At 60.6% G+C, this 57,671-nt stretch carries 49 protein-coding genes and 1 pseudogene (1 of these 50 running past the window's edge); 24 read left to right on the top strand and 26 right to left on the bottom strand.

The features are described from left to right. From GPA_RS16365 to GPA_RS16320, 10 genes are all read left to right on the top strand, one after another. Nucleotides 1-2,140, top strand: partial view of a VaFE repeat-containing surface-anchored protein gene (locus GPA_RS16365; protein ID WP_041239840.1) — the 3' portion only. Its footprint begins 1,631 nt before the window's first position; 2,140 of the gene's 3,771 nt are visible here — the last part of the coding sequence; its start codon lies off the left edge, out of view; its stop codon occupies nucleotides 2,138-2,140. Nucleotides 2,141-2,207: 67 nt separating this feature from the next. Further along, entirely contained in the window at nucleotides 2,208-2,900 is a 693-nt protein-coding gene (locus tag GPA_RS16360) for a class B sortase (RefSeq protein ID WP_015540565.1), read from the top strand. 123 nt (nucleotides 2,901-3,023) lie between these two features. Continuing rightward, on the top strand, nucleotides 3,024-3,236 hold the full coding sequence (locus tag GPA_RS16355) for a YlcI/YnfO family protein (RefSeq protein ID WP_015540564.1): 213 nt from the start codon (nucleotides 3,024-3,026) through the stop codon (nucleotides 3,234-3,236). Nucleotides 3,237-3,240: 4 nt separating this feature from the next. Next, the gene (locus GPA_RS16350) at nucleotides 3,241-6,474 is read left to right on the top strand and encodes a helicase-related protein (protein WP_041239839.1); all 3,234 of its coding nucleotides are present in this window, start codon (nucleotides 3,241-3,243) and stop codon (nucleotides 6,472-6,474) included. Beyond that, nucleotides 6,468-7,088: a DUF4391 domain-containing protein gene (locus GPA_RS16345; RefSeq protein ID WP_015540563.1), complete on the top strand. Its 621-nt coding sequence runs from the start codon at nucleotides 6,468-6,470 to the stop codon at nucleotides 7,086-7,088. Before GPA_RS16350 ends, GPA_RS16345 begins: the two co-directional genes overlap by 7 nt. After that, entirely contained in the window at nucleotides 7,089-9,032 is a 1,944-nt protein-coding gene (locus tag GPA_RS16340) for a site-specific DNA-methyltransferase (RefSeq protein ID WP_015540562.1), read from the top strand. 9 nt (nucleotides 9,033-9,041) lie between these two features. After that, nucleotides 9,042-12,224, top strand: a complete 3,183-nt coding sequence (locus tag GPA_RS16335) for a type III restriction-modification system endonuclease (RefSeq protein ID WP_015540561.1) — start codon at nucleotides 9,042-9,044, stop codon at nucleotides 12,222-12,224. A gap of 9 nt (nucleotides 12,225-12,233) precedes the next feature. Continuing rightward, nucleotides 12,234-12,788 (top strand): hypothetical protein, encoded by a 555-nt coding sequence (locus GPA_RS16330; RefSeq protein ID WP_015540560.1) that lies wholly within the window; start codon nucleotides 12,234-12,236, stop codon nucleotides 12,786-12,788. Further along, the gene (locus GPA_RS16325; RefSeq protein ID WP_156791096.1) at nucleotides 12,766-13,368 is read left to right on the top strand and encodes a hypothetical protein; all 603 of its coding nucleotides are present in this window, start codon (nucleotides 12,766-12,768) and stop codon (nucleotides 13,366-13,368) included. The genes GPA_RS16330 and GPA_RS16325 overlap by 23 nt, the downstream gene beginning before the upstream one ends. Before the next feature lie 91 nt (nucleotides 13,369-13,459). After that, complete coding sequence (locus GPA_RS16320) at nucleotides 13,460-15,163, top strand: DUF262 domain-containing protein (RefSeq protein ID WP_015540558.1); 1,704 nt, start codon at nucleotides 13,460-13,462, stop codon at nucleotides 15,161-15,163. Between the two features lie 3 nt (nucleotides 15,164-15,166). On the opposite strand, the gene GPA_RS16315 is transcribed toward GPA_RS16320, so the two are convergent. Genes GPA_RS16315 through GPA_RS16305 form a run of 3 tightly spaced genes read right to left on the bottom strand, consistent with a single transcriptional unit; the run spans nucleotide 15,167 to nucleotide 16,873 of the window. Further along, nucleotides 15,167-15,592: a plasmid mobilization protein gene (locus GPA_RS16315; RefSeq protein ID WP_041239838.1), complete on the bottom strand. Its 426-nt coding sequence runs from the start codon at nucleotides 15,590-15,592 to the stop codon at nucleotides 15,167-15,169. A gap of 5 nt (nucleotides 15,593-15,597) precedes the next feature. Next, nucleotides 15,598-16,668 carry a site-specific integrase gene (locus tag GPA_RS16310; RefSeq protein ID WP_015540556.1) on the bottom strand — a complete coding sequence of 357 codons (1,071 nt, stop codon included), beginning with the start codon at nucleotides 16,666-16,668 and terminating at the stop codon, nucleotides 15,598-15,600. A 1-nt stretch (nucleotide 16,669) separates the two neighbouring features. Further along, a complete protein-coding gene (locus tag GPA_RS16305; RefSeq protein WP_002564174.1) occupies nucleotides 16,670-16,873 on the bottom strand; it encodes a hypothetical protein in 204 nt (67 codons plus the stop codon). Nucleotides 16,874-17,013: 140 nt separating this feature from the next. Here GPA_RS16305 and GPA_RS16300 point away from each other — a divergent pair, with 140 nt between their 5' ends. Then, complete coding sequence (locus GPA_RS16300; protein ID WP_015540555.1) at nucleotides 17,014-17,427, top strand: helix-turn-helix domain-containing protein; 414 nt, start codon at nucleotides 17,014-17,016, stop codon at nucleotides 17,425-17,427. A gap of 1,049 nt (nucleotides 17,428-18,476) precedes the next feature. Here GPA_RS16300 and GPA_RS16295 read toward each other — a convergent pair. From GPA_RS16295 to GPA_RS16280, 4 genes are all read right to left on the bottom strand, one after another. Continuing rightward, the gene (locus tag GPA_RS16295; protein ID WP_041239837.1) at nucleotides 18,477-19,319 is read right to left on the bottom strand and encodes a nucleotidyl transferase AbiEii/AbiGii toxin family protein; all 843 of its coding nucleotides are present in this window, start codon (nucleotides 19,317-19,319) and stop codon (nucleotides 18,477-18,479) included. Continuing rightward, nucleotides 19,316-19,882 (bottom strand): type IV toxin-antitoxin system AbiEi family antitoxin domain-containing protein, encoded by a 567-nt coding sequence (locus tag GPA_RS16290; RefSeq protein ID WP_015540554.1) that lies wholly within the window; start codon nucleotides 19,880-19,882, stop codon nucleotides 19,316-19,318. The genes GPA_RS16295 and GPA_RS16290 overlap by 4 nt, the downstream gene beginning before the upstream one ends. A 493-nt stretch (nucleotides 19,883-20,375) precedes the next feature. Then, nucleotides 20,376-20,570: a type II toxin-antitoxin system RelB/DinJ family antitoxin gene (locus GPA_RS16285; RefSeq protein ID WP_041239835.1), complete on the bottom strand. Its 195-nt coding sequence runs from the start codon at nucleotides 20,568-20,570 to the stop codon at nucleotides 20,376-20,378. Nucleotides 20,571-20,711: 141 nt separating this feature from the next. Then, the gene (locus GPA_RS16280) at nucleotides 20,712-21,347 is read right to left on the bottom strand and encodes an NAD(P)-dependent oxidoreductase (protein ID WP_041239834.1); all 636 of its coding nucleotides are present in this window, start codon (nucleotides 21,345-21,347) and stop codon (nucleotides 20,712-20,714) included. 128 nt (nucleotides 21,348-21,475) lie between these two features. Between GPA_RS16280 and GPA_RS16275 the strand changes: the two genes are divergently transcribed. Then, nucleotides 21,476-21,862 (top strand): winged helix-turn-helix transcriptional regulator, encoded by a 387-nt coding sequence (locus GPA_RS16275; protein ID WP_015540552.1) that lies wholly within the window; start codon nucleotides 21,476-21,478, stop codon nucleotides 21,860-21,862. Between the two features lie 287 nt (nucleotides 21,863-22,149). Here the strand turns inward: GPA_RS16275 and GPA_RS16270 are convergent, their stop codons facing one another. From GPA_RS16270 to GPA_RS16240, 7 genes are all read right to left on the bottom strand, one after another. Continuing rightward, on the bottom strand, nucleotides 22,150-24,216 hold the full coding sequence (locus GPA_RS16270) for a DUF262 domain-containing protein (protein ID WP_041239833.1): 2,067 nt from the start codon (nucleotides 24,214-24,216) through the stop codon (nucleotides 22,150-22,152). Between the two features lie 138 nt (nucleotides 24,217-24,354). Next, nucleotides 24,355-25,284: a hypothetical protein gene (locus GPA_RS18550; RefSeq protein WP_227155702.1), complete on the bottom strand. Its 930-nt coding sequence runs from the start codon at nucleotides 25,282-25,284 to the stop codon at nucleotides 24,355-24,357. Nucleotides 25,285-25,290: 6 nt separating this feature from the next. After that, nucleotides 25,291-28,383, bottom strand: a complete 3,093-nt coding sequence (locus GPA_RS16260) for a type I restriction endonuclease subunit R (protein WP_083809219.1) — start codon at nucleotides 28,381-28,383, stop codon at nucleotides 25,291-25,293. Beyond that, complete coding sequence (locus GPA_RS17650; protein ID WP_083809217.1) at nucleotides 28,380-28,889, bottom strand: restriction endonuclease subunit S; 510 nt, start codon at nucleotides 28,887-28,889, stop codon at nucleotides 28,380-28,382. Before GPA_RS17650 ends, GPA_RS16260 begins: the two co-directional genes overlap by 4 nt. 10 nt (nucleotides 28,890-28,899) lie before the next feature. Then, nucleotides 28,900-29,544 carry a restriction endonuclease subunit S gene (locus GPA_RS17645; protein WP_083809215.1) on the bottom strand — a complete coding sequence of 215 codons (645 nt, stop codon included), beginning with the start codon at nucleotides 29,542-29,544 and terminating at the stop codon, nucleotides 28,900-28,902. A gap of 2 nt (nucleotides 29,545-29,546) precedes the next feature. Continuing rightward, on the bottom strand, nucleotides 29,547-31,127 hold the full coding sequence (locus tag GPA_RS16245; RefSeq protein ID WP_015540548.1) for a type I restriction-modification system subunit M: 1,581 nt from the start codon (nucleotides 31,125-31,127) through the stop codon (nucleotides 29,547-29,549). 1 nt (nucleotide 31,128) lies between these two features. Then, nucleotides 31,129-31,338, bottom strand: a complete 210-nt coding sequence (locus tag GPA_RS16240; protein ID WP_227155708.1) for a YlcI/YnfO family protein — start codon at nucleotides 31,336-31,338, stop codon at nucleotides 31,129-31,131. A 789-nt stretch (nucleotides 31,339-32,127) separates the two neighbouring features. On the opposite strand from GPA_RS16240, the gene GPA_RS16235 reads away from it, so the two are divergent. Next, nucleotides 32,128-32,493 carry a YraN family protein gene (locus GPA_RS16235; RefSeq protein ID WP_015540546.1) on the top strand — a complete coding sequence of 122 codons (366 nt, stop codon included), beginning with the start codon at nucleotides 32,128-32,130 and terminating at the stop codon, nucleotides 32,491-32,493. A 123-nt stretch (nucleotides 32,494-32,616) separates the two neighbouring features. Here the strand turns inward: GPA_RS16235 and GPA_RS16230 are convergent, their stop codons facing one another. The 3 genes from GPA_RS16230 to GPA_RS16220 form a co-directional block, all read right to left on the bottom strand. Continuing rightward, the gene (locus GPA_RS16230) at nucleotides 32,617-33,915 is read right to left on the bottom strand and encodes a type II toxin-antitoxin system HipA family toxin (protein ID WP_015540545.1); all 1,299 of its coding nucleotides are present in this window, start codon (nucleotides 33,913-33,915) and stop codon (nucleotides 32,617-32,619) included. Further along, nucleotides 33,912-34,223, bottom strand: coding sequence for a helix-turn-helix domain-containing protein (locus GPA_RS16225; protein WP_049784223.1), 312 nt, complete (start codon nucleotides 34,221-34,223; stop codon nucleotides 33,912-33,914). The genes GPA_RS16230 and GPA_RS16225 overlap by 4 nt, the downstream gene beginning before the upstream one ends. A 135-nt stretch (nucleotides 34,224-34,358) precedes the next feature. Next, complete coding sequence (locus GPA_RS16220; RefSeq protein WP_227155712.1) at nucleotides 34,359-34,538, bottom strand: hypothetical protein; 180 nt, start codon at nucleotides 34,536-34,538, stop codon at nucleotides 34,359-34,361. Between the two features lie 1,148 nt (nucleotides 34,539-35,686). Here GPA_RS16220 and GPA_RS16210 point away from each other — a divergent pair. The 7 genes from GPA_RS16210 to GPA_RS16180 all read left to right on the top strand — a co-directional run bounded on the left by GPA_RS16210 (nucleotide 35,687) and on the right by GPA_RS16180 (nucleotide 43,679). Then, complete coding sequence (locus GPA_RS16210) at nucleotides 35,687-37,327, top strand: exonuclease domain-containing protein (RefSeq protein ID WP_231847681.1); 1,641 nt, start codon at nucleotides 35,687-35,689, stop codon at nucleotides 37,325-37,327. Between the two features lie 489 nt (nucleotides 37,328-37,816). Further along, a complete protein-coding gene (locus GPA_RS16205) occupies nucleotides 37,817-38,584 on the top strand; it encodes a ParA family protein (RefSeq protein WP_041239830.1) in 768 nt (255 codons plus the stop codon). Next, nucleotides 38,581-39,540, top strand: coding sequence for a ParB/RepB/Spo0J family partition protein (locus tag GPA_RS16200; RefSeq protein WP_015540541.1), 960 nt, complete (start codon nucleotides 38,581-38,583; stop codon nucleotides 39,538-39,540). The genes GPA_RS16205 and GPA_RS16200 overlap by 4 nt, the downstream gene beginning before the upstream one ends. Nucleotides 39,541-39,727: 187 nt before the next feature. Then, nucleotides 39,728-40,153 carry a hypothetical protein gene (locus GPA_RS16195; protein ID WP_015540540.1) on the top strand — a complete coding sequence of 142 codons (426 nt, stop codon included), beginning with the start codon at nucleotides 39,728-39,730 and terminating at the stop codon, nucleotides 40,151-40,153. 2 nt (nucleotides 40,154-40,155) lie between these two features. Next, a complete protein-coding gene (locus GPA_RS16190; protein WP_015540539.1) occupies nucleotides 40,156-41,457 on the top strand; it encodes a relaxase/mobilization nuclease domain-containing protein in 1,302 nt (433 codons plus the stop codon). Then, a complete protein-coding gene (locus tag GPA_RS16185) occupies nucleotides 41,454-42,029 on the top strand; it encodes a hypothetical protein (RefSeq protein WP_015540538.1) in 576 nt (191 codons plus the stop codon). The genes GPA_RS16190 and GPA_RS16185 overlap by 4 nt, the downstream gene beginning before the upstream one ends. 438 nt (nucleotides 42,030-42,467) lie before the next feature. Beyond that, nucleotides 42,468-43,679, top strand: a complete 1,212-nt coding sequence (locus GPA_RS16180; protein ID WP_041239829.1) for an ATP-binding protein — start codon at nucleotides 42,468-42,470, stop codon at nucleotides 43,677-43,679. Nucleotides 43,680-44,007: 328 nt separating this feature from the next. Here the strand turns inward: GPA_RS16180 and GPA_RS16175 are convergent, their stop codons facing one another. Then, on the bottom strand, nucleotides 44,008-44,340 hold the full coding sequence (locus GPA_RS16175) for a sortase family protein (protein WP_156791093.1): 333 nt from the start codon (nucleotides 44,338-44,340) through the stop codon (nucleotides 44,008-44,010). A gap of 476 nt (nucleotides 44,341-44,816) precedes the next feature. Here GPA_RS16175 and GPA_RS16170 point away from each other — a divergent pair, with 476 nt between their 5' ends. After that, nucleotides 44,817-46,775, top strand: coding sequence for a putative bifunctional diguanylate cyclase/phosphodiesterase (locus GPA_RS16170; RefSeq protein ID WP_015540536.1), 1,959 nt, complete (start codon nucleotides 44,817-44,819; stop codon nucleotides 46,773-46,775). A gap of 6 nt (nucleotides 46,776-46,781) precedes the next feature. Here GPA_RS16170 and GPA_RS16165 read toward each other — a convergent pair whose 3' ends face one another. The 8 genes and pseudogenes from GPA_RS16165 to GPA_RS20695 all read right to left on the bottom strand — a co-directional run bounded on the left by GPA_RS16165 (nucleotide 46,782) and on the right by GPA_RS20695 (nucleotide 55,374). Next, on the bottom strand, nucleotides 46,782-47,453 hold the full coding sequence (locus GPA_RS16165; RefSeq protein ID WP_041239828.1) for a DUF1847 domain-containing protein: 672 nt from the start codon (nucleotides 47,451-47,453) through the stop codon (nucleotides 46,782-46,784). Between the two features lie 97 nt (nucleotides 47,454-47,550). Next, complete coding sequence (locus GPA_RS16160) at nucleotides 47,551-48,696, bottom strand: ABC transporter substrate-binding protein (RefSeq protein ID WP_167536696.1); 1,146 nt, start codon at nucleotides 48,694-48,696, stop codon at nucleotides 47,551-47,553. 64 nt (nucleotides 48,697-48,760) lie between these two features. After that, nucleotides 48,761-49,540 (bottom strand): ABC transporter ATP-binding protein, encoded by a 780-nt coding sequence (locus tag GPA_RS16155; protein ID WP_015540534.1) that lies wholly within the window; start codon nucleotides 49,538-49,540, stop codon nucleotides 48,761-48,763. Beyond that, nucleotides 49,540-50,439: an ABC transporter permease gene (locus GPA_RS16150; RefSeq protein ID WP_015540533.1), complete on the bottom strand. Its 900-nt coding sequence runs from the start codon at nucleotides 50,437-50,439 to the stop codon at nucleotides 49,540-49,542. The genes GPA_RS16155 and GPA_RS16150 overlap by 1 nt, the downstream gene beginning before the upstream one ends. A gap of 15 nt (nucleotides 50,440-50,454) precedes the next feature. Next, on the bottom strand, nucleotides 50,455-52,512 hold the full coding sequence (gene arsS, locus GPA_RS16145) for an arsenosugar biosynthesis radical SAM (seleno)protein ArsS (RefSeq protein ID WP_015540532.1): 2,058 nt from the start codon (nucleotides 52,510-52,512) through the stop codon (nucleotides 50,455-50,457). An 8-nt stretch (nucleotides 52,513-52,520) separates the two neighbouring features. Next, complete coding sequence (locus tag GPA_RS16140; protein WP_015540531.1) at nucleotides 52,521-53,609, bottom strand: GTP-binding protein; 1,089 nt, start codon at nucleotides 53,607-53,609, stop codon at nucleotides 52,521-52,523. Between the two features lie 13 nt (nucleotides 53,610-53,622). Beyond that, nucleotides 53,623-54,720, bottom strand: a complete 1,098-nt coding sequence (locus GPA_RS16135) for a methyltransferase domain-containing protein (RefSeq protein WP_015540530.1) — start codon at nucleotides 54,718-54,720, stop codon at nucleotides 53,623-53,625. 184 nt (nucleotides 54,721-54,904) lie between these two features. Then, nucleotides 54,905-55,374 (bottom strand): annotated as a pseudogene (locus GPA_RS20695) (DUF5714 domain-containing protein). Nucleotides 55,375-55,800: 426 nt separating this feature from the next. Between GPA_RS20695 and GPA_RS16125 the strand changes: the two are divergent. The 3 genes from GPA_RS16125 to GPA_RS19675 all read left to right on the top strand — a co-directional run. Further along, nucleotides 55,801-56,427 carry a type IV toxin-antitoxin system AbiEi family antitoxin domain-containing protein gene (locus GPA_RS16125; RefSeq protein WP_041239827.1) on the top strand — a complete coding sequence of 209 codons (627 nt, stop codon included), beginning with the start codon at nucleotides 55,801-55,803 and terminating at the stop codon, nucleotides 56,425-56,427. After that, nucleotides 56,427-57,314 carry a nucleotidyl transferase AbiEii/AbiGii toxin family protein gene (locus GPA_RS16120; RefSeq protein WP_049784297.1) on the top strand — a complete coding sequence of 296 codons (888 nt, stop codon included), beginning with the start codon at nucleotides 56,427-56,429 and terminating at the stop codon, nucleotides 57,312-57,314. The genes GPA_RS16125 and GPA_RS16120 overlap by 1 nt, the downstream gene beginning before the upstream one ends. A 105-nt stretch (nucleotides 57,315-57,419) precedes the next feature. Beyond that, nucleotides 57,420-57,671, top strand: a 252-nt coding sequence (locus tag GPA_RS19675) for a hypothetical protein (protein WP_041239826.1), incomplete at its 3' end; no start/stop codon positions are given.

Below are 57,671 nucleotides of genomic sequence, written 5' to 3'. Positions count from 1 at the left end.
AGCCACCACCAAAGACAGCAACGCCGATGCGAACGGCTGGGCGAAGCCCGAGGGCTGGAGCGCGGCGCTGGCGTACGGCACCTATTTCGTGCACGAGGTCATCCCCGCCGACGTCGCCGCGAAGTTCAAGGCGGAATACGGCAAGACCCTCCTTCCCATCGATGACTTCAAGGTCACGATCTCCGACGAAGGGCAGTACGATCCGCCGGTTCTGGTGAGCAACAAGATCCCGCAAACGCCGCTCAAGGTGGTCAAGGCCGACGCCGAAACCGGCAAGCGGATTCCGCTTGCGGCGAGCTTCGAGCTGTATGACGCCGACGGCGATCTCGTCACCTATACCCTCCATTACCCGGACGAGGAGGTCGTGAGCACGTGGACCACCAACGAGCGCGGCGAGCTCACCTTGCCGATGGTTTTGGGGGAGGGGTGCTACTTTTTGAAGGAGGTCGCAGCGCCCGAGGGCTACGTCCTCGATTCCGAGCCGGCAGCCTTCACGGTTTCCGCCGACTACCGTGGATGGGACGATCCGATCGTCCTGACTTTCGAGGACGCGCCCCAGAAAGGCATCGTAACCGTCTCGAAGACCGACTCCGAGACGGGGTCGCCCGTCGACGGCTCCACCTACATCGTGAAGGCCGAAGGCGACGTCTCCACCCCCGACGGGACCCTGCGCTACGCAGACGGGCAGATCGTGGCGGCGCTCATCACCGGCGCAGACGGACACGCGACTAGCGAGCCGCTCTACCTGGGGACATACACCGTATACGAGGCGAAGGTCAAAGACGGCTACGCCCTCGACGTTGCCGAGAAAAGCGTTGCCCTGACCTACCAGGGCCAGGAGGTCTCGGTGTTCGACGAGCAGATTGACGTGACCGATGCCCCGACCGAATTGCGCCTGGCCAAGGTGGATTCGCTCGACGGTGAATCGCCTATCGAGGGCGCCGTTTTCCGCGTCTGGAGCGATGCGGGCGACTTCGACCAGACCCTGAAAACCGACGAAAGTGGCGTCATCGACCTCAAGTACCTGAAGCACGGCAGCTACCACCTGCAGGAGGTAGCCGCGGCGGAGGGCTACGTGATCAGCGACGTCGACGAAGACGGCAACGCCAAAACCCACGATTTCGAGGTGAACGACCAGGGCATGGCCACGCTCGACGGCGATTCCATGCAAGCCAAGCTCGCCATCGTGGTCGAGAACATGCCCAAGACCATGGGCACCACCGCGGCCGACGGCGACAGTGGCACCCATGAGGGCCAGGCGCGCAGCGACATGTCGATCATCGACAGCGTCGCCTACACGGGATGCATCCCCGGCGAAACCTACAAAGTAACTGGCAAGCTCATGGACAAATCCACCGGCCAGCCCGCGCTCGACGCCGAGGGCAACGAGATCACGGCCGAGAAGGATTTCGTGGCGGAGGGTTTCGAGGGGTCGATTGACATCGAGTTCAGATTCGACGGATCCGGCCTCGCAGGCGCCTCGCTCGTTGCGTTCGAGGCGATGTACGACGCCGAAGGCCGCATCTATATGAATCATGAGGATATCGACGATGAGGGCCAGACCGTCAACGTCGTCGACATCGCAACAAAGGCCCACGATGCGGAAACCGGCACAAACCAGGGCACCGTGAGCGAATCCGCGACGCTCGTGGACGAGGTGAGCTTCGAGGGGCTGACCCCCGGCAACCGCTACAAGCTGTTCACCATGCTGGTGGACAAGGCGACCGGCGAGCCCGTTGAGGATGCCGCCGGCAACCCGATGGTGATCGAAACGGATTTCGTGCCCGAGGCGCCCGACGGCACCGTTGAGGTCGTGTTCGAGCTCAACACCGCTGACCTAGCTGGCAAGTCCCTCGTGTTCTTCGAGAAGCTCGCCGACGACGGCGACAACGTCATCGCGAAGCACGAGGACATCGGAGACGAGGGTCAGACCATCGAGCTTCCGGAGCCTGATGTTCCCCAAAACCCCGTAGGCAAGGGATACCCCAAGACGGGCGCCGATGCGGCCAAGGTGGCTGCTGCGGCAAGCGCGGCGGTGATCGTGGGCTGCGGTGCGGCCGGCGCGGCCTACGCCGCGGCGAAGCGTCGCAAGAAGGCCGGCGAAGAGGTTGAGGAACCGACCGCCGAACCTGTCGAGTAGCAACAAATCGCCGCAAGTTCAGGCGGGCTTCGATCGAGGCCCGCCTTCTTTATTGGAAAGAGCGTAAATGAAGAAGATGAAGAAGATCGCCGAGGCGCTCGGCCTAGTGCTTGCCGCGCTCGCCGTCGCCGCGCTATGCACCTGGATCGCCGCGGACGACAGCGACGAGGCCAAGATCGCACGGTCGCTCGAAGGCGCCGTATCAGAGGAAAGCGAGCATGAGGAGCCCCGGGGAATCGACTGGGACAGCTTGTCCCAGGAAATCGTCGCGTGGGTGGAGGTGCCCAACACGAGCATAAGCCAGCCTGTAGTCAAGGCCGACAAGCAGAACCCGAACGCTTATCTCTTTCTCGATGCGCTCGGCCAAGGCGGCTACGGCACCCCATACATCGACGCCGACTGCACGGAAGGGTCGCTTCTCGTCCCGATCTACGGGCACAACATGTCGGACGGCGGCGTGTTCTCGGATTTTGCGAAGTACAGCGACGAATCGTTTGCCAGGGGTCATTCGAGAATCGACCTGTACACACGTGATGGCCGCTCGTACAATCTTTCGGTCATCGCCGTCGACGTGGTGGATGCGAGATACGAAACCATGTGCCCGAGTTTCGGCGATGCGGAAGCGGTTGCGAAACAGGTCGCGAAGAGCGACGTTGTCCTGCGCAAATACGACGGCGAAAGCAAGGTATTCGCGTTCACGACCTGCTCCTATCAGGCGGCCAATTCCCGAGCCATCGTGTATGCGGTGCCGAATCGATGAGATAGCGGAACGCTCATCTGCGAATACTCGCCCTTGAATGCTTCTTCCGGCAATTTTTATGATATCGGGCGGTATAATACTCAGAAACGCATTTGTATTGCATTTTGAGCGATAGGGGCACAGATGCCGACGACGTACAAGCAACTCATAGACGCTAATCCAAGCCAAACCGAAATTCGCAGTTACCTTGTGGATGGTGACCAGGTGTCCGTTACTCTGCGCATCCCCGATACCCTGCGCGACGCGGCGAAAGAGGAGGCGGCCCTGCGGGGCATGAGCTTCTCCGCCTTCGTGCGCACCTGTATGATCGAAGAGCTTGCGAAGAAGGGGGCATAGAGGCGTGCAACCCGACTTCTTCGACAACAGGGCGCGCATCGTCAAGGACGACCTTGTCGCCAATATAGCCGACGGCGATCGCGTGGCGATAGCCGCGTCGGTGTTCTCCATGTACGCCTATCAGGAACTCGCAACCCAGCTTGAAGGCATCGACGAGCTGCGCTTCGTCTTCACGTCGCAGGCGTTCACCAAGCAGCGCCCAGCGCGCGAGAAGCGCGAGTTCTACATCCCGCGGCTTTCCCGAGAGCAGGGCCTTTGCGGCACCGACTTCGAGATCAAGCTGCGCAACGAGCTCACGCAGAAGGCCGTCGCGACCGAGTGCACCGACTGGATCCGCCGCAAGGCGCGTTTCCGCTCCTTCGAGGGCGAGGGGCGTATGAGCGGCTTTCTGAACGTGGAAAAGACCGACGACAACGTGGCCTACATGCCCTTCGACGGCTTCACCACGCGCAAGCTCGGCTGCGACAACTCCACGGAAGCGCCCGACGTAACTATGCGCTTGGACGCCTCGCAGTCCCGTGCCCTACTGCAGCAGTTCGAAGCCGCATGGGACTCGGGCGAGCTCCACGACGTCACCGACGCCGTCATCGACAGCATCACGGCAATGTATCAAGAAAACGCGCCAGAACTCATCTACTACATGGCGCTCTACCGCATATTCAGCGAGTTCCTGGACGACGTCTCCGAGGACGTGCTGCCCAACGAGGGGCTGGGCTTCCGAGACAGCCTCATCTGGAACAAGCTCTACGACTTCCAGAAGGACGCTGCGCTCGCCATCATCAACAAGCTCGAAACCTACAACGGCTGCATCCTGGCAGACTCCGTGGGCCTGGGCAAGACGTTCACCGCGCTCGCCGTAATCAAGTACTACGAGAGCCGGAACAAGGACGTGCTCGTGCTGTGCCCCAAGAAGCTGCGCGACAACTGGATAACCTACAACTCGAACGTCGTGAACAACCCCATCGCGGGCGACCGCTTGCAGTACGACGTGCTCTACCACACCGACCTCTCTCGCACGCGCGGCACGTCGGAGACCGGCCTGCCCCTCGACCGCCTGAACTGGGGCGCGTACGGGCTTGTCGTCATCGACGAGAGCCACAACTTCCGCAACGGCGGCGACTCGGCGTCGGAAGACAGGATGAACCGCTACCAGCTGCTCATGGAGAAGGTCATCAAGCAGGGCGTGAAGACCAAGGTGCTCATGCTCTCAGCCACTCCCGTGAACAACCGCTTCCGCGACCTGCGCAACCAGCTCGCCCTGGCGTACTGGGGCAACCCCACCGGCTGGTCTGAGAAGCTGCGCCTGGAGAACGACATCGAGACGGTGTTCCGCAACGCGCAGACCGTCTACTCCCGCTGGTCGAAGCTGCCCGCCGAGCAGAGGACGACGCACGCCCTCACCGACATGCTCGACTACGACTTCTTCGAGGTGCTCGACCAGGTGACCGTGGCGCGCAGCCGCAAGCACATCCAGCGCTACTACGACATGAGCGCCATCGGGCCCTTCCCAAAGCGCCTGCCGCCGATATCGAAGCGCCCCAAGCTCTCGACGCTGACGAACGCGATCAACTACCGCGAGATATACGAGGAGCTTGACTCCCTCGCGCTCGCCGTGTACATGCCGAGCTCGTACGTGCACCCCAGCAAGATGGAGAAGTACGCGAAGATGGGCGGCGGCGGAAACCTCACGCTGGGCGGCCGCGAGACGGGCGTGCGCCGCCTCATGACGACGAACCTGCTCAAGCGCCTGGAGAGCTCGGTGTGCTCGTTCCGCCTGACGCTCGAGCGCGTGCTCGCCGCCATGAACGCCGCCCTCGAGACCATAGACGATTACCGCAGGGGCCTCGCCTCGGGCGCCAGCGTGGCCGACGGCGACCTGCCGGGCGGGTTCGACTTCGACCCCGACGACGAGAGCGGCTTCGAGGTGGGCGGCGCCACGAAGATCTTCGTCGAGGACATGGACTGGATGAGCTGGGAGCGCGACATCGAGGCGGACGTCGCCGTCATCGAGGTCCTGATCTCGATGGTGCGCGACATCGACCCCGCCCACGATGCCAAGCTCATCGAGCTGTGCGAGCAGATCCGAGGGAAGTCGCAAAGCCCCATCAACCCGGGCAACCGCAAAGTGCTCGTGTTCACCGCGTTCTCAGACACGGCGGACTACCTCTACGAGAACGTCTCGGCCTTCGCGAAGCGCGAGCTCGGCCTCGAGTGCGCCAAGGTCACGGGCGACGGCTGCGCCTGCACGATAAAGGCAGTGCCCCCGCACATGCAGGAGGTGCTCGCCTGCTTCTCGCCCGCGTCGAAGGAGCGCGACGTGGTGGCGCCTCAGCTTTCCGGCTGCGACGTGAACATCGTTATCGCCACCGATTGCATCTCGGAGGGCCAGAACCTCCAGGACTGCGACTACCTGGTGAACTACGACATCCACTGGAACCCCGTGCGCATCGTGCAGCGCTTCGGCCGCGTTGACCGCATCGGCTCTAAGAATGACCGCATCCAGCTGGTGAACTACTGGCCGGACGTCGAGCTTGACGAGTACATCAAGCTCAAGGCGCGCGTCGAGGAGCGCATGCGCATCACCGTGATGACGTCCACCGGCGACGATGACTACATCAACGCCGACGAGACGGGGGACCTGGAGTACCGCCGCCAGCAGCTCGAGCAGATGCGCGACGAGGTCGTGGACCTGGAGGACGTCTCGGGCGGCGTGTCCATCACCGACCTGGGCCTCAACGAGTTCCGCATGGACCTTGTGGGCTATTACCGCGACAACCCCGACATCGACAGGCTTCCGAGCGGCATTAACGCCGTAGTGGAGGGCGATGAACCCGGCGTCATCTTCGTGCTGCGCAACGTCAACAGCCAGATCGACCGCGACGGCGCGAACCACCTGCACCCGTTCTATGTGGTTCGTATGGGGTCCGACGGCTCCGTCGTCCACGGCCACCTCGAGCCCAAGGCAGTGCTCGACGACATGCGCCTTTTGTGCCGAGGCAAGTCCGATCCCGACATAGCCCTGTGCCGTGCCTACAACCGCGAGACCAAGAACGGCCGCGACATGCGCCGCGAGGCTGGGCTCTTGCGCGACGCGGTGGCGTCGATCGTGGACTCCAAGGAGGCGTCCGACGTCGACAGCTTCTTCGGCGGCGGCACGACAAGCTTCTTGGAGAACGACATCGAGGGGCTCGACGACTTCGAGCTGGTGTGCTTCTTGGTGGTGAGGCCCAGATGCTAGGACTTCCGAGCACGACCGAGGTGGGCCGCCGCATACCCAAAGAGGCCTTCTACGGCCGCCTGAAGCTAAGCGCTGCGCTGCGCCAGTCCTTCGTCGACGACGTCGAGCGCTTCGTGATCACGAACTCGATAAAGACCTCCACGACCGGCATCCCCGACGGCGAGCGCGTGCATGAGGTGCTCGTGGTGGAAGTGGCGCTCAAGAGCCGCTGTGTCCCCAAAGAAGTGCTGGCGCTTGTGGCTCAGGCGAACCCCCATAAGCTGCTGTTCGCGTGTACCTTCAACGATGAGGTTCGCCTCGCGGTGATGCTCAAGAGACTCGTCGTGGGACCTTGGCGCCCGCTCGACGGTCTCGCTCTCGACGTAAGAGCATGCAGCATCGACGCCGCGTGGGACTCGCTCGCGTCGTTGGTGGCCTACGGGGACGTCGGCAGCGGCGCCGAAACCGTGGAGGAGCGCTTCGAGGCGGATTCAAGGCTCAAGGCGCTTCGAGACGAGCTTGCGCGCGTAGAGGCGCGCGGTCGCAAGGAACGGCAGGTGGCGCGCAAGAACGCGCTTTTCGACAAGGCAAAGGAACTCAAGCGGCAGATCGCCGCCATAGAGGAAGGCAGATAGATGGAAAAGATCGAGCTAGGCACGCCCGACGGTGCCGTTGAAAACATCGAGAAGATTGCCAGGCTGTTCCCTCAGGTGGTGACCGAGGTAGAGAACACCGACGGTGAGCTTGCACGTGCCGTGGACTTCGACGCGCTGCGCGATCTTCTGGGTGATGTGGCTGAGGGGCAGCGCGAACGTTATCAGTTCACTTGGCCTGGTAAGCGCGAGGCCAAGGCCGAGGCGCGCCGCCCTATCTACAAAACGATGATTCCCGAGCCGGACAAGTCTAAAGATTGGGACACCACGGAGAACCTCTACATCGAGGGCGACAACCTTGATGCTTTGAAGATAATGAAGGAAACCTATGCTGGCAAGGTGCGCTTCATTTATATCGATCCCCCATATAACACCGGCAAAGACGCTTTTATATATCCAGATTCTTTTCGACAGAACGATGCAGACTACGAGCAATTAAGCGATGAATGGGCCAATGGCTATCAGATGGTGACCAATACCGAAGGGTATGGAAAGTTTCACTCAGTATGGTGTTCGATGATTTACCAGAGGTTAGTTCTCGCAAAGGACTGCCTAAGCTCAGATGGCATCATATGCATAAGCATCGATGAACATGAGCTGATGAATCTCATCAAAATATGTGATGAGATATTTGGGGCTAGCATGCGCGTTGGCATTTTCAAATGGAATAAAACTAGCAAGGCACCAACACTGAGTAGATACATAAGGAATAAATACGAATACGTACTTACTTACCGCGCTCCAAATTGTGAAGGATTGCGAGGGCCCGACTCATACAATACCGCCGCGCCATTGTTCAATAGCGGTAATGGCCATTCGCGGCTTTTGATTCCCAAGGGAGTTGTTGACTGCACGTTCGCTGATGGCATATACCCTGCTGGCAAATATGGCGATGGAGATAAATACGTAACTCTTCACAAGGACTTTATCGTTAGAGACGGCATAAACGCTAACGATATTGATATAACTGGTAGATTTAAATGGAGTCAAGAAACCTTGAACGACCGAGTTTCAAACGGGCAAAGGCTTCTATTCAAAAACCCTAAGTTTGTGACCCTTTATTACTATCTGGATAGCACAGGAAAGTACATCGCGCCTTCCGACCTCTTGAACAAGGACGAGTGCGGCGTCTTGAGAAACGATGAGGCATTTAACGAAGTAAAAGACCTATTTGGCTTTCCTCTGTTTGAATATACCAAGCCTGCTTCTCTAGTTAAGTATTTAATTCGAATGATTCCTGATGATAGTTTTACGGTGCTTGACTTCTTTTCGGGCTCTGGGACAACCGCTCAGGCTGTTTTCGAGCTTAACAGGGAAGATGGGGGGGGGGAAAGAAGTAGCATTCTTGTCCAAATACCAGATAAGTGTCCCATAGGAAGTAATGCAGCTGAAAACGGATTCAAAACGATTTGCGAAATCGGCGAGGAACGAATTCGCCTTGTAGGAAAGAATATTAAAGCTCAGATTGACAAGGAAAACGAGCAGCTCGAGCTCGGTGCCGAGCCCAAACCCTATCCTGATTTGGGCTTTCGCGTGCTGCGCATCGACTCCTCGAACTTCAAGGACTTCTACCTCACGCCTGGCGAGACCGCCCAGGAAAGCCTCTTCGACTTCGCCGACAACGTGAAGGAGGGGCGCTCCGACCTTGATCTGCTCTTCGAGGTGCTGCCCAAACTCGGCATCCCGTACTCAGCGAAGATCGAGGAGCGCATGCTCGCCGGCAGGAAGGTCTTTTTCGTTGACGGCGACAAATTGGCGGCATGCTTCGATGCGAACGTGGGTTCCGACACCATCGAGGAGATGGCGAAAGCCAAGCCCTGGTACGCCGTCATCCGCGACTCGTCCATGGCCGACGACGCCACGCACGCCAACTACGAGGAGCTCTTCCGCACCTACAGCCCCGACACCGTTCCCCAAGTGATTTAAGGCGTCGACATGAAGTTCAAGTTCAAAGTACAACAGTATCAAACCGACGCCGCAGACGCGGTGGCCTCGGTCTTCGAGGGGCAGCCCAACCAGGGTGCCTCCGTCTACCTGCGCGATCTGGGCCGCAAGCCCAAGCGCGCGCAGGGCGAGATCGACTTCGGCGACGAGAGCGCCGAGGGCTACGCCAACGCGCCCGTCGCGCTTTCGGGCGCCGACATACTGGCAAACGTGCGCGCGGTGCAGCGACGCAACCAGATCCCTGAGTCGGAGGAGCTTTTCTGCGGCATGGGGGCTTGCCAGCTGGACGTCGAGATGGAGACGGGCACCGGCAAGACCTACGTCTACACCAAGACGATGCTCGAGCTCAACCGCCTGTACGGCTGGTGCAAGTTCATCGTGGTGGTGCCGTCGGTCGCCATCCGCGAGGGCGTGGCCAAGAGCTTGGAGAACACCCAGGAGCACTTCTTCTCCCAATACCACAAGAGGATCAGGTTCTTCATATACGACTCGGACAACCTGACCGAGCTGGATTCGTACTCCCAATCGAGCGATGTCAACTGCATGGTCATCAACATGCAGGCGTTCAACGCGTCGATGAAGGAGGGCGCCAAGAACAAGGCGGCGCGCATCATCTTCGACGAGCGCGACGAGTTCAGCAGCCGCAGGCCCATCGACGTCATCGCTGCGAACCGCCCCATCGTCATCTGCGACGAGCCCCAAAAGATGGGAAAGAAGGGAGGCGCGACCCAGAAGGGCATCGCCCGCTTCAACCCTCTGTTCGTGCTGAACTATTCGGCAACTCACAAGGAGAAGCACGACCTGGTGTATGCCCTGGACGCCCTGGACGCCTACAACCAGAAACTCGTCAAGCGCATCGAGGTGAAGGGCTTCGCCCTCAAGAACATGCGCGGAACCGACGGCTACCTGTACCTGCGCGACATCGTGGTGTCCAAGAACCGCGCACCGGAGGCCGTTATCGAGTTCAAGTGCATGGGGTCTGGCGGCAAGGTGCGCAAGAGGACCGCGCGCTTCGGCGAGGGCGACAGCATCTACGACGCCAGCGGCTCGACGAAGCTCGAAGCGTACCGCGGCTACACCATCGCGAGCGGCAACGACGGCGTGGTCCCGCCCCAGGATGGACGTCCAGGCTACGTGCGCTTCCTGGACGGCTCTATCGGGGACGACGGGCGCATCTACATCGGCGAGGTCTACGGCGACTCCGCCGCCGACGACATGCAGCGCATACAGATACGCGAGACGATCCTGAGCCACCTGCAAAAGGAGGAGGCGCTGCTTCGCCGCGGCATCAAGTGCCTGAGCCTTTTCTTCATCGACCAGGTGGCGAAGTACCGCGATCTCTCCGGCAACGGAGAAACCGTGGGCTACGGAAAGATCTTCGAGGAGGAGTACGAGGCCATCGTCTCCGACAGAATGAAGCACCCGACCCAGGATGACATCCTTGACCCCTCGTACGCGCAGTACCTTGGGCGATTCGACGCGCGCTCGGTGCACTCCGGATACTTCTCGGTGGACAAGAAGGGCAATACCGTCGAATCGAAGGCCGAGAAGAAGGCGGAGCGCGAGGATGGCATCGGCATCAACGACGACGACGCGAAGCGCGCCTACGACCTGATCTTGCGCGATAAGGAGCGCCTGCTTTCGTTCGATGAACCCGTACGCTTCATTTTCAGCCACTCAGCGCTGCGCGAGGGCTGGGACAACCCGAACATCTTCCAGATCTGCACGCTCAAGGAATCGGGCTCCGAGACGAGCAAGCGCCAGGAAGTCGGCCGCGGCATGCGCCTGGCTGTCGACCAGGACGGCAACCGTCAGGACGCCGCCCTGCTGGGACCCGGCGAGGTGCATCGCGTGAACTTGCTCACCGTGATAGCGTCGGAGAGCTACGAGACGTTTGTGAAGGATCTGCAGACCGACATAAGCAAGAGCCTGCGCGAGCGCCCGAAGAAGGTGGAGATGAACCTGTTCAGCGGGCGCGACTTCGTGCTCGACGGCGAGACGGTCTCCTTCACCGAGGAGGAGTCGAAGCGCGTATACAAAGCCCTCTACAAGTGCGACCTCATCGATGACGACGACAAGCCGACCGCTGAGTTCCGCAAGGCAGTGGAGGATGGCACCTTCGTGGAGTACTTCGTCGCGAAGCTGCCCGAGGAAATCGCCGACGTTGCCCACGCCAAGGCTGTCGAAGCGCTGGTGAGAAGCGTCTACGACACGCACGCGCTCGACGGCATGATCGGGCGCGCCCAGGAGAAGATTTCCGAGAACACGCTGACTGACAACTTCGCCAAGCGCGAGTTCAAGGAGCTGTGGGCGCGCATCAACCGCAAGCACGCCTACACGGTCAGCTTCTCGGACGACGAGCTGAGACGCAAGTCGATAGAGCGCATCAACAGCGACCTGCGCGTGAGCAAGCTGCAGTACACCCTGACGGTCGGCGGGCAAAAGTCACAGGCAACGCGCGACGAGGTGCAGGGCGGCTCGTCGTTCGGCCGCACGCAGACCGAGACCCGCGACGTCGACGCTGGCACCGCGTCCGTGAACGTAACCTACGACCTCGTGGGCGAGGTGGCGCAGGCCGCTGCCATCACGCGCAGGAGCGCCGCGACGATTCTCGCCGGCATCGACCCCAACGTGTTCGAGCTCTACCGCGTGAACCCCGAGGAGTTCATCAAGAAGGCCGCTGCGCTCATCGTGTCGGAGAAAGCGACGATGGTCGTTGAACACATCAGTTACCACGAGATCGACGACGTCTATGATGAGGCAATCTTCACCGGGCGCATGCCTGACAACGCGAGCAAGGCATATGAGGCGAAGAAGAACATCCAGCGCTTCGTGTTCCCTGACTCGGATGGAGAGCGCAGGTTCGCCGAGGACATGGATGCCGCCGCTGAGGTAGCGGTCTACGCCAAGCTGCCTCGAACGTTCCAGATCCCCACACCGGTGGGCAACTACGCCCCCGACTGGGCAATTGCTTTCAAAGAAGGCAGCGTGCGCCATGTGTTCTTCGTCGCCGAGACCAAGGGCACCATGGACACGCTGGAGCTCTCCGGAGTGGAAAACGCCAAGATCGCTTGCGCGAAGAAGCTCTTCAACGAGATGAGCACCAGCGACGTGCGCTACCACAACGTGGCAACGTACGAGGACCTGCTCGAGGTGATGGGCAGGATGAGCTAGGCAACGCTTATGAGTCATAAGGAGAACCAGGAAAAGGCAGAACTTTCCATTTATGAGCAATCGCTGAAAGCCGCGAGGGCAAAAGGCGGAGAGGCGAGAAGGAACGTCGCCCGACTGTCGGGCGACGCCCGCCCATTCGATAGGCCCGATATTCTCATCACGGCCGAAGGCGGAAATAGAATAATTGGTATAGAGCACTTCCGAGTTGACCACCATATCGGGAGAGGCAAGAAGGTTGAATCCAAGTCCGCGAGGTTCTCTTCGGATGCGGAGCGGTTTCGAAAGCAACACGAGGATGCAGCTCGCAGGGGCGCTCTGGCAGAAGAGGCTTATCGAGGGTTCGGCGATTTGATCAGCCGGGCGATACGGGAGCAATCGAACGCCTGTGTTGACGACATCAGGACTTCGCTCGACGCGGGACTGTTCGGCAAAGACGGTCGCGGGCATGCGTTCAAGCTCGATGCGTATCGCGAGAACATAACGCAGATTGACGCCAATGCCGATATCCGCCTAAGGATTCCTGATCGAGATCCATACGGATTTGCGCCAATGGTTCCTCAATGATGGCTTTAAGGAGACTAAGGTATCTCCAGGTCAGTTCCCAATAAGTTGCGAAGCCTATGAGCTTCTCAAGAAGGCATCGGCTCAAGTTGACTGGATCTTGCTTGCGTTTTGCCCGCTTTACGGCGATGAGGTAAGAGACGCTGCGATTATCAGATGCTGCAACGGCATGTTCGAAACGAGCGCCGCTCGACAAGGCATTGTCCAGACACCATATTTAGGCCTTGGAAAAGAGACGCCTTTCGGAAGGCAGGATAGACAAGGAGAGGTTGAGTTCGGCGTCGGAAGCGACGGTGTTGACTATCTGGTCGAAAACACGTCCGAGCAGATGGACGCCATCGAGTTGTTCAACAACGCGATAAGCGGAGCCGCCGAAGCGCTCAATCTGGCGCGGAGGGGAAAACCCTTTGCCGCGACGACATCCGTTCAGCTTGCCTACGACATAGCAAAAGACTCCTTGAAGCACAAAAACGGGAATGTTGGGCCGCAGGATGTCCTTAAGTCGATTGGCGGAATGGATCCATCAGAGAAGACCGCGCGGATGCAGAATTGGAGAAAGCGCTGGCCCGCCGATAGCGTATAGCTCGGCCTTCGATTGAAGTGGACGAAACGCCCTGCGCGCAAACGATTTGATAGGAATGCAATAACCGCAAGGGACAGGTAGGTCTTTAGGAATGGATGCAGGAAAAGCAACGATAAGCGGCGTGTTCAACGGATCGCGCCTGCTCGAAATACCCTTCTACCAAAGGGCGTACGTCTGGGGAGAAGAGCAGTGGGAGCGCTTCCTTGGCGATATGGAGTTTGTCACGGCCTCGAAGCGGCCCTACTTCCTGGGCTCCATCATCCTGAAGCAGGAGTCTTCCGGCTACACCTGGTCCGAAGTGTCGGAGGTTCGCACCGTCATCGATGGCCAGCAGCGCCTCACGACCATGGTCATCTTCTTCAAGGCGCTTTGCGCGAAAATCGACGCCAACAGGCTGTTCGAGCGAGATTTCGTTCTAGAGACTGGCGAAGTCGCCTTGAGGCACGGCAAATATGACCGGCAGGATTTCGAGAAGGTCGTCAATGCAACGGGCAGCGAGCCCGTCGAGGGTTCCTCGGCCATCATCGGCGCCTACAACTACTTCCTCAAGAACATCGACCCGGAAAAGGTCGACAGGAACACGATCAAGTCGAACGTTCAGTTCGTCTGCATCGACCTAACCGAGGGCGAGGACGAGCAGCAGATATTCGACACCATCAACTCGCTCGGCGTGCGCTTGACCACGGCAGAGCTCCTGAAGAACTACTTCTTCAACCGCGAGAACGAGCAGGCGTTCAAGGATAGCTGGGAAGACGTCTTCGAGCCGACGGCAGAGAAGAAGAGCTTTTGGGACCAGGAGGTCGTCACCGGCCGCATCAAGCGAACGCTTATCGACCTCTTCTTCGACGCGTTCCTGCAGATCATGGTGCAAGATAAGGCGCGCTGCGTGACCGCCGAGGACAAGCTCTACTACTCGCGCACCTCGAATCTCTTCCAGTCCTACAAGGATTTCATCAGCAGGTACTGCGACGGGGGCAAAGACGAGGTCCTGAATGCAATGAACGCCTATGCCGCAGTGTTCGAGTCGACGTTCGACCCCACCTGCTGCGATAGGAACGTCCCGCCCGCACCGTCGACCGAGCGCATGAACGTGCTGATATTCGGCCTTAAGAACTCGACGCTCATCCCATACGTGCTGTACGTCCGAAAGAGCGTGGAAACGCCAGATGAGCAGGCGAAGGTCTTCGCCACGCTCGAGAGCTACATCGTCCGCCGCATGCTGGTTCGGGCGACCACCAAGAACTACAACAGGCTGTTCACCTCGCTGATCCTAAACGAGGTGAAGGACGCTGAGGCCCTGAGGAAGGCTCTTGAAGCCAATGATGAGGCGACGACCTACATGCCCGGCGATGCTGAGGTTCGCTCGGCGTTCGAGGAATCGTGCCTGTACAACCTCCAGTCCAAGGGCGTCCTCTATCTGTTGGAAAGCGCCATACGCCCGGGCATGAGCAGCACGGCCCTGCTCGGGTTCAACCAGTACACCCTCGAGCACATGATGCCCAAGAAGTGGCGCAACAAATGGGGAGCCCTCGACGAGGAGGCCGCGACGCGAAGGGACAGGAAGCTCCTCACGCTCGGCAATCTGGCCATCATCACGCATTCGCTCAACGCCTCTATCCGCGACGCCGATTGGACCACCAAGAAGCAGGGAAAGGGGTACAAGGACGGCCTTGCCCTCTGCGCCGCCGGCCTTGCGACGATGGCCGGCGCCTTGGAGAAAGAATCTTGGGGCGAGGACGACATCGCCGATCGCGCCGAATGGCTTGCGAACAAGGCGTTGGAGGTCTGGCGATAGGCCCTACCTGCGTCCCATCTCGAAGATGCTTGCGGTGTCGGAGCCTGCGTCCATGACGGTTGCCGTCGGCTCCTTCAAGGGTGCGGCATGTTGTGATGCCTCAACCGCCGGCACGTCAACAGACTCGCCGAGCGCCAGGAAGAACCTCATCACGAGCTCGACCCTCTGCTGCAGGGACTCGCTCAGCTCGCCGTAGGAGGCCGCCAGACGGACCTCCTTGGTCAACTCTGCCATCGAGTCCTTGAGCGCCTTCTGCACGCCCACGGAGGGCTTCACGACCACCTGCGTGTCGGTGAGCTTGGCGATGATGTAGTCCTGTCGGCTCATGCCGCTCCAGGCGGCCATGTCGCATATCAGCTTGCGCTCCTCGGGCGTGCAGCGGAACGCCATCGTCTTGCTGCGCCTGCGGGCGCTGTTATCGCACGGCATCCTTCTTACCCCCTCGCCCCGTCGAGCGCGGCTGCCATCTCGTCCTGCTTCGTGGGGAACAGGTGCGCGTAGCGGTAGGTGATGTCCACCGCCTCGTGGCCCATGCGCTCGGCGATTGCCAGCGCGGAGAAGCCCATCTCGATCAGCAGGCTCACATGGCTGTGGCGTATGTCGTGCACGCGGATGCGCTTCACGCCCGACGCCTTGCACCCGCGCTCCATCTCGTGTGCCAGGAAGTGCTTGGTCACGGCGAACAGGCGCTCGTCGGGGGCGACGTCGTCGCGCATCTCGATGAAGTCCGCCATCTCGTCGCGAAGGAAGGCGGGCATGACGATCGTTCGCACGGACTTGGGCGTCTTGGGGTCGGTCACGGTGTCCACGCCGCGGAGGCTCTGGTACGACTTGTTGATGCGCAGCCGCGAGCTATCCAGCATGAAGTCGGACGGCGTGAGCGCCAGGAGCTCGCCGCAGCGGATGCCCGTCCAGTACAGCAGCTCGAAGGCGTGGAACGACAGCGGCTTGTCCATGACTGCCTCGCTGAACCTCAGGTACTCGTCCTTGGTCCAGAACTGCATCTCGCCGCCCTTTTTCGAGCCTATCTTGTCGACCCTGCGCACCGGGTTGTCGGTGAGGCCGTAGTAGCGCTCGGCGTGGTTGAAGATGGCGTTGAGCTGGTTGTTTACCGTGCGCAGGTACGTCGGCGCCCAGGGCTTCCCGTCGGCGTCCCGGTGCTCGGTGAGCTCGTTTTGCCACCTGATGACGTCTATCGGCCTCACGTCGCACATGCGCATGTCCCCGAAGAACGGCACGAGCTTGTCGCTGATGATGTACTCCTTGGTGATCCACGTGTGCTCGCGTATGCGCGGCTTCACCTCTGAGGCGTACACCTCGACGAACTCGGAGAACGTCATGTCCATGGCCCCGCCGTTAAGGCTCTTGAACTGGCTCTCCCACACTGCGGCCTCAACCTCCGTCGAGAAGCCGCGCTTCGTCTTGTGGCGCTTCGAGCCGCGGGCGTCGCGGTAGTAGCATTGCACGTAGTACGTTCCGTTGCTCTCATCTTGATATACGGGCATCTCAGTCCACCTCCGGGAAGTACAGGGCGTCGAAGACGTCGCTTCGGACGCGCCCGCGGATCACCACGCGCCCTCGCGCCTCCTGCTCGGCGTTTATCTTCCTGATCACCTCGTAGGCGCTGCCTTTCTTGATTCTCAGTAGCTCCGCGACCTCGTCGACGTCCAGCATGTGCGGCCTCGGCGTCTTCGCCACCTTCTCGTCCATGGATCCTCCTATCAATAGCGTACGGATACGTACGTTTTACAGATTCAGAGTAAACGTACGAATCCGTACTGTCAATAGAATTGCGTACATTTGCGTACGCTGGTAAGATGTGCGGGTACGTATTTCGAGGAGGAGGGCGCATGTCCGTAGGCGAGAACATAAGGCGGTACCGCAAGTCGCGCGGCATGACGCAGGCGCAGCTCGCCGAGGCGGTCGGTCTGACCGAGGGGGCCGTGCGCCACTACGAGAGCGGCATCCGCACCGTGAAGCCCGAGCTGCTCGAGTCCATCGCCGATACGCTCGGCGTTTCCGTCAACGCCCTCAAGGACTACGGCGTCGAGACCGCGGGCGACCTCATGTCGCTTCTCGTGCGGCTCGAGGACTCCTTCGGCATCGCGCCCGCATCCGACGGATCGGGGCTCACCTTGAACCCCAACGCTCCGCACGCGCCCAAAGCTGCGATGGCGATCGAGCTGTGGGCGGAGAAGCGCGCGCAGCTCGAGGACGGCGAGATCGGCGCCCGGGAATACGAGGACTGGAAAGCCTCGCTATAGCAACCCGCCACATATCGCAACCAATGAAACCGAATCAGGACGCCAAGCTAGGCGGCGAGCGCCGCGCATTCCTGCGTCTGCTGAGTTTTTACTCCCCATTGCATACGCGAACATTTTCAGCGTGCCCCGGGAGTAAATGCTGCGGTGGCTTACACGGCATCACATGGCGGTACGCCGCGGCATTTCCCCTGGTTACTCCCGTTTTCCCTGAGATGGCAAGATTCTTTACTCCCCATCAACCACCTGGGGTAACGCCGTGCGGAGGCTGCCGAAAAGCCTACTGAGTTCGATTTGAGTTTCACGGGCCCCGAAACAGCCTTTTTTCGCCCTCGGGGACAAAAACAGCGCGTCCATTCACTTGGGATGAATCCTTACTCCCATTCCTCCGAATACCGCCCCGTACCTTGTTGTCTTGAAACACGGGGAGTAAATGGCGAAATCGCAGGTGAAAGGGAGTAAAACGGCAAAGAAAAAGCCTCCGTTCCAACACGGGGACGGAGGCTCGATTACCGTATTTACTCACCAATGTCGCTGGCGGCTATGCCGTGACTCTCGTACGAAACGAAACTCAGCGGCATAGTGCGGCACTAAAAAGTGCAGGTCAAAGCCCTATCGGCTTACTCCCACTCTATAGTCGAAAACTCTCTCCAGTTTGTTCCGGTTCGCTATAGTTTGTTCCTGTTTGTCCTAATGTGGTTCAGTCTCAAAAATGCCCGCGAATCCATGGGGTCAAATTTGGGTCACGGTTTTCGGGGCGGAGTAGGGTGCTTTGGTGGGTCACGGTGGGTCACGACAAGCTGCGAGCAACAGCCAATGGCAACATGGACGCCATATGCCAAAGGTGGGAAAGGCAGAGAAGCTCTGCAACCCCCCCTAGCTTCTACGATGGCTCCTAGATCTTCGAGCTACGCTGCCCTATCAGAAGCTCCGGGCAGTCAATGCCCGCTGCCTCAAAAGCGATCCCCAGCGTCTCGGTCCTCAGCGAAGTTGAGCTTCCGGGATTGAGGCGGATCCGCTCTACCAGGCGGCAGAATCCCATGCACGGCCATTTAGGCGATGCTTGCCATGATCCAACGAGCCGTCTCGCAACACTCCTGGAGGGTAATTCCGGTGACGTACGGGTTCCTCTTCTCGTACTTGGCCCAAAGCGCCAGCATCTGCGCGTCTTGCCCCACCTCGCCGAGGACATGAGCCCAATGCGCCATCCTTTCGGCGCTGCCCCTTTTCTCGCATGTTGCCGAGACGGCGTCCTTGAGGGTGGCTGGATCGCATCCCTCACCCCGGAGCTTCCAAAGCACGTGGATGTCGTAGAAGTCACGGGGGCGGGTGTTGGCCACTCCGCGCGAGACGACGGTCTCCAGCTTCTCGGCGAGCACCGTTTCCAAGGTGTATGCCATGAGGCTTATGGAGCCCTCGTCGAAGAGCAGCGGGTACCTGTACTCGATGGGTGCCGGCGTGATCTTGTCGCCCGTGGTCACGTCGATGGTCAGGGGCACTGCCATCGGAGGGTACAGAGCCTTCAAATGCACACGGATGCCAGGGTAGTCGTCGGTTTCGCGGATGTCCTCGGTGCGGTCGAACTCGAAGGTCCAGTCGTCATCGGATGCGAGCTCGGCGATCTGTCGGAAGACCGATTCCGCGGACTCGTGGGTGAGGTCGAACCCCCGCACGGTCGTATCGAGGTCCATGGTCGTGCGCGAGGCAACGCCGACGAGGGAGGAGATGAGCATGCCGCCTTTCACCACAACGTTCGGTTGCCACTTCGACTTCGAAAGCCTCTCGAGGAGCCTCTCCATCAGGTAGTTCTGCATGAGAGCCTGCGCCGGAATCCCGGCTTCCTTGGCCTTGTTGCTGATGCGCGCCTTGAGCTGCATCGCGTTCTTCGTCCTCACAGGAGCACCTCCAGATAGTTCCTGATCTTCGCCTCGACCCCGAGCCTGCGGGCATAGCCCAGGAGTTTCACGGGGTCGCGCTCCCTGCTCGCCGCGTACTTCTGCATCGCCGGGGCGACGACCTGCGAGTCGACGGCCCTCTGGCCCCGCACGATGTCGCAGAGCGTCCTCTCGACGTCGTAGGCGCGGACGGCGTTCCCGTATTGGGTCGCCACCCGGCACGCCCCCAGATCGAGCACGTCGTCGGCGCATGTGCGGCAGGTGATGCCGGCGCCCTTGGCGGCCTTTGTGTTGAAGGACCTCGGGAAGGTCATGGTCAGCGAGAACGGCGCGCGGTCGGTCATGCCGTGCAGGTACAGCGCCGTCTCATCCGAGAACGTGCCCTTGGAGAAGCGGTGCTGCGCTATGAGCAGCGGGTCCTCCCAGGTGTCGGGCAGCGCGTACAGCCCGCGGTCGACCTGGACCAGCTCGCCGGAAGCGACGGCGGCGGCCAGGAGCCTCCTTGGAATGCCTTCGGCGGTCGCCTGGGCGGAGGAGACGTAGCCGTTTGCGTTCCTCGCCATTTCCAATATCCCCATCATCGCCCGTCCCTCCCAACTGTACAGATCTGCTGAATATTCTCTCACATTCAGCAGATCTGTACAACAGGGAGGCTCTTTGCGCGCGTATCGCATGAGGCGAGGCGCAGGGCGGAGAACGGACTTCGCGAGCCCAAGGCAGGCTCTCGGTGCCGCCCTCACGATATTCCCCTCCCTTGACGCCTTGCGCCGTGCCGGCGCGATCTCCGCGCGCACGGCCTCCTTGCAGCCGATTGGCCCGCACGTCTTGCTGCGTGTTTCCTTTGCGGGCATCCGATGGGAGCTTCGCACGGGGGGGGGTGCTGGCGTTTCCCGCACATGGGGCCCATGCGGCGAGCCTCGGCTCCCTCCTGCACCGAAGGGGCCCATGCCCCCAAGCGTCGAGTTTTGCTTGTCGGAATGACGGGTTCTGCAAATAGCAGATGAGATCCCTGGATGGGCGTCCTCGCCCTGTTGGGAGGGAATGCGCCGGACTTCCTTACCCAGGCTTCTCGCCGCCGCGCTCGACGGCGGGCCTTGCGGTTACCTCGAAGGGTATCCTCTGTTCCCTCACGGCCTGCTTGAGGAACATGTTGATCGCCTGGGTCGTGCTTATGCCGAGCTCCGAGAAGAGCTTCGCCGCGTCGTCCCTCGTCTGCCTCCCCATGCGTACGGTGACGTTGGCCGTCTCCATCGGGGCCTCCTTGCGATTGCCCGCGCGGAGCACTCCCCCCCAGATGTCACAGCTCAGGCAACAAGACTGGTTGCCTCGGTACGCAACGGGAGGGTCGACGCGGCTGGCATCGACCCTCCCCGTTTCCCAGACGGCATGAAGCTACTTGCTCACAACCGAGATGCGCTGGGCGACGTGGTCACCGGACTCGATCTCATCGACCATGGCGATCGCATAGTCGGCGTACGAGAGCGTTGACTCGCCGCGGCCGTTGAGCGTGAACTCCTCGCCCGCCAGGATGTACTCGCCGGTGCGCTCGCCGTCGGCTTGGAAGTCGGCAGCAGGGGAAACGAAGGTCCACTTGAGGCCGTCCGTTTCGCGAAGGTGAGCAAGGACTTTGCCGGCCGCGGCGGACAGCGGCTTCCAGTCATCGGGGAAGTCCGGGCCCATGTCGACGGTGACCGTATGTTCGGGGTTGACGAACAGCGAGCCCGCGCCACCCACGACGAGCAGGCGCACATCGGTGCCAACCAGCACATCAGCCAAGTGGATGCCCGCGTCGGTGATAGCGGGGATGGTCTCGGGCGTCCAGCCGCCCACGGCGTCCACCACTGCGTCGAATCCTGCGAGGTCCTCTGTAGTGAGCTCGAGCGCGTCCTTGATGACGGAGTTCTGAGCGGCGGTCCTATTCTCGCCGCGTACGATGGCGGTCACGTCGAATCCGCGACGCACGGCCTCCTCGACGATGAGGCTGCCGGCCCTGCCGTTCGCTGCTACAACTGCGATCTTCTTGGTCATCATGCTTTCCTTTCGACTTGCGGCACTCGCCGCTGCTTTCTTTACAGCTCGTACGATACGCGTCAAAGGTATATAATGGAAAGAAGGCACATTAAAGTGCTGTAAGCACCAAAAGGAAACTAATGTAAATGACGTGCATGATTGCAGACGGAGGTTTCGCGAATATGACAGCACCGACTTTGGAGAACCTGCCTGCCTGCCCAGTGGAGACAACGCTTTTGCTCATCGGCAACAAGTGGCAGGTGCTCATCCTGCGCGAACTCTCGCTCAGAGGCACGATGCGCTTTAAGGAGCTGCAACGCTCGATCGGCAAGATTTCGCAGAAAGTTCTGACCAGCAACCTACGAACCATGGAGGAAACGGGGCTCGTTCATCGTGAGGCGTTCGCAGAGGTGCCCCCACGGGTGGAGTACTCGCTCACCGACCTGGGACAGACGCTCAGGCCCGTTCTCGACGCAATGAGGGTTTGGGGCGAGAACTACAAGGAGCAGCTCCGCGGCGGCGGGCTTCGATAAGTAGCTCCTACTGGTTACACGCCTACAGAAGCCCCTCCGTCTTATCGCCATCACGGGAAACTCTCCTTCTTGATCGCGCCGGTTTCGCAAAAAGGTACGCAGCTAAAAATAAGTGCCTACTCGCCTTTTGCATGCACTATCAAGTGAAATGCGTCATCGACGACCCCTCCATCAGAACGACTTCTATGGTGCGCCGACTGCCGTCTGCGTGTTCTGCCAAAAGGATTTCGCCTTCAACGCCAAGGGAGGGCAGGGTAGAGAAGCCTCTGCAAACCCTCTCCTTGTAGCTACGACGGATCCCCGATCTTCGACCTGTACAGCTCAATCAGAAGCTCCGAGCAATCAATGCCCGCTGCCTCGAAAACGATCTTTAGGGTTTCGATTTTCACGTAAGTTGAGCTTCCAGGATTGAAGTAGATTCCCTCGCCAACTTTGAAGCAATAGTCGCTTTCCTTACATGAGAAATACCTTCCCGGAAAGTCCGAGCCTTCGGGGACGAACTTATGGAAGACGACTGGATCAAGCTCGTAAACCATAGAAAGCACGCCGCAGATCATGTCAACCCAGGTCTTCGCCGTGAAGCGGGAGCCCATGAAGCTGTATGCAGCAATCTGTCTGCCGGTAAACGAGAAGTCATCGTCGAGGGCATGCTCCTCGTAGGCGCCGTTGCTCCACTCGAAGTCGGACTCGATGGGTGGCCAAAGCTCAAGGAACTTCCTTTTTATGAGCTCGTTGCGAGCCTTCAGCTGCTCCTCACCCCAGGCCTCTTGCTGGCAGACGAAGCCGTTGATCCTGAAGCCAGACTGCTTGAAGCCGTTCTCCATGTCCCGCTTCTCGACAAAGCGCCTGTTGCTGTATTTGGAGTTGTATGCGGTAAGCGTCAGGTTTGCCATGCTGTTCAGCCACCTTGCGTGGATTTCTGCGAAGTCGTCGCCCAAATCCTGCTGCCAACTTGTCGAAAGCGTCTGGGGCATGATGTGCTCAACGCTGAAAGACTCATCGCGAAGGTTGTCGACGACGCTGACCCTTTCGAGGCTGTCTCCGTTTTCAAGACGATCGAAGAGGTAGTACTTGTAGCCTGCGATCCTGTAGAAGTCCCTCTCTTCGAACGCCTGCATGAACTCGGCGTCATCTGGGAAATGCCCGCTGCCCTCCTTGGAGAGGAGAACCTTGTTCAACACGTCAGGATACGAACCGCCGTCCTTGACGCCTCTCAGGACCTCGCTGTGCAGGGTCTCGAAGACCTTGTTGAGCGCATTGGTGGGAACCTTGCAGACCCAGCGCCTGAAAAGGTAGGTCTCGACGGATTCGAGCGCCTCGATCACCTGCTGGTCGCTGATCTCTCCACAGCGCCTGTACTCGAACAGATTCAGCGTGAACGGGTTCATGACGCTCATGTCCAGCAGAATAAGTCGCCTCAAAACCGCATCGAGCCTATGGTTTCCGGAATCGGCGGCGTTGATCGCCTTGTAATGCTTTGAGTACTTGAGAAGCTCCTCAAGCAGAACCTTCGTATCGAATGCCTCCGCTTTTACATAGTCCTTGAACACGGAATAGACCTTCTTGATTGCGGGGGTCTTCCTGCGGACGGCAGCAAGCCAATCGCGGGCGAAGGAGCTTACGTCGTAGCCGGTGTTCTTCTCGATCTCGTTCCAGTACTGCTCGTAGTATTCCTCCTGCATTTGGGCATCGAGGCCCATAAGGATGAAGTTGCGGATCTTGTCGCCCTCGTTGAGGTCGAGGCCTGTTGAGTTGAGGCTTTCGAAGATTCGCTGGGCGTCGTCTTCTTTGTCGAGCTTGATGTCGATGATCATCAGGCGCTCGATGGCTTCGCGCAGCTGGTCGGCTGTCAGCTTTGTCTTGTCGATTCGGCCGCAGAAATAGATGAAATTCTGGGTTACGTTGGAGTCCTGGATGAACTTCTCTGCGTCGGCGGAGTAAATCGCCTCAAAGGCGGCCTGGTCGTCCTTGATGAGCTTCAGCTTCAGCTTTCGCTCGGACTTATGCCATTTGTCGATGAGGTATTCCTCGTTGATCATGTCGGCCAAGTTGTCGTCTTCTGAGGCGATGGCGCCTTCCCTGAGCTTGCTCACAAGGGCAAGCAGGAGAAGATATGACGTGGTGATCCTTTGCTGGCCATCAATGACGATACGCGTGTCGGGGCCATCTGCCTTGGAGACGATGCTGCCGAAGAAATGGCTCTCCACGCCTTCGGAAACGACATCCTCAAGGTCGTCGAACAATTGCTTGCAGTTCTCGATCTTCCAGTCGTAGTTGCGCTGATAGACGGGGATAACAAATCGAGTTTTCGTGCCTTCGAGCAAGTTAAGAAGGTATCGTTCTTCGCCTTTCAAATGTTTTCCTTTCAAGAAGAATACGAGTCGAAAACCATGATACGGATTCTAGTTGACCCGGACGGGTTGCAGGTCGACGTTGTAATTTAGTTTCGCGACGGCCGCTGGGCGGCGTTGCTGGAACAGATTGCACATTTACTAGCGGCTTCTAAGCAAACGAACATAGACTTCAAACAGCACGCGAAGGAACAAATCCTCCATAGTGCAGCCACCAGAGGCAAAGTAGTCATCTAACGAGCCGTATTCATGCTCAGACTCCTCTGAAGATGTTCCCAATATCGCCAAATACATGCATAGCTCAGCCACAAAGAGGCAAGCTTGAATCTCATCAGATTCTGCGAATGAATACTCCTTCATTAGAAGCGAAATGGGCTTGCGGCAACAGCCTCCCTTGCCATCGAGGGCCTCTGACAACACGTCAACAATCCGTTGTTCATACAATCGTCCAAGAGACTGTGCGGAGCACGCATCTCTTGCAACAACGTCAACACGCGCCTCGCCATACCCAAGACAACGTCTGAGATACTTGCCATTGTCATACAGAACACTTGAGCGATCGTCAGGGAAAGAACGAGCTGACAGCTCCTCAAGGGCGTCTACACACGAAGAGAATAGCGACTTATCGCAATCCCATTCGCCCACTCGAAGAGATATTCCCTCACGTTCAAATAGCGCGCGCTGAACCTCATTAGTCAAACAGCAGAAGTCTCGATACAGTTCACGGCGGTAAGGCCATGTTTTGTCAAAAGCAGAAGCTGCAAAGCAAAGCGGCATGAGCCACCTTTCCGCACTGTGCTTTTGATGGAAGGCGCAGACCTCTGCATCAACCCAATTTGCGTGTCTTCGCTCTTCACGCTGGTTGATTTCCAGCTCGAACGCCGCCTGTCTCTCGGCAATTCCCTTCTGCTCTTCTGCGAGACGTGCCTGCTCCTTTGCCGCCTCCCCTTGCTTGTAGGCCACACGCAGCGAGAGAATAACTGCAACAATAGCCACAATTGCGGAAACTACGGCCGCAACTGCAGAAGCAACGCTGCAAACGAAGCTCCAATCCCACTCTGGAACACACACCGAGATCTACCTTCCCAACCCATTGAATCTATCGAAAAAACCCTTGAGCCTCTCCAAGACGCGTGCCTTCATGTCCGCATAGGCATTGGCAGGGGCAAAGCGGCTCGGCTTCTTGGTCATGAGACTTGCCACCTCGGTGCCGCTCTCGGGAACGCCGCCATCTACGAAAGCATTGGCCATGAACTCACGCGTTGCCATATCATCCAGAGCCTCCTCCTCGATGATGGCAGAAAGCTCGCGCTCCTTGGCCTCTGCCAGGTACTTCTCCCAGTCGGCAGTGACATCGTTGCTAGAATCCAGGCTGTCGATGAATGCCTCGATGAGGTCCTTCTTATTGCGCAGCTCATAGCTCGCGCCAATCGCACGCTCGATGTCCCCGATGATCATCTTGTCGGTGCAGTTCGAATCGTGATACTTCTGCACGAGCATCAGCACGTAGTCGATGTTGATATCAACCTGCTTCAACAACTCGACCTCGAAGACAAGGTCGTCGTTGATGATCGTGGCGTCTTCCTTTTGCTTGCGCCACTTCTGGTACAGGTCCGTATACACGCTGCGATAATCCTGCTCATCACGTGGGTTCAACGTGTCGTCTGCTGCAAAGTCATCAAAAGCCGTAAGGATGTTGCGCAGACGCAGAATCACGCCAAACAGGCGGATGAAAGCCTTCTCGGCCTCCTCGCCCAAAAGAGCGTTGCCGTTGAGAACCGACTCCAAAGGGAACTGCTCGCGCAGTTGAGCCAAACGCTCGCGGTACTCGCCCAGATACTCCGCGTACGGCTTGAGCAGCACAACGCCGCCGGCCTCCTTGTCGCCAAAGAGGCTAATAGCGTGGTTAACGCGGTCCTCAAGATTGCGGAAGCAGACGATATTGCCATAGGTCTTCACAGAATTGAGGATGCGATTGGTGCGGCTAAACGCCTGGATGAGACCATGGTCACGCAAGTCTTTGTCAACCCACAACGTGTTAAGCGTCGTGGCGTCAAAGCCCGTCAGGAACATGTTGACCACGATGGTCAAATCCACCTGACGCTTCTTCATGCGATCAGACAGGTCCTTGTAGTAATTCTGGAAGCCCTGGGAACTCGTGTCGAAGCTCGTGGAGAACATCGCGTTGTAGTCCGCGATGGCATCTGCAAGAAAGTCTCGGCTCGGCGTGTCCAAGCTCTCCACATCGAAGCTCTCGTCGGGCAGACCGCAGCCGTCGTCGGCCTCGTTAGGGCCAAAGCTGTAGATGATCGCCACCTTCAGCCTCTCGCCGCCGCGCTCTTCCTGAATGCGCTTGAAAGCGGTGTAGTACACCTTGGCCATATCGATGCTCGCAGTGGCAAGGATGGAGTTAAAGCCCATGACGCGCGTGCCCTTAAGGGAATAACCGTGGCTGCGCTTGGTCTTCTGAGCAAAGTGGTCGAGGATGTAGTTGGTCACCAAATCAACGCGGGCCGCCGCTTTGTAGGCTCCCTCGCGGTAGATGTCGTAGACCTTCTGGTCCTCGTACTGATCGCGCTCTCGTATGGTCTGGATGTAATCCACGCGGAAGGGAAGCACGTTCTCGTCGCGAATGGCATCCACGATAGTATAGGTATGCAGCTTGTCACCGAAGGCCTGCTCGGTAGTACGCAAGTTGAAATTGCGCCCGCTGCCGGCGTTGTCGGCGAAGATCGGCGTGCCCGTGAAGCCAAACAGATGGTAGTTCTTGAAGTGCTTGGTGATGGACGCATGCATCTCGCCAAACTGGCTGCGATGGCACTCGTCGAAGATGATGACGCAATGCTGCGCATAGACCTCATGCCCCTTGTTCTTCTTGATAAAGCAGGCGAGCTTCTGGATAGTGGTCACCAGGATGCGGCAGTCAGGGTTGGCAAGCTGCCTTGCAAGCACCGTGGAGGACTCGCTGCCGTCAACCGCGCCCTTCTCGAAGCGGTCGTACTCGCGCATGGTCTGATAGTCGAGGTCCTTGCGGTCCACGACGAACATGACCTTGTCCACGCCCTCCATCTGGCTGGCGAGCTGCGCCGTCTTGAAGCTGGTCAGCGTCTTGCCCGATCCCGTGGTATGCCACACGTAGCCGCCGGCGCGCAGGGTGCCGAGCATGTCCTTGTTGTTCTCGCTGACGAGAATGCGGTTCAAGATGCGCTCCGTAGCCACGATCTGATACGGGCGCATGACGAGCAGCTTCTCTTCAACGTCAAAGACGCAGTACTTCGTGAGGATGTTGAGCAATGCGTGCTTGGCGAAGAAAGTCGCAGTGAAGGGCACGAGGTCGTAGATGGGCATATTGTCAGCTGCAGCCCACCAGCTGGTGAACTTGAAGCTGTTCGAGCTCTTCTTGCCACGCGTCTTCTTGCCAGCACGCTCCTCGATAGCAGAGAAACGAGTGGTGTTGGAGTAGTACTTGGTATGCGTGCCGTTGGAGATGACGAAGATTTGCACATACTCGTACAGCCCGCAGCCGGACCAGAAGCTGTCACGCTGATAGCGCTCGATTTGGTTGAATGCCTCTTGGATAGCGACGCCGCGACGCTTGAGCTCGATGTGCACGAGCGGTAGGCCATTCACCAGCACCGTCACGTCATAGCGGTTGTCGTAGCTTCCCTGCTGAGCGTACTGATTCATCACCTGCATGCGATTGTTGTGCACGTTGCGCTTGTCGATGAGGGAAACGTTGCGAACTGAGCCGTCATCCATGCGAAGTGCATAGACATGGTCTCGCTGAATGCGGTGCGTCTTCTCGACAATGCCGTCGTTGTCTGCAGCGATCCAACCCTTGAACAGGCGCACCCATTCCTTGTCGGAGAAGCTAATGTGATTTAGGGCCTCCAGCTGCGCGCGAAGATTGGCGATGAGCTCCTCTTCGCTAGAAACAACAAGACGCTCATAGCCCTGTCGGCAGAGCTGTTTTACAAAGGCGTCCTCGAGCTGCGCTTCCGACTGATAAGCGGACGAGCGACGCTGCTGCTTGGGCAGCGTCGAGCACACCGTAGCCTGACCGCCAAACGCCATGACGTCGAAGTCGATACTACCTGAAAGCTCATCAGCCAAAGAGGGCCCGAGCTCTGGCTCAGGCACGCTCGTGTATTCGTAGTTTATCTCGCTCATGCGACTTTCTCCTTGAAGCTCAAGAGCTTGTCACGGTAGTAAGCATATTGCTTACGCCGCGCCTCAATCTCCGCAGGAAGACCCTGGGAGATGTCGTTGATGAGAACATCAAACTGCTCGAGAGTCTTAGCAATTCGGCGTTGCGTTTCCACATCGGGAAGCGCCACCTTAACTTTTTTAAGCCTCTCAACCGAAAGCCCCGGTTGGGCGCCCGCAGTCTTAAACTGATTTAAGTTAGCCGCTGCAAGTGCATAAAACAGATAACAACAATCAACTCCTTCACGTGGGGCAGCAACAACGGCGTGTTCAGTGGCATAGTAGTCGCCATCCACAAAGTACACATTCCCGCACAAGGCGCCTTGCCTACCAATCAAAACTGCGTTTCCGGATTGATTCGATCGAGGCACATACCCGCGCAGGCCATTAGCCCCAAAGCATCTCACAGAACTCACAGAATTCGCGCACTCTGTAATTTTCGAAGCAGCTATAGCTTTGCCGGCTTTCATAGATGCTATATCACCTAACGTGACCCACCTTACTCTCTCTCTCTCTCTCTTCAAAGGTCAAGAGTCGATCGCGATAGTAGGCGTACTGGCGCTTGCGCGCCTCCAGCTCCGCCTCCAGCTCCGCCTCCAGCTCCGCCTCCAGCTCCGCGAAGGAGTCTAGCACTCGGACGATTTCTTCCTGCACTTCTATCGGCGGAACAGGGATGTAAAAATCCATGATTGCCTTTTTGTCGCCGCGCGGCATTTTTGCGCCCTTCGAATGCGAAATGTTGTATTCCGTGAAAGCTCTACCTGCCAAAACCTGCCATAAAAAACGCGGACTCAACTGTGCAGCGTCGCAGACGCGAATAACAAGGACATCGCCATTCGTCCCCCCGAAACAATCAGCCAACCACATCTTTTTCAGATACGGGCGGATATTGCCAAGAAGCACGTCTCCCGGCCTATACGAGATGCATTTTTCCTCTGACGGAACGTGAACTTCATAGCTGCGGCCACGATACTCTTGCAGAAGTTCGTTAACGCCAACATACGAACCTGGTTCCAAGTCACTTGCGGCAATTCTCTCTCTTGCATAACTTGCAAGACATGAAAGTTTCTTATATTCCACCCCATCAGGACAGAGGCGCTCAATCAGCTCGTCAATCTTGCTCATAGCTAGGCCTCCAAATCTGCGACGATGGCGTCGATCTTGCGGCGCAGCTCGTCCTCGCGCGCAACGATGCGGGTGATCTCGGCGTTGAGCTCGGCAATATCGATTTCCTCGCGCTCATCCTTCTTCTCGACATACGAGCTGACGGACAGGTTCGCATCATTTGCCAAGACCTCGTCATTGGCGACGCACCTGGCGAAATGCTCCTCTTCCTCGCGCGAGCTGACGGCAGCCATGATGCGCTCGATGTTCGCCGGCATCAGCTTGTTCTTGGAATCACGGCGCTCAAATTGCTCGCTCGCATCGATGAACAGCACATCGCTTGCGGTCTTGTTCTTCTTGAGCACGATGATGCAGGTGGCGATGGTGGTACCGAAGAACAGGTCAGCAGGAAGCTGAATAACCGCCTCAACGAAGTTGTTGCGCACCAGATAGTCGCGAATCTTGCCCTCGGCACCTCCACGGTAGAGCACGCCGGGAAACTCGACGATGGCAGCCGTGCCCTCAGTGGAAAGCCAACTCAACATATGCATCGTGAAGGCAAGGTCCGCCTTGCTAGCAGGCGCCAAGACGCCTGCGGGGCTAAAGCGTGCGTCATTGATGTTAAGCGGATTGGCCTTGCCTTCCCACTTAATCGAATATGGGGGATTCGAAACGATGGCATCGAACGGCTCATCGTCCCAATGGGCAGGTTCCTTGAGGGTATCGCCCAACGCGATATCGAACTTATCGAAGTTCACATCGTGCAGAAACATGTTGATACGCGCCAGGTTGTATGTGGTCAGGTTGATCTCCTGGCCAAAATAGCCGTTGCGCACGTTTTCCTTACCCAGGATCTTTGCAAACTTAAGAAGCAGTCCACCGCTGCCGCAGCAAGGATCGTACACCTTATTCACGCTCTTGCGATCGCCGATGGCGATACGCGCCAAAAGCTCGCCCACCTCCTGCGGGGTGAAGAACTCGCCACCGGACTTGCCGGCGTTGGAGGCATACATAGTCATGAGGTACTCGTACGCATCGCCAAAGGCGTCGATGGAGTTGTCTTGGAATGCTCCGCCAAAATCTAGCGAACCAATCTTTGAAATTAGCTTAACGAGCTTCTTGTTACGCTCGATGACGGAGTTGCCAAGCTTGGCACTGTTGACGTCCATATCGTCGAAAAGACCCTTGAGGTCGCCCTCAGATTCCGTGCCAACGGCAGAGCCCTCGATATTCTTAAATGTCTGGGAAAGCAGCTCATTGAGGTCCTGCCCATCCTCCGTCAAGCGCATGCCATCCTTGTCAACGTGCTTGAGGATGTTGCAAAAGAGCTCGCTCGGAAGGATGAAGAAGCCCTTCTCCTTGACAGTCTCCCCGCGGCCCCATTCGGCCTGATCATCAGACATGGAGGCATAGTCAAAAGAAGCATCGCCCTCTTGCTCGGCAAGATAGGTGCAAAGGTTCTCGCTGACAAAACGATAGAACAGCGTGCAGAGGATGTACTGCTTGAAGTCCCAGCCATCAACGCTGCCGCGCAGGTCATCTGCAATGGACCAAATTGTCTTATGCAGTTCCGCCCTCTGTTGCTCCTTAGTGGTATTGGCCATGCTAGCCCCTCTCAACATTAGAAAGCTCGTCGATCAAGCACTTGCGGATCAACGCGCTGAAGCTCATACCGCGAAGCTCCGCGGCCTCTTTGGCGCTATCTCGAAGGTTCTTTGGGATGCGAATGGTGATGGCTGTCATCTCGCCATCGACCAGGTACTGCTGGATGTCGGTCGCGTCGACACCGCTCTTAATCAGTTCCTTGTAGCTCATCGTCATTCCTTACATTCTGTTTGCGGAATGCAATACAAATGAAAGTATATCACTGACCAGGGCGAAGTCCTTAGCTATCGTCTAATAACAGCTCATTTGTATCGTAAATAGTTGCAGGTGGTTGGCGTATCCGCATATTGGACAGTGGAGGGGGCAAGCCCGCCCACCCGTTGGATTAGCGGGGCGGCGGGCTTGAGAGCGAATCATGAGGAGCGGCCTTTCGCACGAAAGAGCCGCGGGGAGACCTAAGCCATTGGCTTCCGCAGGACCAGCCCGGTCGGTATAGCTCCCGCAATGAAGGCGAGTGGCGACAAGTGCCCTTAGTGCTCACGTGCAAGTCGATGAAGAAGCAGGGAATGTTTCTGGTTTTGTCGCTGAGTCAGCATGCTGTTGCAAACTCTTCGCGCGACCTTGCCAACCCTCGAATTGAACCCACCTATGGCAATGGCCGATGAAACCAAGTTATCGTCATGCAGTCAATCACTCTGGTTGCCTCGTTCGGTCCAACCGTCTTCAGCTCAAATTCACGCTCATAGCAGGCAGGCCGTCCAGACTACTGAATCCATTGCGCAGAACCCCCCTATGCCGGGACGCCCTCCTTCGCCTTCCTTGGCTTCGCCACGCTCGCTCAGAACCAGGCTCTTCGGGCAAGGCGCGAAAAACTTTTGCTGCGCAAAACTCGGGCCCTGACGGGTTTTCGCTTCACTCCTTGCCTTCGGCCAGAACCTGAGCGGCTTCCGGATCACAAGGCAGGCCAAAGGGGCCGGCCACGAACAAACGGAGGTCATCATGAGCAATTTCGAACTTCAGGAGAAGGCAGTCAAGGCAGCCACCCGCTTCATCGAGCGCAAGGGATACGAGCTTCTCGAGGCCGGTTGGACTTCCCCCGAGGGAACCCGGATCGATCTGGTCGCCAACGACGAGGACACCCTGGTCTTCATCGACGTCACCGCAACCGAGTACGGCGAGGGTGGCTTCGAGGGTGGCAAGGTCAAGCGCAGCGACCTTGAGATCGCGGCGGCTTCCTGGCTCGCTGGTAACTCACCCGACGGCGAAATCCAGGTCCGCTTCGACATCATCGACATGCTGGTCGTGAGCGCCGACAGGGCACTCCTGAGGCACCACATCAACGCCTTCAGCTGCGGGGTCGAGTAACCGACCTCCATCCCGGCCCCCGCTGGAGGGCCGGGAGCCCCTCGGGGTCATCCCGAGGGGCTCTTCCGTTCTCTTATCGGCCGTTCCCCATGATTCGCTAGTTGGCCGCGAGCGGCACGGGGCCTAGCCCCCCAATCCTTTCAGCGACCTTGCGCACAGCTGCGCGATCGGTTCCTCCATGCGCCCCCTGAGCTCCCTGGCGGCGTCGGCCGACCCCGTTTTCTCCAAAGCGTCGAACTCCCGGGCCAGCTTGCCGGGGATCTCTTCGGCGTAGAGCGCCAGCAAGTCGCGGCAGCCCTCGGCGGTTATGCCGAATCGTCCGAGGCCGCACTGCTCGACCAGCTTGGCGAGGTCGTTTGCCGAAACACGGCCCGCGCGGTTCTCGCCGCCGATGGACATGGCGAGCTTGGGCGGCTTGACCTTCAGCTTCGCCCCCTCGACGTAGGGGGCGATGGATGCCACGTCGTACATGGGCGCCAGCCTGTGCGACCCGTCGGCGGCGAGCATGATGGAGTAGTTCTTGGCGTGCGCGTCCGTCGCCGCGAGCAGGTAGTTGAGGAAGAGCATCTGCAGGAAGCCCGCGGCGTTTGCCTGGGCGGTGGGCCCGGTCGAGGTGAGAAGCCCCAGCGCTTCGGCGCAGTTCGGCCCACCGTACATGGTGTACTTGTTGTCGGGGAGGCATCCCAGGGCCTGGCAGAGATCCTCCTGATGGAGCCTCGTCACATCGTCCCCCTCGACCAAGCGGTCGTAGCGCTCGATGACGATGGCGGGCTCCACGCCGCCCTCGCCCTCGAATTCCAGATACTCGACGCTTGCCGCAGGCACGCCTAGGCTTGCCGCGAGCCGCATGCAGACGTACTCGTTGAGCGCCTGATGGGCCAGTCCGCGCACGCCGCTCTTCAGGATGTGGGTGGTTGCCGCAGAGCCCTCGCAGGAGTACCACCTGCCATCCACGCGCCGCAAGGCGAACTTGCTCTGCTGGCCGCCGAGGCTCCAATGCTCGTCGTCGGCGATCCAGCCGGCGCCATCCAGGCGGCCTTTGGCCAGCCTCCGGGCAATTTCGGCGTCGCTCACGGCAACGAGGCGCTCATCGCGGCAGGCGTCGGAACCCTGGGGGACGAACTGCACCGCGCCGGGGCAGTCCAGGCCGATGACGCCGAGGAGCGCGAAGGGGTTGTTGGGAGAGATGCCGGCGTCGGCGGCGACATGCCTTCTCACGGCCGGGTCCTCTGGCAGAAGCCCCCAGAGGTAGGGCAGCACGACCTTGTCCCGGTAGGGCCTGGTGGAAAGTGGCATGGACGACGACAGCGGAACGCCGCGGTAGTTTCTCCCGTAGGCGAAGGAAAGCGAGTCGGCCCCGTCCTGGGAAAGGGCTCCTGCGAGCTTGCCGGCGATGAGCACGTCGAGGACGCAGGCCGTCATCGCGCACCTCCCGTCAGGATGGAGAGAGCGCCTGCGGAGGCGTCATCGCGAGCCGCAGGCTCTCTGATGCCCAACTGCCCGGCTTGCGGCTCATCCGAGGGGTTCCCGGCGGTCAGCTCCAGCCCCAGCCCCAGGGCCCCGAGCACGGCGATGAGCTTGTCCAGCTGCACGCCGGGGTTCTGCCCCAGCTCCAACGACCAAAGGCAGCGCTTCGACACGCCCGCGGCCTCTGCCAGCTGGGCCTGGGTCATCCCCAATTCAGCGCGCCTGTCCTTTATGGCGTAGCCTATCTCCAGCGCGTCGACCACCGATATCCTCCCATCTCGGGTGAATTATTCTTTCGCATCATTTTGCGATTATGATAGTTCGCAATATTGTGCGAGTCAATATTCTCGCAACATTATGCGCTCTGACAGTATAGGAGTGTGGTCTTCCTAGGGGCATCATGACGTGCGGTAATGCGCGTCGGACATCAGCAAATGGCGGACGCTTTCCGTTTTCAGCCATCTTACCTCGGTCTGGCGAACCCCGAACAGGCAGACGAACCAGTTCAGGTACGATTGCAGGTTCTTCGTGTCCGTGCCGATGAACCGCCAGATGCAGCGCTTCAGCCACAAGCACATGCTGTTCACCATCAACATGCATTCCAGGTACTACGGGTCGCGGACATCGGCCCTTTACGGCTCGCTTATGCATCCGGTCTCCCTGATCGGGGCGTTGTGCGCTTACTCCATGTCATGCACCACGACGGAGTTCTCGGCGAGGTGCATGAGCGGCGTGTGCATGCGTTATGTGGGGATTGTACGTGCGGCGGGCGGGATCTCCTTGGGATTCATCATGTCATGACGGATTTACGCCATGACATGACGACAACGCGTTGTGATCTGCCCCCATGCATGAGGCTTGCACCCATGCCGGATTGCCGCATGGGTGCAAGCTGGCTGTCTTTGCAAGTGTATTGCAGGTATTATTGCTATTCCCACTCAATGGAAACATACCCCAAATTCGTGTAGTCAACATGGTGCCTGACCTGCGGTTGTTGTCATTCTTCGCTCACGGAAAACGTGTAGTCACCGTGTAGCCGGAGGTGACTACAGGCCGTGTAGTCACTTTCGAAGAGTATTTTCCACCGACCGAAGAGTGACACGACTGGCCTGCGGAAACGCTCCATCACTGCTTGACGCTGACTACGCGAAACAAGACGCGGCCCCGGGCAGGAGGAGCCCCCGACGGCACCACGTTGGGTAGGCCGTGGCCAACTGGTCTGCACCTCGGGCGAACGAGGCCGTGTCCCACACTAACAGATGAGGGCAATCTTTTCGTGGAAGCCATTATGGCCACACGGCTGCCGAACACCTTCACCTGTCGGCTTCAGACAATCAATTGAATTGTTCGCAGCAGTTTGGATAGATTCGTAAAAATAGAGCATCGGCATTGTTAATGTGTAGTTCAACAATGAGCGAATGCCGGCAGGATAATGGTGGTTTAATTGGATAGGTAGTTTATTGAGTTCGAAGCGGATGCGCAGATGCGGCCTCAGCGCTATCGCGGGTATGCAATATGGCGTCGATCCGTAGTCGGCATCTACTTCACAACGGAGTTTCTTGCCTATGAATACGAGAATACGAATTGGCGCTCTTCATGGACGAGCGGCGTAGACGTATCTAGATATTTCTTGATTCATCTTTTGGGGAGACAGGCTAAAGTGAGTATTTTCAAAACTGAGGATTGCCCCATATGCGGGCGTAGAACAAACGCCTTTGAAAAGACCATGGCAAAATACAATGGTCTGCATCTGTGCAGGCCGTGCTTGACGAGAATAATCGCATCTGGAATCAACGCGGTAGACGTCAAGAAACATACCCTGAACGAACTCCAAGTTGCTGCCGGCTGTCGAACCGCTGAATCCTTATCCGTACCCTCATCTAAGCCAGCAACTGATTCGGCATCCTTTTCCTCGAATTCTTCTGCAACGCCCAGTGCTGCGCCCGACACCTCGATTTCCGGTTCCGCGTTTGAATCTCACTCCCTGGGACGCGTGGAGTTGCATGAAATTTACGTGGCACCAGGTGCTATGGCTTCGGTGAAGTCAAAGTTCATCGCCTTTGACGTAGAAACCACAGGCCTCAGCGAATATGCAGACCGGATTGTAGAGATCGGCGCCATTTGCTTCGAAGACCGCAAGCCCATGCGCTCATTTAGCACCCTTGTAAATCCCGGTGTGAGGATATCTGTAGAGGCCAGCCGCATTAACCACATAAGCAACGAAATGCTTGGAAACGCCCCCTCAGAGAATCAAGCCTACGAGCAGTTCGTCGAATTTCTGGGTGATGCTCTTGCAGGCAACTCGATCCTGTGCGCCCACAATGCAAGATTCGACATGGGCTTCCTAAAGAACACCCTGGAGCGCTTGGGCTATAGCGGAACCATCAATTACGTGGACACGCTATCGCTTTCTCGCCGCTTGATTTCGGACTTGCCCAACTACAAGCAGCCGACTGTAGCCCAGTACTTCAATATTCAAAATAATGCGGAACACAGAGCATACGGCGATGCCGAAGTCTGCGGAATGATGTTTTGCAAACTCGCAAGCCTTGGGGAACAGAGACTAGCCCTTAATCGCGAAGAACGGGGTATTCCTAATCTTACTGACGTGGAAAAAGAAATTGGCGCCTGGATTCAGAAAACGATAGTAGATAACGGCGGCGATTTAAGCTGGTTCGCCTTGACCAAGTCGAAATCCGGATATGTAAGCGCACGATACCTGTATAGCTTCTTGAGGTTCAAAGTACTTCGAAAAGGTCCTTTCTTAATCGTCAAGGACTCTGCGAATCTCCCGCAAGAGCTCGTAACAGCTAGTTGCACCGCCAGCGAGGGAGGAGATGCGTTTGTTCGAGTGTTCTTCAAAACCCCATCTGACCTCTCGCCACTGTCGGATTGCATTGTTAGCGAATACAGAGACTGCAGGCTGGAAGCACTCGAATACATCGAAGAGAATAGCCGGCACAGACGCAAGGCCCGTTTGACCATGGAGAGCTATGCGGGGGTAACCTTTTCCGACGCAGAAGTGGAAGACCTGCTTCAAAGCGCAATCGAAAGGCATCGCAAAGAGCTCGAGGACGAGCGCGCAGAACAACGGGAAGCCGAAAAGAAGGCGAGGCGTCGGGAAGCGCGAGAGAGACGCAAGCGCGAGGCGATCAACGGCGCCGCAGAGAGCAAACCCGCTCGGAATAATGAAGGCCACAAGCGCCCCATTGCGATGATGGATGACGACGAAAATGAAATTAGCCGGTTTGAGTCGGTATCGGCGGCGGCCAAAGAGGTGGGCGTTAGCACGAAAAGCATTCGGGACGCTGCAAAGGGGATCCAGCAGCATGCTGGTGGGTATAGGTGGAAGTACCTAGACGAGTAAACAAACAGGACGGCGCTTTCCTCCTTTGACAAAGACACCCTGATTCAGTCTCGCCCCTCCTGAAGAAGGGGCGAGGCTTTCGTTGTCGTCCGATGGAAGTCGTTACAGAACCGAGAGCGCGTCGAGGCGGCGACGCTAGAGGGCCTTGCGGGGTGCGGGTTCGGCGTGAAAGTAAGAACTCCCCGGCAGAGTGGCGGAGAGCCAAGGGGCCTGGCTACGAGATGCCCCGTCGCACGAAAGCGGCAACGTCGCGCCTCCTGAATCGGACAAGCCTCCCTATACGCACGGTCGGGAGGGCGTAGTAAACCCCATCCGTGACTGGCAATCCTTATCCGTTGACTAACACAAACTGATACAAAAACGTATCAGTTTGTGTTACCATCGGTAATACAGGATGGAAACTGCGTTTAAGGAGCCCATCCAGCCAGCCGAATACGAGGTCCCTCGCTTCCACAACCTCGGGACCGCAAGACGCGAAGGAGCTTTCCCATGCGAACCCTTGCAGTGAGCAACTACAAGGGCGGGGTGGGCAAGACGACCACGGCCGTGAACCTCGCCGCAATATACGCGGCGCGCGGCCTGAGGGTCCTGCTCATCGACCTGGATCCCCAGGCATCCGCCACCGACTACTTCGGCCTGTACGACCGGGCCGCCAAGGACGGGAAGACGTCCATCCAGCTTCTCTACGAGAACGCCGCCGTCGCGGACGTCGCTTACGAGACCGGCATCGAGAACCTGTCCGTCATCCCGTCCATCATCGAGCTGACCGACCAGAACGAGCTGATGCTGCGAGAGCAGAGGCTCCGCTTCGCCTTGGACGATTGTGCGGGGGATTACGACGCCGCGATCATCGACTGCAGCCCCACCATGAAGAGGCTGGCCTTCAACGCCTACCTGGCTGCAGCGGAGTCCGGCATGGTCGTCATCCCCGTGAAGCTCGATTCGACCGTCATGCGGGGAACCGCGCTCACCGTGAACGCCATCCAGGCGATCGCCGACGCGCTGCGCGTGCCCGTCCCCGAGTTCAGGATCCTCAGGACATGCGTGCCCGGGCGCATGGCGAACGCCGAGAGGACGGGCGAGGCGGTGCTGGACCGGTTCTTCTCCGGTCAGCAGCTCTCCAACGTCATCCATGCGTCCTCGAAGGTCTGCGAGGGAAGCTGGCAATGGAAGCCCGTCTCAGTGTTCGAGCCCGGCAGCAGGCCCGCCAGGGACTACGAACGCCTTGCCGACGAGCTTTGGGAGGCGATGGCATGAGCGCGGCGGACGTGGCCGAAGGCTTCAGCATCAGCGGCCTGCTCGACGCCGGATCCCAGACGGCAAGCAGGTTTCCGGTAAGGGAGATACCCCTTTCCGACATCCAAGGGCACCCCGGCAACGTCGCGTACTCCATGGACGAGGAGGGGATCGCAAGACTCGCCGAGTCCATCCGGCACGACGGCCTGACGGACCTCCCTCTGGTCAGGAGGCTGCAGGGCGGGGGATTCCAGATGATCTCCGGGCATCGCAGGATGGCGGCATTCAGGCTGCTCTCCCAACAGGGTCCCTCCTATTCGAAGATCCCCTGCAGGATCGCTTCCGACGTCTCCGACGAGCAGGCCGTGGTGCTGCTTCACACCGCGAACTTCTTCACACGCTCCCTGACCGTCACCGAGCGCGCTGCCGCCACCAAAGCCCTCGGCATCCAAGTCGAGCAGATGCGCGCAGCGGACCCGTCCCTTGCCGGCATGCGCACGGAGGACGTCAAGGCGCGCATCGTCGAGGAGATGACGGGCCGCAAGGTAAGCGGAAAGACCATCAAGCGCGAGGAGGCGCTCGCGGACGAGGTCGCGGGCCTCATTCCAGAATGGCGCGATGCGGCGGACTCCGGCGGGCTCTCGGTCAAGGCCGTCGACGCATTGGCCGGGTCCGACGAGGCGACGCAGAGATCGGCGTTCGAGAAGTGGTTGGAGTCGCCGAGATCGAAGGCGGCGACTACCGAGCTGGTCGCCTCGATGACGGCCTCGAAACCCGCCGCCGACAAGCGGCTCGCAAGCGCCGAGAAGGCGCTCCGCCGCTTCGTCGCGAACCTCCCCAAGACCCCTACTGCGGCGGATTCCGAGGCGATATCCCGCATCGCTGAGCTGGCCCGCCAGGCCGGCGATGCGGTTTCAGGGTTCACCGATGCCCATGGGGCTCGGCAGAACCCGTCATATACGAATCGTAGCGAGTAACTCATTGCGTATTACAACGCAATGAACTCGTTCCGGGGCGGGGCAGGGCGCTTCCACCCCGGATGGGGACGCCATCCGGAAACCCTCCCCGACCTCTGGCAACCGGAAGCGGCAAGACGCCTTCCACCGTCGCCGCTTCCTTCACGGGGGATCCCCCGTGGCCCCTACAAGACGCAAGGAGAAAACGATGGGTGTGTACACGTGCACCGTGAGCTGCCGCATGACAGAGGAGGACAGGCAGCTCTTGGACCAAAGGGCGGAGAGTCTGGAGCTTGCGAACTCCGAGGCCATCCGCGCCCTCCTTAGGCTGCCCATAGCCGATCCCGACAACCTCGCCGCCATAGACGAGGGAAGCCGCGTCGTCGTCATCGACGCGAAGACCATGGGCCGCATCAACCGCGAGCTCGTCCGCTGGGGACGCCACTACAACCAGGCGGTCAGGGCCCTGAACACCATAGCGATGTTCGCGAGGAACAAAGGCGGCATCGACCCGCAGGTCGCGAAGGAGCAGCTAAACAAGGCGGCAAGCGAGCTGGAACTCGTCCAGGGCTCCGTCGAGGAAATCAAGGACATGGTTCAGGCGGTCCATAAGTCCGAGAGGTTTTGGCGGTAGCGATGGCGGTCCTCAAGGCGATCAACGGCCACACGGGGTGCGGCCGCATCAAGGACTACCTTGAGAAGGGCGGAAGGGCGCTGCTGCGCGACTTCTTCAACCTCTCCTGGGACGAGGTCGAGGACAAGGGGCTGGATGCCGCTCTTAAGGACGAAGTGGACTGGGCTTTAGAGATGGACGCATTACGCCACGACTACGGCAACGACAGGCCATGGAAGGGGCAGCGCGCCATCACGTTCCGTCACTACGCGATCTCCCCGGATCCTAGCGACAACATCGGCCTCGAAGGACTGCGTGAGTTAACGCACGCCTGGGTCAAAAAGCACTTCTCCGACTATCAGGTGGCCGTCGTCTACCACGACGATAACAGGCAGGGGATCCCGCATGCGCACATCGTGGTGAACAATACCAATCTCGAAACCGGCCGGAGACTCCACATCCCGAATGTGCTTGATATGAACCGCAGCCTGCAGGAAGTTGCCAAGGCAAGAGGGTTGACGGTCTTCGACAACGAGATGCCGAAGGGCAGGGCAGGGCGGAGCGATCCGAGAACCCCTCCCCGACCTCGAACGCGGTGGGCCACGTATATCAACAAAGCCGAGCGCGGAATCCTGGACGCGGGTGGCTACTCGTGGGTCAGCGACATCAGAAACAGGGTGTCCGTGGCCAAGGTGCTGTCGCGCAACGAAGGCGAGTTCATGCGAATACTGGAGCTCATGGAGATCGAGGTCGCAGAGAATTCGACCCAGGCACCCCGGGAGGACTGGATCTTCTCCTTGGCGGACCAGCCATCCAGGAAGGTGTCAGGGGAGAGGCTCGGGATGACGTTCGGCAAGATAGCGTTGACAGAGCGCTTCGTGCGAATCGGCTCTTACCATCCGGACGCCGCATCTTCCAGGGCGATCCTCTCCATGGCCACCGACGCCGTGGAGATCAAAGACGTTGCGGAGCTCGGCAGCCTGGCGAAGGCGGTCGAGACGAACGCACAATATTCGATCCGATCGAGCGGGGATTACGGAAGGCGCATCGAGACACTTCAAAGGCGCATGGAAAGGGAGCCTGAGGCCAAGGCGGCGGCGAAATGCGCCGAGCGAATCCAGGAGCTCGCCGAGGCCAGGGAGTACGCCTCAAGACACTCCCTGGTTCCAGATGGGGAGCTCGCAAGAAGGCATCAAGGCTCTGGATCCGACCGTTGGCAATACGGGCCGCAGCGCAGCGGAAACAGGCCTCAGAGGGCGGGTCAGAGCTCCGCTGCGGCAAGGCGGGACAGCAGGGACAGGCAACAGGAAGGGCGTAGCCGATGAGGGTTCAGGTTAAGTACAGAAGCGGGCGGCTGGACGTCTTCGACACGGACTCGTACACGCCCGCGCAGCCGTTCGGTGACGGCTGCATGCTGGCGGATTACGAGGTCCGGTTCGACCGCCTTGAGAAGGGATTGTGGCTGCAAGCCCACTTCTACGATGCAGACCCGAGGTTCAAGGAAGACCTGGACGACGGCGTGGTTCCCGTAGGGCGAAGGTCCATGGGCTGGCGCTTCCTCCTCGCGGAGGAGGCCGAGTTGAAAGAAGTCGAGCAGGTTCTTGTCGACGGGGACCGCATGCTCGTCCGGATGGGAGAAGGGCTGGTGGACGTCATGCGCTTGGACGGCGCATCCGCGTTGCTGCTCTCCGACGGAGGCGGCCCGTCCCTGGCGAGCAAACTGCAGGGCGTGGTCGAGGCGCTGAAAGCGGCGGACCCGACCATGGACGATGAGGCGGCCGCTGCCCTTGCCGGCTCCAACTGGGAGTCGTTGGCATGGGCCAGGGAGCTGCAGCCCCTGCGGCAAATCGAGGTTGAAGGCGAAGAGGAAGGTTGGATGGACCATGAAGACGATTAGGGTGATTTTCGGAGCCATTGGTGGCTTCTGCAGGTGGCTCATCAAGGCCGTGTTCAGATTCATGTGAGCCGGCTCCCGCGTCGCGGGGCCGTCGGCACCGCAATCGAACCGTGCCAAAAACACAATGGTTATCACCATATCAGTGATAGAGGTGATAACTATGACACGTTGCATACCGCAATGGCTCAGTCCCGTAATGGAAGCCCTCGATCTCACCTGCCTCGGCTCCCAGCAATCGCCCTGGAACCGTCGGCGTCCGCCCGGTAGAACCACCCACAATCGGGATCCGAAGGGCCTCCAAGACCCTAGGCGTTTGCAGCGGCCATCCATACACTGTTTTCGTCATTGCATGCAGTTGTAGAATACACAAATCCCCAAAACGTAATATAATTCAATTTTGGGGAATAAACACAACATACGTTGTTGAGGAGGATACCTGTGAAGCTTATTGAACGAACGGCGTACCTTTCGGAGATGTTGGAGCTTGCCGATACGCCGGACATCAAAGTCATCACCGGCGTTCGCAGGTCGGGCAAGTCAAAGCTTCTGGAGGCCCTGGCGCAGAAGATCTCCGGGCGACAGCCCGATGCGAACATCATCCGCATCAACTACAACCTCACGGACTTCGAGGACATCATAGATTACCGCTCCATGGAGGCATACGTGGAGGAGCGCTACGAGCCCGGCCGGCAGAACTACCTTTTCATCGACGAGGTACAGATGTGCAGGTCCTTCGAGAAGGCGATAAACAGCCTGCATGCCAGGGAGAAGTACAGCATATTCGTTACCGGCTCGAACGCCTTCCTGCAAAGCAGTGACCTGGCAACCCTGTTCGTGGGCAGGACATACGAGATCCCCGTCTATCCGTTCTCCTTCGGGGAGTACCTCGCATACTACCCGTCCCAGAACATCTACGACAGCCTGACCAGCTACATCTCGGATGGGGGCATGGCGGGATCGTACATGTACAGGACCGAGGAGCAAAGAAGGCGCTATATCGACTCCGAAGTCCTGAACGCCCTGGTGGTGAGGGATATCGTGAGCAAGTACAAGCTGAAGAACGAGCAGCTGCTCCATGCGCTCATCGACTACCTCATGGATAACGTCGGGAACCTCACATCCATCCGGTCGATTGCCGACACGCTCGAATCGAACAGGACGAAGGCCGACCACAAGACGATCGGCAAGTACGTAGACGCGCTATGCAAGGCGTTCGCTTTCTACAGAATCCGCCGATACGATATCCGCGGAAAGAGGTACTTGAGGTCGGAGGACAAATACTACCTTGTCGACCAGTCGTTTAGGTTCGCCCGCCTCGGCACCAAGAACATGGACTATGGCCGAGTGCTGGAGAACATCGTCGCCATAGAGCTCCTGCGGCGCGGCTACGAGGTGTATGTCGGCGTGCTGTACAAGAAGGAAATAGACTTCGTCGCCATCAAGCAGGGCGAGAAGCTCTACATCCAGGTTGCGAACAGCATATCCGAGGAGCGAACGTTTGAACGAGAGGTGGCCCCCCTGCTAGCGGTAAGGGACGCCTACCCGAAGATCCTGATTGCCCGAACGTACCAGCCCGAATACCAGTACGAAGGCATTCGGATTGTCGACGCCGCCGATTGGCTGTGCGGTTCGAATCCCCAAAATCAATAGCACTTGCTTTTTGGGGAATGTGCCGTGTTCCGATGGTCGGACATGCGACACTTTCCTTACGTTACCGCGCAGCTTTTTCGCTACAACGTACGGGGCAGCCATGGGAATCACAGCGATTTCCAACCAATGGTTCGACAAAGCGTTGGTAAATCTTTCAACCAGCTGCCCAACAATTCAAACCAGTTTTTACATACCCTAAAAAAACGGTCGAGAAGGGCGGGTTTCGCCCTTCTCTCCGCCTGTTTAGCGCTGACCAATGATGGGCAGAGATGCGCTTAGTTGGTGCGCAAACTGCGAATCGAACGTGGCGCGATTTCGGGATGGCTAATCAGGGAACCATTTCGATCTTGCAGTAAAGGAGCGTCCTCTCGTTTCCCCATGTCGAGTAGCTGCAGGTGCAGAGCGTAACTACGTTCTCGACTGAACCGAAGTCGAATCCGGCAGAGCTCAAGTTACGGTCGGATGCGGCCGTGACGCTTGCCAGCCATGTGGCGTGGTCTGAGGCTGTGTCAAACTCGAGCCTCGCGGTCTCGCGGTTGGCGTTGACCCTGTCTACCGCCAGGACGGTCAAGCTAGCCTTCTCAGTTGGGGTTTGGATCTGTATCGGCGTGTGCTCGTCCAGGTAGGCGACGTCGATGAAGCCGCCGAGCTTGGAGAACATAGTCCCGTCCTGCAGATGGTGGCCGAACACCAGCGCGTTAGGGCTATGCAGGAGACCTCCCTCCGCGCATTCCCAAGTCAGGTACGGAACGCCATGGTCGCCTATGGCACTCCCCGGCGCAGACCGTGCTGCGCAGAATGCTCCGAACAGGGAAAACCTTGAGGACCGCAGGGAAAGGGCCGCCCCGCTCGCACGTTAAGGGGCGCGGAGATTGCCAAACCGGCCGTTTTCTGCCAAAAGGGGCGCCGGAGCGCTACACCACCGCTCGGCGAGCGATGCCGGCCATGCCCGCCATGCGGGAAAGGAGGCGCCCGGGGAGGACCTGCGGGAACGGAGGACCTGCGCCGACGGCGTTCAGGGGAAGTTCAAGAATGAATTGTGCGGGGCGGAGCGGGGACGAGACGTTACAATAAGACAGGGGGTTGCGGGATGCGGCCCTCTCGGCGGGCGCCGGGAGACGAGGATGGGCGAACGACATGGGATGGAACGTATCGGCTGAGGTCATCGCCTTCATCATCGTGCTCGTCATCTCCGTGTACTCGCGCCAGAGCCATGCGGTGCCGTCGCCGAAGAACCGGGTGTTCCGGCTCTGCCTGGCCACCACACTGGGGGCTATCGGCACGAACCTGGCCTCGACGCTCATGATCGCCTATGCGCCGCTGGAGCTGCTGCCGCTCACCTACCTCGTGACCCTCTGCTACTTCGTGCTCACGCCGCTTCTGGGCACCGTGTACTTCTACTACGCCGTGGCCGTTGTGGGCGAGGCGCGGCCGGTCGGGCGGGCCTTCGTCCTGGCGAGCGGCGTGCCGTGCGCGGCGTACTTCCTGCTGGTGCTGGCGAACGTCCCCACCGGCTGCCTGTTCTCCTTCGACGCGGCGGGCGTCTACATGCAGGGGCCGCTCATTATAGCCACCTACCTGGTGTTCTACTTCTACTGCGTGGCCTGTTTCGCGCTCGTGGTGTTCACGCGGGCGCCCATCGACCCCGTCATCAAGCGCATCCTGGCCGTGTTCCCGCTCATCGCCGTGGGCGTGATAGCCGTGCAGCAGCTGTTCCCAACCTATCTGCTGTCGGGGTCGGCGGCCGCGTGCTCGCTGCTCACCATCTACCTGTACCTGCAGAACAAGCGCCTGTCGGTCGACCAGCTCACCGGCGCCTCCAACCGCCAGGAGTTCCTGTCCATGGTCTCGCTCATGGACGAGAAGGGGCAGCCGTTCACGGCCGTGCTCGTTTCGCTGTCCAACTTCAAGTTCATCAACGACAAGTTCGGCCACGAGAACGGCGACCGGTTCCTGCGCGAGTTCGCCGCGTACCTGGGCACTGTCGGCGAGGCGCGGCTCTACCGCTACAGCGGCGACCAGTTCGCCCTGATCGCAAGCTGCGACGGCGCAGGCGGGAACCACGACGAGGCCGCCGCGACGGCCACCCTGATCGCCCCGCTGCAAAAGCGCCTTGAAGAGCCGTGGCGCATCGGGGGGCACTCCTGCACGGTGGGCGCGGCCATCGGCGCCGTGAGCTATCCCGCCATCGCGCGCACGCCCGGCGACGTGGTTGCCGCCCTGGAATACGCCACGGTGGAGTCGAGGAAGCTGGAGCCAAACACCCCCTGCGTCTGCACGCCGGAGATGATGGGGGCCATCCACCGTCGCAACGCCATCGCCGACGTGGTGCGCCGCGCGGCCGAGCAGGACGGCTTCACCCTGAACCTGCAGCCCATCTGGTCCGAGAGCGCTCGGCGGTTCGTGGCGGCCGAGGCGCTCTGCCGCCTGACCGACGACGAGCTGGGCCCTATCCCGCCCGACGAGTTCATCCCCATCGCCGAGCAGATCGGCGTCATATCAGACGTCACGCGGTTCATGCTGGAACGCGCCTGCGCGTTCGTGCGCTCCTACCGGGACGCCCACCCGAGCACGACGTTCCACGGCGTGTCGGTGAACTTCTCGGCCGTGCAGTTCATACAGGACGACCTGGCCGAATCGGTGCTGGCCGTGGTGGCGCGCCACGGCATACCGGCGTCGTGCCTGCGCGTGGAAGTGACGGAGAGCGCCATCATCGCGAACCCCGAGGCCGTGCGGGCCTTCATGGAGAAGATGCACGCACAGGGCGTGCGCTTCTACCTGGACGACTTCGGCACGGGGTACTCGAACCTGTCCACGCTGCTGGAGCTGCCGTTCGACGTGGTGAAGCTGGACAAGAGCATCCTGCGGTCCGTGACGGAGGACGAGCATCTGGTGGAGTTCTTCGCGCTTCTGGCCTCCGGGTTCGGCGTGCTGGGCACGCAGGCGCTCTCCGAAGGGGTGGAGACACCGGAGCAGCGGGCCTTCCTGGGCCGGTGCGGCTGCGACCTTATGCAGGGCTACCTGTTCTCGCGCCCCCTGCCGCCCGAAGAGGCCGCCGCAGCCATCGCCGCAAGCGAGGGGCGCGGCGAGGAATAGCGCCCGTCAGGCCCGCCAGGCGGGGTGCTGCTTGAGCATGCGGTTGTAGGGCGAGGGGCCGCAGGCCGCGTGCAGCGCCGCCACCGGGTTGTGCACGAGGGCGCGGTCCTTCACCACGAGCGTGGTGCAGGGGGCGGCGGAGCGTTGCGCGAACAGGATGTCGTGGCCCACGCACAGGCCCATGACGATGTTGAGGTCGGTGCCGGCCTCGTTCAGCAGCCGCGCCTGCAGCAGCGGGTCGCACGACACCGCGCCGTAGTCGCAGCAGCTGTCGGCGACGCCGAGCTCGGCGCGCGTGAGCGAACCCACCTTGCAGGCCATGCCGTACACGTCGAAGCCGTTGGCGCGCAGGATGCGCGCGAGCGTGCGCCCCTCCCCCAGCAGGCCGGAGCACACGGCGATGCCGAGCTTCCGCGCGCCGGTGCGGCGGGCGTACTCCATGGTCTCCTCCACGCGGCACCAGTGCTCGTCGAACGCGAGGCGCGCCGTGTCCGAGGCGGCGGCCATGATGCGGTAGACCTCCTCGTCGCGGTACTGCTCGAGCAGCGCGGCGCGATCCTCCGCGGCGAGCGCCGCCGTCGCGCAGAAGGGCGGGTACGCCCCCGACCCGTCGGCGCAGCCGCCCGAGCCGCAGTCGGCGCACGAGGGCCCGTAGGCCGCTGCATGTTCGTTGTCCACGGTCGTTGTCCTTTCCCCGGACTCGCGCCTTGCGCGCAGTTCGAAGGGGGCCGTGCGGCATAAGCCCCCGCCGACCCCCTCCCGCAGCGCCTGCTGGCTAGTCGCCCAGCTCCGCGTCCATCCACGGGATGAGCGGGCAGGCGGCCTTGATCTGGTCGGGCGTCATCTCGTAGCCCTTCTTCTTCACGGCCTTCGCAAGGGAGTCCAGCATGGTGTCGGTCATGCCCGTCTTCCAGTCGGCCACGGAAAACGCCGCCCGCACGGTGTCCTCGGACGCGCCCATGCTGTCGGCGCAGATCTTCACGCACTCGGCCTCGTTCGCGCTGTCAGCCATATAGTCGGTGGCCTGGTCGAGCGCCTTAACGAACTCCTTGAGGGAGGCCTCCTCCTTCTCGTAGACCTCCTTCGTGGTGATGTACGCCGCCACGTCGTAGGAGTTCGTGTCCGCGTTGGAGCCTACGCGGTAGGAGCCGGGGGCGGCGGAAAGCGCCGTGTCCGGGTAGGGCTGGCTCGCGGCCATCAGGTCGATGTCGCTGCCGGCGGCCAGCACCGTGGGCAGCGTGTTGGCCTTCACGTCCACGAGCGTCACGGTGCCGTCGCCCTCGGTGCCGAAGTCGTTCACCGACACGCCCATGGCGCTCATCCACGACTTCACGGCCGACTCGGTGGTGGCTCCTTGCTGCACGCCCAGCTTCACGGGGCGGCCGAGCGCGGCGGCGGCCGCCTCGAACGAGGCCTTCACCTCCGCCTTGTTGTCCGACGCCTTGTCGTAGGGCGTGATGGCCGTATCACCGGTCATTGACGGCGATGCAACGATGACCTGCGAGTTCGTGTTGCAGTTCGTGCCGCAGAGCACCACGATGTCATCGCCGTACTGGCCGAGCGCGTCTGCCACCGGGCCCTGGCCCGTGGCCGCGATATCGGCGGAGCCTGCGAGGAGCGCCTCGACGGACTGCTGGCCCGAGCCGCTCACGGTGAGCAGCTCCACGTCCATGGGCGCGGCATCGAAGTAGCCCTTCTTGTCGGCCACGATGACGGTCTCGTAGCCGGCCTTGTTCAGGTAGGCCACCGATACGGGCTCCAAGGCCTCCTGGCTCTCGGAGGCCGGGGCCTCGCCCTGCTTCGCGTCGCCTTGGCCGTCGCCCGAGGCGCAGCCCCATAGGCCTGCCACGCCCAGGGTAAGAGCCGCCATGCAGGCGAGCAGCAGCACCTTCGCCTTCGCCGTGCGTTTCCTTGTTCTCATGATCGCTTCCCTCTCCTTCTTGCGTCGTGCGGCCGTGCGGCCGCCCTTTCCCGGCATATGCGCATCACGCATCCTCCGCAAACGAGCACGCGCTCGCGGGCATGAGGTCCCGGATCTCGGCATGGAGCCGCCGGGCCTCGGGGCTGCCCGCATCGCGCGGCAGGTCTTCGGGAACGCGCCATTGCCCGATGATGGATCCCGGCGTGCCGGAGTACAGCACGATGCGCGATGCCAACAGCACCGCCTCCGAGATGTTATGGGTGATGAACACCACGGTCTTGCGGCGCTCGCGCCACAAATGGAACAGGCTCGCGTCGAGGGCGGCGCGCGTCTGCTCGTCGAGGGCAGAGAACGGCTCGTCCATGAGGAACACGTCCGAGTCCATGGCCAGAAGCCGCGCGATGGCCACGCGCTGCTTCATGCCGCCCGACAGCAGGTTGGGCCGCTGGTCGGCGAACTCGGCCAATCCCACGGCGCGCAGAGCCGAAAGCGCCGTGTCGCGGCGCGCCGCGCGCGGGGCCCCACATGAGTCGAGCGCGAACACCACGTTCTCCAGCACCGTGAGCCACGGCAGCAGGCTGTACTCCTGGAAGACCACCCCACGCTCGGGGCCGGGGCCCGCCACCTCGCGGCCGCGGTAGCGCACCGAGCCGCGCGTGGGCTGCTCGAACCCCGCGATGAGGTTCAGAGTGACGGTCTTGCCGCAGCCGGAGGGGCCGATGAGGCACACGAACTCGCCCTCCTCGATGGCGAGGTCCACGTCGTCCAGCACGATGCGCGCCCGGCGCTTCGAGCGGTCCGTCCAGTACGCCTTCGTGGCGTGGGAAAGCTCGATGAGCGCCATCAGTACCCCTCCTCCAGGCCCAGACGGTGCCGGATGGCCTTCTCGAAGGTCGCCAGCACCACGCGGTCGATGGCCAGCCCGATGACGCAGATGACCGCGATGCAGGCGAACGCGCCCACGTAGTCCAGCAAATCGCGCGTGAGCTCGATGGAGTAGCCCAGGCCGATCCCCGTGCCCACCACCATCTCGGCGGCGATGAGCACGCGCCACGCCGATGACATGCCCACGCGCAGCGCGTTGATGATGGACACCGACGCCTGCGGCACGAGCACCTTCAGGAAGATGGCCGGCCCGCTCGCGCCCGCCATCTTGGCCGCGCGCACCAGCACCGCGGGCACCATGCGGATGCCGCCCGCCACGTCCACGGTGATGACCATGGACGACACGGCGAAGATGATGAAGACGGCCGACTCGTCGCCCAGCCCGAACAGCAGGATGGCGATGGGCAGCCAGGCCAGGCCGGGAATCATCTGGAAGATGGACACCGGCGCCATGCCGATGGCGTAGATGCGCGTGAAGTAGCCGAGGACGGACCCCAGCACGATGCCGAACGCCGCCGCGAGCGAAAACGCCACCAGGAGGCGCTGCACGCTGGCCCCCACGTGCGCGTAGATGCTCTGCCCGTAAAGCGAGCGCCCCTCGAACAGGTACTCGCTAAGGCGCGCGAACGTCTCCACCGGCGTGGGGAAGCGCAGGGCGGAGGCCCCCGTCCCGTTGAAGAAGAGGGCGAACAGCCCCCAAATGGCCAGCACCACCGTCAGGCCGGCCACGATGGACCCGAACGTCTTCGCCCGGTCGCGCGCCCGTCCGCCACGCACGTCCACGAAGCCCCCGTCGGTGCACCCGCCATCGAGGTGCCGCTCTATGAGGCGGTCGTCAGCCGACGCATGTGCGCGCATACGACTCGCCCCCCCTCACTCGCCGTACTTGTCCATGAGGCTGCCGCCGCAGGAGCTGCCGCAGCCGGCGGCGCAGCTGTAGCAGAGGGGGCTCGTGGCTATGGTGCGCGGGCCCAGCGGCTCGTCCACGAGGTCGCGGACGTTGCGCGGCCCGTCGAGCGGCAGGCCCAGCACGTGGTTCACCTCGCAGTCGTACAGGCGCCCGTCGTAGTCGACGTTCACCTGCGAGCGGCACATCATGCGCGCCACCACGGCGCCGTTGTAGTTCTCGGACAGCAGGTCCAGGTAGTAGTCGAACTTCCCCTCGCGCTTGAGCTGGTTCGCGAAGCGGCCGAGCGCGTAGTTGTTGAACGCGTAGAGGTTGTCGAACCTCACGTGCTGCTCGCGTTCCAGCTCCCAAGCGTAGAACTCCTCCAGCTCGCGCTGATCGGGCGGCAAAAACGGGCCCGACACGTTGTAGGCCACGTCGATCTTGAGGGCGGGGTCCACACCGTACCCGAGCTCGTTCAGCTCGCGCAGCACACCCACCACGCGGTCGAACACGTTGCGACCGCGCTGCAGGTCGCAGCCCTGCTCGTTGAAGTACGGCAGCGACGTCACCAGGTGCACCCCGCACTCGGCGTACACCTGCATGAAGTGCCGATACTCCGGCGCGTCCAAGATGGTGAGGTTGCTGCGCACGATGACCTCGTCGGCCAGCGCGGACGCCTCGCGCACGAACCATTCCAGATGGGGGTTCATCTCGGGCGAGCCGCCGGTGATGTCGAGCGTGCGGAAGCCGCCTCGCGCAAAGGCCGCGAGCACCGCCTCCATCGTCTCGCGCTCCATGCACTCGGCGCGCTGCGGGCCGCTCTCCAGGAAGCAGTGGCTGCACGCAAGGTTGCAGCGGTAGCCCACGTTCACCTGCATGGTGGCGAGCTCCGGCGCGCTCCTCAGCAGCTCCTTGTCGTGCACGCGCTGGTCGAACGGCTCGATGCCCAGGTCGCGGTACGCCTGCTCCAGCTCGGCCAACCCGATGCGCCGCTTCCCGCGCGCCAGCTCCAGCGCCTCCTGGGCCGCACCCTGGTCGAAGGCGCCCACATGGTGCGTGCGGTCGCCCCGCACCTCGAAATGCGGGGCATAGCGCGACGCGCGCAGCATCGCGGCCATGTTCCCGCTCACGGCCACCGGCCGGCCCTTGATGAGGCGCAGATCCTCGGTCAGGTCGAAGTAGCGCCCGTTCTCGGGCATGGTGCCCAGGTACGTGGCCGTCTGCCCGTAGTTCTCCTCGCGGTCCTCCAGGTCGGCGCACTTGATGGCGCGCACCGTGTGCGAGGCGAAGCCGATGCAGCCGAGCTTCGTCTCTATCTGGAAGTCGCCCACGTGCAGGGGCTCCGTCTCCACGTCGTAGAACACGGGCATGCCGTGCTCGGCCAGGATGCGGCGGAAGTCCTCAATGTAGAGCGCGCCCGAGAGGCACTCGCCGCGCAGCACCGGGTCGTCGTAGAACTTCGGCGGCACGCGGCGGTCCGAGAAGATGTCCGAGAAGTACAGCTCCCCGCCCGGCTTCAGCACGCGGGCTATCTCCTTGAACACCTGGTCCTTGAAGGGCGACAGGTTGATGACGCAGTTCGACACCACCACGTCCACCGACTCGTCCTCAATGCCAAGGGCCCCCAGATCCTCGATGAACCCGCAGTGGAACTCCACGTTGGAGCGCGTGAAACCGAACCGCGCCATCTGCGCCGCCTCGTGCCGCCGCGCGAATGCCAGCTGCTGCTCGGTCATGTCCACGCCGATGACGCGCCCCGAAGGCCCTACGAGCTTCGAGCAGATATACACGTCGCGCCCCGTGCCGCACCCCAGGTCGAGCACCGTGGCGCCCTCCAGCGCCGGCGGGATGGGCGAGCCGCACCCGTAGAAGTGCGCCATGATCTCGTCGTCGATCTCGTTCATCACGTCAATGACGTACTTCGGCGGCGTATGCGCAGTGCAGCAGCAAGCGTCGGTCTTCAAGTCGTCGCTCCCCTGCAGCGTCTCCCCATAATATTCGCGCACCAGCTCGCGAATATCCCTGCTCTCATCGACTCCCATGCTGTCCCCTATCGACCTTCGTCCGCCATGCCGAAGCATTCCGTGAAGAACACCTGGCAGTCCAGGTCGTACTTCTCGCACACCTCGTCCAGCGCGTCGTCCATGAGTCGCGCGAGCGGGCGCGCCTCGCACACGGCGCGCGCGTTGATGATCATGCGCAGGTTCTTGTGCGGGCGCAACAGCTTCTGCGCGTACTCCACGTCGTAGTCCACCCCGATGAGCGACGCCTTGTTGAAGTCGCCGTTGCCCGAGGTGGCAAACGTCTTCAGGTGCGGCACGTTGCGCTTGCGCTCGATGAGCCCCATGCGGATGCCCTCGATGAGGTCGTCCACCACCGCATTGCAGTCTATCTTGCCGCCATCGTTCGTCTTGAGGTACAGGCGGCGGTTGTACCAGGTGAGCTTCGCCTCCGCATCGGCGAACTCCTGGTTGTGGCGCACCGAGAAGTTCTTGAGCGCCGTCTCGTGCGTGGTGATGAAGTCCGCGAGCTCCGCGATGTTCGTCTTCTCCAGCGCCGAGATCACGATGACCGGGATGTCGGGGCAGGCCGTCTTGAGAAAGTCCACGTAGCGGTGGATGCCGGCCTCCTCCAGCAGGTCGGCCTTGTTCAGCACCACGAGGTCGGCCTCTTCCAGCTGCAGCTTCAGCAGGTACACCAGCTCCTCGGGCAGGTTGATGTCGGCCCGCTCGGGCATGATCATGCGCAGCCGCTCGGGGTCCACCACCACGGTGAACGGCGAGAGCGTGAACTCGTCGGCGCAGTCCTCGGCCAGGCGGTGGTACACGTGGTCGAGCGCGCCCACGCCGCAGCCGGGGATGTCGGACATGACGAACACCGCCCCGTCCTTGTCGCGCAGGCGGCGTATCTGGTCGATGGTGTTGTCCATCTGGTAGCAGATGCAGCCCGAGGCTATCTCGGCCACCGTGCAGCCCGACGTCTGGGTGAGGTTCGTGTCCACCAGGTTCGCACCCAGGTCGTTGGCGATGATGGCCGTCTCGCCGTAGGTTTTGCTCAGGTGCTCGGCCAGGGCTATCATCGTCGTGGTCTTGCCGGCGCCCAGAAAGCCGCTCACCACCATGAATCTGATCTTGTCCATTTCCGTGCCTTTCCTAGCAGCAGCTCACCATGACGGGCTGGTCGTCCTCGTCCACGACGCCCTCCCAGTCGGCGGCCGTCTTGATGATATGGTCGCCGTGGATATCGCCGTAGTGCGCCGAGCGGTCGCCCTTCACGGTGATGACCTTCGCGTAGCGGCAGCCCCCAAGGCCCAGCACCGACACGTTGTCGCACACGTGGCACGGCTGGCCGGCCGGGAACTTGATGTCCTTGTCGAACAGGAAGAAGTCGGGATAGTCGGGAAGCGTCCCGTCGTAGACGACCTCCTCGCCGTAGTCCTCGCAGTGGTCCGACGTGAGCTCGGAGTTCAGAAGGCGGCAGGTGACGGTGGCGAACGCGATGCCGGGGAAGAGGGACGCCTCGGCGTCGGTCAACGGCGTCTTGCGCGTCACCACGTAGCGCGGGTCGTGGAAGCCCAGGCCCTGGGCGATGCGGCGGAAATCCTCCACGAACAGGGCGCCTCCCAGGCGCAGGGCGACGTTCTCGATCTTGTCCGAAGTCTCCTGCGGAATGCGGCGGTCGGCGAACACGTCGGTGAAGTACCACTCCCCCTGCGGCTTCAGCACGCGCTTGACCTCGGCGACGTAGGCGGCCTTGTCGGGCGAGAGGTTGAACGTGCAGTTGGAGATGACCACGTCGGCCGTGCCGTCGGCCAGGAAGGAGAGGTCCTCGGGCACACCGTGCACCAGCTCCACGTTGGGCTGGCCGTAGCCGAACTGCTTCATCTCCTTGTCCAGGTACTTCTGCGCGATGGCCAGGCGCTCCGCGTTGGGCTCCACGCCGACGACCTTGCCGGCAGAGCCCACGAGCTGGGCCGCCAAGTACGTGTCGCGCCCCGACCCGCAGCACAGGTCCACCACGGTGCACCCCTCCAGCAACGGCGGCAGCGGGGCGCCGAACTCATGGAACGTGTTCTTGATCTCGGCGGCCACGTTGAAGAGCTTGTCCTTCGCCTCGCCGGGCACGGCGTCCTCGGCGTTGCGCGTGCGCGCGGTGGCCTGCGGGTCGATGCCCTGCGCCTTCGCGATCGCATCGTAATACTCCTGGTAGCCGCCGGCCTCGGCCTTGAGGTAGTAAGCATGGTAGTCCATCGTCGCCCCGCCTCCCCGATAGTTGTTTGCATCCTATTATTATAAGATGTAGTCTAGCACTTTGAGGCGGATGTTCAAGCGGGGAAGCGTCGGCAAGGGAAGTGCAGCGTGCCGACGGCCGGCGTTCAGGCGGAATATGCCGCCGGTTACGCCGCCGGGAAGCAGCCGCGCCGTCGGCGGCAGGCTACCTGCCGAAGAACGGGCAGCCGGCCCTCAGGCACTCGCGGTTGCGGTGGAAGTAACGGCAGGTTATGCGCTCGGGCATCTCCATCTCGATACCGCGCAGCTCGGCCGTGTACGCCGCCGCCTCCTGGAGGGCGACGAAGCCTGTGCGCTTGCAGCAGCGCGGCCCGCCCAGGTCGGCCAGGCGGGCGAGGATGCGCGAATCAGGCGCTGCGTCTCGGCCCACGGCCCGCGCGTCATGGGCGTGGAACCCGACACGATGCTCCAGTACATGCCCGCGCTCACGGCCGCGTCGCAAGTCCCCCAGAGCCCGCACGTGCCGCCCGGCACGTTCATCGAGCGGTTTCGCATCTCAGCAAGCGCCCGGGGCAGGTCGAGGTCGACGCCGGCGTTCTTGTAGGCGGCGAGCAGCGCGGCGCCCACGAGCGTGTGGTGCTCCGGCCCGTTGGGGAAGATGGACTTGTCGTCCATCATGGCCATCGCCATCTCCACCGGGTTCTTCGAATCGGCGAACGAGCAGTACTCCATGACATGGTCGACGCCGCCCTCGCGATGGCACACGTCGCACACGTAGTGCCCCGCCGTGCACACGGAATGCCCCGTCTCCTTCTTGCCGCAGATATGGCAGGAAACCTCCCGCGCCTCCTCGAAGTAATCGAGCGGCTCCCCGCACACCAGGCAGATCGCCAATCCCGCAGACATACGCCTCTCCTTCCCTCTCCTTCTTGCCGGCGCGACCTCGCGCGCCCTCAACTCCACTTGACGGTTTTCCTCACCACCATGCCCACCATAATAGCGGTTCGCGCAACCGTGAACCATCGTTCCGTGCCGAGCGTCCGTAGGTTACATTTTCCAATATCTTGTTTCAAAAGTATCCTTATACGATACAATTGAAACATGAATAGACGTGATTACCTTTCCATCATGAATGAGCTTTCCGCATCGGAGGGCGTTTTCACCACGGCGCAAGCCATGCGTCTCGGCATTCCGCGCAACGTGCTCGCCAAGGCTCGCGAAGCAGGGAAGCTCGTGCGCATCGCCCATGGTGCGTACCGGATGGCGGGGACTCCGGCGTCGCAGCTCGACGAGCTGACCGCCGCATGGAAGCTCACCGACCCCGCGAAGATGACGCACGAGCGGGTGCCCGTCGATGCCTGGGACGGCATTGCCGTCGCAGGGAACACGGCCGCCTCGATCCTCGGCATCGGGGATTTCTACCTCTCGCCTTACCGCATCCTCGCCCCGAGGCGCATCAACTCGCGCAACGTCGAGACGAGGTTCGGCGTGCGCGACATCTCCCGCAACGAGGTGTCGTTTGCAAGCGGCATCCCCGTGACAAGCATCGAGCGCACCTTGGTTGACCTCGTGCTGGACGGCGAAGACCCGTCGCTTGTGGAGGACGCGCTCTCCGATGCCCGGGAAAAGGGCTTAGACGAAGAAAGGCTCATACGCCTTGCGGCAGATGCCGGTGCCTCGGCTCAAGCGAAAAGGAAGATGGCAAGGATCTTCGGGGAGGAAGCATGATGGCGTACGCAACCCCCACAGCCCTCGAAATGGCGGTCAAGGCCGCCGCGAAGGCATCATCGCTTGACACCGGGAGAGCCGTCTCGGGTTTCTACTTCCATCGATTCCTGTGCCGCATATTCAGCAGGCAGGACACGCCTTTTGTGCTGAAGGGAGGCCAGAGCATGCTTGCACGTACTGCGGATGCACGAGCCACCCGAGACATCGACCTGCTTTCTGAGAAAGCGGATATCGACGAAGCGCTCGCCGAACTCAAGCATCTTGCAGCCATCGACCTCGAGGACTTCGTAACCTTCGAATTTGTCGGATACAAGCCGATCAAGGCCGAAGACGACTACCGAGCAGGACTCAACGTCACCTTTACACCCTTGCTTGGAGGAAAACGGCTGCAGGATATCTCCATCGACCTCGTGTTCGATCAGATCGCGTACGGCAAATCCGAGGTTGTCGAGCCAGCCGACAGAATCGACGTACCGGATATCCCGACGTTCGGCTATCGCATCTACCCCGCCACGTGCTCCCTTGCCGACAAACTCTGCGCCATGGTCGAAATGCATGGCGACAGGCCCTCCTCGCGCGTCAAAGACCTTGTAGACGTTGCGGTTTACGCCGTGACCACCGACTTCGACGGCGGAGAGCTTTGCAGGCGGGCGCGCATCGAGGCGACCGTGCGGGGAATAAAGCTTCCCGAGAAGTACGCGGCGCCCATGGAGTGGAAACGGCTTTACCGCGGCACCTTCAGGAAGCTTGTTCGGCAAACCGGTCTGCCCCCGGAATACGCCGAGATCGAGACGGCAGAAGCACTTGCGGCAAGCCTGCTCGACCCGGTCTTGTCGCAAGAGGCCGACGGGCGGCGCTGGTACCACGAAAATCTGGGCTGGGAGTAACGCCCGGCGAACTTCCGCGGTTGCATCCGGGCTCCTGCTATACTGTTCGGGTATACCGTAAAGCGGCACTTGCGCCTCTGGCCGTCACGTGAATGGGAGTTCTCAGTGGCATCTCACGATTTCGGGGACGACGTCTTCCTCGCGCCCGCGCAAGGGGGCAGCCTGGCGACGGTGACGTTGCCCATGCTGGAAGATTTCCTGTCGGACTGCGAGGTCGTCCATCGGCCTCCCGCCGCGCGCCGCACGTTCCGCTGGTTCGCCGCCGTGTCGCACGAGCAGGTGGCGAGCACGGCGCCGAGCGACCTGGACGACGCGCGGCTGCTGTTCGTATGCCGCCTTGGCATGGCCGGCACGCTC

Origin of the sequence: Gordonibacter pamelaeae 7-10-1-b, assembly GCF_000210055.1 — a bacterium.
Lineage (GTDB): Bacteria > Actinomycetota > Coriobacteriia > Coriobacteriales > Eggerthellaceae > Gordonibacter > Gordonibacter pamelaeae.
The sequence above is the reverse complement of the archived record's forward strand: the minus strand, read 5'-3'. Positions and strand labels throughout refer to the sequence as shown.

Bases quoted from the DNA above. Each gene is read 5' to 3' on its own strand.
- GPA_RS16360 (WP_015540565.1), top strand. From the start codon at position 2,208: ATGAAGAAGATGAAGAAGATCGCCGAGGCGCTCGGCCTAGTGCTTGCC.
- GPA_RS16355 (WP_015540564.1), top strand. From the start codon at position 3,024: ATGCCGACGACGTACAAGCAACTCATAGACGCTAATCCAAGCCAAACC.
- GPA_RS16345 (WP_015540563.1), top strand. From the start codon at position 6,468: ATGCTAGGACTTCCGAGCACGACCGAGGTGGGCCGCCGCATACCCAAA.
- GPA_RS16340 (WP_015540562.1), top strand. From the start codon at position 7,089: ATGGAAAAGATCGAGCTAGGCACGCCCGACGGTGCCGTTGAAAACATC.
- GPA_RS16335 (WP_015540561.1), top strand. From the start codon at position 9,042: ATGAAGTTCAAGTTCAAAGTACAACAGTATCAAACCGACGCCGCAGAC.
- GPA_RS16330 (WP_015540560.1), top strand. From the start codon at position 12,234: ATGAGTCATAAGGAGAACCAGGAAAAGGCAGAACTTTCCATTTATGAG.
- GPA_RS16320 (WP_015540558.1), top strand. From the start codon at position 13,460: ATGGATGCAGGAAAAGCAACGATAAGCGGCGTGTTCAACGGATCGCGC.
- GPA_RS16315 (WP_041239838.1), bottom strand. From the start codon at position 15,592: ATGCCGTGCGATAACAGCGCCCGCAGGCGCAGCAAGACGATGGCGTTC.
- GPA_RS16310 (WP_015540556.1), bottom strand. From the start codon at position 16,668: ATGCCCGTATATCAAGATGAGAGCAACGGAACGTACTACGTGCAATGC.
- GPA_RS16305 (WP_002564174.1), bottom strand. From the start codon at position 16,873: ATGGACGAGAAGGTGGCGAAGACGCCGAGGCCGCACATGCTGGACGTC.
- GPA_RS16300 (WP_015540555.1), top strand. From the start codon at position 17,014: ATGTCCGTAGGCGAGAACATAAGGCGGTACCGCAAGTCGCGCGGCATG.
- GPA_RS16290 (WP_015540554.1), bottom strand. From the start codon at position 19,882: ATGGCGAGGAACGCAAACGGCTACGTCTCCTCCGCCCAGGCGACCGCC.
- GPA_RS16285 (WP_041239835.1), bottom strand. From the start codon at position 20,570: ATGGAGACGGCCAACGTCACCGTACGCATGGGGAGGCAGACGAGGGAC.
- GPA_RS16280 (WP_041239834.1), bottom strand. From the start codon at position 21,347: ATGACCAAGAAGATCGCAGTTGTAGCAGCGAACGGCAGGGCCGGCAGC.
- GPA_RS16275 (WP_015540552.1), top strand. From the start codon at position 21,476: ATGACGTGCATGATTGCAGACGGAGGTTTCGCGAATATGACAGCACCG.
- GPA_RS16260 (WP_083809219.1), bottom strand. From the start codon at position 28,383: ATGAGCGAGATAAACTACGAATACACGAGCGTGCCTGAGCCAGAGCTC.
- GPA_RS17650 (WP_083809217.1), bottom strand. From the start codon at position 28,889: ATGAAAGCCGGCAAAGCTATAGCTGCTTCGAAAATTACAGAGTGCGCG.
- GPA_RS17645 (WP_083809215.1), bottom strand. From the start codon at position 29,544: ATGAGCAAGATTGACGAGCTGATTGAGCGCCTCTGTCCTGATGGGGTG.
- GPA_RS16245 (WP_015540548.1), bottom strand. From the start codon at position 31,127: ATGGCCAATACCACTAAGGAGCAACAGAGGGCGGAACTGCATAAGACA.
- GPA_RS16240 (WP_227155708.1), bottom strand. From the start codon at position 31,338: ATGAGCTACAAGGAACTGATTAAGAGCGGTGTCGACGCGACCGACATC.
- GPA_RS16235 (WP_015540546.1), top strand. From the start codon at position 32,128: ATGAGCAATTTCGAACTTCAGGAGAAGGCAGTCAAGGCAGCCACCCGC.
- GPA_RS16230 (WP_015540545.1), bottom strand. From the start codon at position 33,915: ATGACGGCCTGCGTCCTCGACGTGCTCATCGCCGGCAAGCTCGCAGGA.
- GPA_RS16220 (WP_227155712.1), bottom strand. From the start codon at position 34,538: ATGTGCTTGTGGCTGAAGCGCTGCATCTGGCGGTTCATCGGCACGGAC.
- GPA_RS16210 (WP_231847681.1), top strand. From the start codon at position 35,687: ATGGCAAAATACAATGGTCTGCATCTGTGCAGGCCGTGCTTGACGAGA.
- GPA_RS16205 (WP_041239830.1), top strand. From the start codon at position 37,817: ATGCGAACCCTTGCAGTGAGCAACTACAAGGGCGGGGTGGGCAAGACG.
- GPA_RS16200 (WP_015540541.1), top strand. From the start codon at position 38,581: ATGAGCGCGGCGGACGTGGCCGAAGGCTTCAGCATCAGCGGCCTGCTC.
- GPA_RS16195 (WP_015540540.1), top strand. From the start codon at position 39,728: ATGGGTGTGTACACGTGCACCGTGAGCTGCCGCATGACAGAGGAGGAC.
- GPA_RS16190 (WP_015540539.1), top strand. From the start codon at position 40,156: ATGGCGGTCCTCAAGGCGATCAACGGCCACACGGGGTGCGGCCGCATC.
- GPA_RS16185 (WP_015540538.1), top strand. From the start codon at position 41,454: ATGAGGGTTCAGGTTAAGTACAGAAGCGGGCGGCTGGACGTCTTCGAC.
- GPA_RS16175 (WP_156791093.1), bottom strand. From the start codon at position 44,340: ATGTTCTCCAAGCTCGGCGGCTTCATCGACGTCGCCTACCTGGACGAG.
- GPA_RS16170 (WP_015540536.1), top strand. From the start codon at position 44,817: ATGGGATGGAACGTATCGGCTGAGGTCATCGCCTTCATCATCGTGCTC.
- GPA_RS16160 (WP_167536696.1), bottom strand. From the start codon at position 48,696: ATGAGAACAAGGAAACGCACGGCGAAGGCGAAGGTGCTGCTGCTCGCC.
- GPA_RS16155 (WP_015540534.1), bottom strand. From the start codon at position 49,540: ATGGCGCTCATCGAGCTTTCCCACGCCACGAAGGCGTACTGGACGGAC.
- GPA_RS16150 (WP_015540533.1), bottom strand. From the start codon at position 50,439: ATGCGCGCACATGCGTCGGCTGACGACCGCCTCATAGAGCGGCACCTC.
- arsS (WP_015540532.1), bottom strand. From the start codon at position 52,512: ATGGGAGTCGATGAGAGCAGGGATATTCGCGAGCTGGTGCGCGAATAT.
- GPA_RS16140 (WP_015540531.1), bottom strand. From the start codon at position 53,609: ATGGACAAGATCAGATTCATGGTGGTGAGCGGCTTTCTGGGCGCCGGC.
- GPA_RS16135 (WP_015540530.1), bottom strand. From the start codon at position 54,720: ATGGACTACCATGCTTACTACCTCAAGGCCGAGGCCGGCGGCTACCAG.
- GPA_RS16125 (WP_041239827.1), top strand. From the start codon at position 55,801: ATGAATAGACGTGATTACCTTTCCATCATGAATGAGCTTTCCGCATCG.
- GPA_RS16120 (WP_049784297.1), top strand. From the start codon at position 56,427: ATGGCGTACGCAACCCCCACAGCCCTCGAAATGGCGGTCAAGGCCGCC.